Here is a 55,925-nt window from a genome sequence, read left to right on the forward strand (position 1 = left end):
CTTATCCGTATATGGACACCTCCCGTTATGCAAGCCATTCTGCATTTTGTGTGACGGGGGTAAGATGCTGTCGTATATCCGGCCTCTCTTTCGGTACCGTCGTACCCGGCCATGATGTTATCTGCACACCTGGTTCCATTCGGCCTGCCGGCTTTGCTTTCGCAGGGAGCCTTCGGATAAACCGGAGTTTTCAGGTGTCGGTCTTACCTGTTACACATCTGTGCTTAATGACTCTGCAATCTCACGACAGGATTAGACTTTTCTCTCATTCTTCCCGGGCTGTATTACAGCGCGCGATACTCTTCCTCCCGGCTCAGTATCGCCCAGGCTATACGGGCATTTTTGTTCGCCATGGCAACCGTCGCAACATTCCTGTTGCGCCTTTCTGCCACCGACTGAAGCCACTGGCTGCGACGGTCTTCCTTATGACCGCAGGTATTCAGGACCGCACGGGCTCCGTGGATCAGCAGCGTTCGCAGGTAGCTGTCACCCCGCTTACTGATGTGACCCAGCCGGTTTTTCCCGCCGCTCGAGTGCTGCCTGGGCACCAGCCCCAGCCAGGCTGCCATTTCTCGTCCGTTTTTAAACTGCCCTGCATCACCCACTGCTGCAACCAGGGCACTGGCGGTTACCGGGCCGATCCCGTTTATCTCCTGCAGTCGTCTGATACGGACATCTTCCTGCGCCAGTTGCTTAAGGCGTCGGTCGTAACGGTTCAGTCGTTCATCAAGTACCTGAAGTTCTTCTGCTAACTCACACAGCAGACGGATAAAGCGGTTATCCCATTGTTCCTGCTGAGAAAGGATTTCCGGCAGCGCTCTGCGCAGGGCAGACAGGCCGACGGGAAGTACCAGACCGAACTCGCTCAGTATCCCGCGAATTTCATTACTGAGCGCTGTTCTGTCGCGGATCAGGCGGGCACGAACCCGGTGCTCAGCCTGCATGCTCTGCTGTGCTTCAGATTTAAGGGCAACATAGCGCATCCCTGGCCGGCTGACGGCCTCGCAGATCGCTTCGGCATCATTGGCATCATTTTTATTGCCCTTCAGATAAGGTTTAACGAACTGCGGCGGAATAATCCGCACCGTGTGGCCGAGCCGGGTAAGCTCGCGGGCCCAGTAATGCGAGGAGCCGCATGCTTCGATGCCGATAAGGCAGGGTTCGAGGCGGGTGAAAAAAGTGAGCATCTGAGAGCGGCGCAGGGTTTTGCGAAGAACAACACGTTCACAGTGATCAACAGCATNTCCGCACCGTGTGGCCGAGCCGGGTAAGCTCGCGGGCCCAGTAATGCGAGGAGCCGCATGCTTCGATGCCGATAAGGCAGGGTTCGAGGCGGGTGAAAAAAGTGAGCATCTGAGAGCGGCGCAGGGTTTTGCGAAGAACAACACGTTCACAGTGATCAACAGCATGAAGCTGAAAAACCTGCTTTGCGAGATCGAGGCCAATACGTTTAATATTCATGTGGACACCTCCCCCTGGGAACTGAAGTTAACACCTCAGTCTGGCACGATGATGCCGTAAGGTGGGAGGTGTCCATCACATCGGCCTNAAGCTGAAAAACCTGCTTTGCGAGATCGAGGCCAATACGTTTAATATTCATGTGGACACCTCCCCCTGGGAACTGAAGTTAACACCTCAGTCTGGCACGATGATGCCGTAAGGTGGGAGGTGTCCATCACATCGGCCTGCGGGGTAAAAACAGCCACAGCCCTGCCAGCATAATCAGCGCATACAGGCTCTTCCAGCCAACCATTGCCAACAGCAGCAGACACAGTAGACCGCCAATGATCGCCAGCATGCGATAATGCCCTTTCAGTAATCGACATCCCGCCAGCATGCACAGCAAATAAATCATAATAAAGATGCCGTTAGCATAGACGATTAACGCATCGAGATTGATTTTCAGCATATAGATGCACAACGTACTGATCACGCAGCAGCCCAATACGGCGTTTAGCGCATTGCGCGGAAGGTGACGGGGAGACAGACGCGCCAGATGGCTCTCCGGCTTATATTGCGCTTGCGACCAGACCAGCCGGGCGAAGCTTTGAATATAAATGTTGAGACTGGCAAAACAGGCCAGATAACCAATGATGCAGGCGACCCACAGTGCCTGTACGCCAAATAACTGCACGACGATCTCTGGCAGTGAGGCCGCCGCCGCCATTTGCTCACCGTAGGCGCCAAAATGAAGCACGACGACGGTGCATGCCCAATAAACAGAGCCCGCAAGCAGCAGGCCGATCATCAGCGCGCGCGGGAAATCCCGCTCCGGGTTTTTGAATTCAGATGCCAGATGGGCAAACGCTTCAAGGCCAACAAAACACCAGAACATCACCGACAGCGCGGCGAACAGTCCGGGGAGCTCAATCTCGGTTATCGTAGGGAAAGGGATTTCGCCAGGTTTCACATCGCCTGCCCACCAGATGGCGACAATGAGGGCAACAATCAATCCGGCAATGACCGTTTGCAGATTAGCGCTAGAGCTGGCACCGTGGGAGCCGATATACCAAACCAATGCCAGCGTACCGAGCTCTGCCAACAGAAGCTGTTCGTCATGCCAGCCAAACATCGCCTGACCAAATCCGGCGGCAATATGTAATGCCGCAGGCAAGCCGACGGGAATCACCGACAAAAATAGCCATCCGGTGACGCGCTCCAGGCGTGAGCCAAAGGCCATACCAACAAAATGCGCCACGCCACCCGCGCTGGGAAAATGACGACCCAGTACGGCAAAGACAATCGCCACGGGAAAGACTAAAACAATCAGCACCGGCCAGGCCCACAGGCTGTTGTTGCCGGCCACCAGCGCGGCTAGCGCAGGGACGGCGAAAACGCCTGTACCTAGCAATGATGTCGACAACAGGCCAATGCCCTGAGCCAGTCCCAGCTCTTGTTTCAGTCCGCTCATAAGTTGTTATCCGGTTATGCCCATTGACCGGGCTACAGCGCAGATTTTTGATGGTATCACAATCGTATTTGCTTATGACGACGTGACTGAAATCGTTATAAAATGTGATGCGCGTCGGCGTTTTGACGGAATTTTCTGCTGATATAAATTTTTTTTCGCTTGCCCCCTTGAAGGTACAAAGCCCCATCCCCATTTCTCTGGTCACTAGCCGGGAAACCGTTCACGGGCCGGCGTCACCCATAACTGATAAAGACTTTCTCAAAGGAGAGCTATCAATGAGTATTCGTCCGTTACATGATCGTGTGATCGTCAAACGTAAAGAAGTTGAATCTAAATCTGCTGGCGGCATCGTACTGACCGGTTCTGCAGCAGGTAAATCAACTCGTGGCGAAATCATCGCTGTCGGTAAGGGCCGCATCCTGGACAACGGTACCGTACAGCCGCTGGACGTTAAAGTCGGCGATATCGTTATTTTCAACGATGGCTACGGTGTTAAATCTGAGAAGATCGACAATGAAGAAGTGTTGATCATGTCTGAAAGTGACATCCTGGCAATTGTTGAAGCCTAATCCGCGAACGACACTGAACATACGAATTTAAGGGAAAGAGAAAATGGCAGCTAAAGACGTAAAATTCGGTAACGACGCTCGTGTGAAAATGCTGCGCGGCGTAAACGTACTGGCAGATGCAGTGAAAGTTACCCTCGGTCCAAAAGGCCGTAACGTAGTTCTGGATAAATCTTTCGGTGCACCGACCATCACTAAAGATGGTGTTTCCGTAGCCCGTGAAATCGAACTGGAAGACAAGTTCGAAAACATGGGGGCGCAGATGGTGAAAGAAGTTGCCTCTAAAGCGAACGACGCTGCAGGCGACGGTACCACCACCGCAACCGTACTGGCGCAGTCCATCATCACTGAAGGTCTGAAAGCCGTTGCTGCGGGCATGAACCCGATGGATCTGAAACGTGGTATCGACAAAGCTGTCGCTGCTGCCGTTGAAGAACTGAAAGCACTGTCCGTACCGTGCTCTGACTCTAAAGCTATTGCTCAGGTTGGTACTATCTCCGCTAACTCCGACGAAACCGTAGGTAAACTGATCGCTGAAGCGATGGACAAAGTCGGTAAAGAAGGCGTGATCACCGTTGAAGACGGTACCGGTCTGCAGGACGAACTGGACGTGGTTGAAGGTATGCAGTTCGACCGTGGTTACCTGTCTCCTTACTTCATCAACAAGCCGGAAACTGGCGCAGTAGAACTGGAAAGCCCGTTCATCCTGCTGGCTGACAAGAAAATCTCCAACATCCGCGAAATGCTGCCGGTGCTGGAAGCAGTAGCAAAAGCCGGTAAACCACTGCTGATCATCGCTGAAGATGTTGAAGGCGAAGCGCTGGCAACTCTGGTTGTTAACACCATGCGCGGTATCGTGAAAGTCGCGGCGGTTAAAGCGCCTGGCTTCGGCGACCGTCGTAAAGCGATGCTGCAGGATATCGCTACCCTGACCGGTGGTACCGTTATCTCTGAAGAGATCGGTATGGAGCTGGAAAAAGCAACTCTGGAAGATCTGGGTCAGGCGAAACGCGTTGTTATCAACAAAGACACCACCACCATCATTGATGGCGTGGGTGACGAAGCTGCAATCCAGGGTCGCGTGACTCAGATTCGTCAGCAGATCGAAGAAGCAACTTCCGACTACGACCGTGAAAAACTGCAGGAGCGCGTAGCGAAACTGGCAGGCGGCGTTGCGGTTATCAAAGTTGGTGCTGCGACTGAAGTTGAAATGAAAGAGAAGAAAGCCCGCGTTGAAGATGCCCTGCACGCGACCCGTGCTGCGGTAGAAGAAGGCGTGGTGGCTGGTGGTGGTGTTGCGCTGATTCGTGTAGCGTCTAAGATTGCCGGTCTGAAAGGTCAGAACGAAGACCAGAACGTAGGTATCAAAGTTGCGCTGCGCGCAATGGAATCTCCGCTGCGTCAAATCGTACTGAACTGCGGCGAAGAACCGTCTGTAGTGGCTAACACCGTGAAAGCGGGTGACGGTAACTACGGTTACAACGCTGCAACTGAAGAATACGGTAACATGATCGACATGGGTATCCTGGATCCAACCAAAGTAACGCGTTCAGCTCTGCAGTACGCGGCTTCTGTTGCGGGTCTGATGATCACCACCGAGTGCATGGTTACTGACCTGCCGAAAGGCGATGCGCCTGACTTAGGTGCTGCTGGTGGTATGGGCGGCATGGGTGGAATGGGCGGCATGATGTAATTTAATCTTCATACTTCAAGCCGCAGGTTCATTGGCTGCGTTCGTTCACCCCAGTCACTTACTCATGTAAGCATCTGGGGATTCATGAACTTGCCGCCTGCCTGCAACTTGATTTATTTGATTAAATACGTATCTCGCGAAAAATGAGAAACCCTCGGGCAGAAATGTCCGGGGGTTTTTCTTTTGGTCATCTTTTTAGTATATGATTCAGCTACGGACATAACGTCCAGCTCATTGATTATGGGGAATGACATGCACGTGAAATATTTAGCAGGGATCGTTGGTGCCGCGCTACTGATGGCGGGTTGTAGCTCCAGCAACGAACTGAGTTCAGCCGGGCAAAGCGTACGCTTCGTCGAAGAGAAGCCTGGCGCAGAGTGTCAACTGATTGGCACTGCAACCGGTACGCAAAGCAACTGGCTTTCTGGCCAGCACGGCGAAGAGGGTGGCTCTATGCGTGGCGCAGCAAACGATCTGCGTAACCAGGCCGCGGCAATGGGTGGTAACGTGATTTATGGCGTCAGCAGCCCATCACAGGGAATGCTGTCCAGCTTTGTTCCTACTGCCAGTGAAATGACCGGACAGGTTTATAAGTGCCCAAATTGATAAATGCTGTTGATGCCTGATGGCGACGCTAAATGTCTTATCAGGCCTACGATACAAATTCGTCGGCCTGATAAGCGCAGAAACATCAGGCATTTTGAGCGTTATGCGCAGACTGAGCGCGTAAATGATGCAGCGCGCGCAGGCACTGATCCTGATTGAGCTTTTGCGCCTTATCACCCGTCAACGTTCTGACAAACACCTGGCACGGTACACCAGCAAGCTTTTTCAGCCGTGGGCTGAAATCGAGAAGACGGCGAGTAATGGCTTCGGCCTCTTTGCTGCCGGAAGGGGCGCGAGTTTTTACTACCGAACCACAGAACTGGGCTTTTCCTTGATCATCTGTATAGCGGTAAATAATCGCCAGATAATGATTAAACAGGCTTTGTTTCCATTCGGGGTGCGTATAAGAGTCGTATTCCAGATTGTCGTTTGCCTGGCAATCAACATCGTACAGCGGCAGGAAATCCAGCAGCGATGTAATTCGTAGCGCTAATTCCCGCATGCCAGCATTATTTATTGCATGAATAACAGCATGGACCAGCACCCGAATCTGTAGTTCATTAATCAGTAATTCACACGTTTGTCCATCATGCAGTGTCAGAGAAAATGTTAAGTTTTCGCCTTTGTCATCCACTAACATCAGCGAATTTATGCGACGATTAATGTCGGCATTTTTTAGCTCATCTTCCTGAATCAAAGGAATATTTTCGTGCATCTTTTGGCTGACTTTATCGCATTCCTTCTCATATTGCGCATGCTCTTCTTCGCTAAGCTGATGTTTAGCGGATAGCCTGCTTTCCAGGGCGATAAGCAGGTCTCTTAGCCCAAGCGGAGAAAGAAAAAATAACGACGTTTTATTCCTTGGTTCTTTTATCTTTAATGCTAAAGCAATAAATTCATTATTTTGACGAATAACACCGGTATTAATGCCCTTAATACTTATAACCATAAAAGGTTCTCCCTAACCATATATTTATTAATATTATGAATTTGGTTCTAATGATACAAATTATGAATTAATGATTTTATAGCGCTAATTAAAATAGCACAGATTAAAAGCGTGGCTCCACTTGTGAGGATTTAAATAATAAGTAATCGTGGTGAGTGTCCGGAATCGGACACTCAATAATGGTTATTGTTGGCGTAGTTGCAGATCCAATGGCGTTTTACTTGGCTCACCGCCAATTTCACGCGCCAGTTTGGGAACCATATAGCCGGAAACCAACGTCAGCAGTTCACGCATAATGTGACGTGCCTCATCGTCGCTGACCATAAAGTGGGCGGCACCTTGCACTTTGTCCAGTACGTGCAGGTAATAGGGCATCACCCCCGCATCAAACAGGGCGTTGCTCAGGTTCGCCAGCGTTTGTGCGTTATCGTTCACGCCACGCAGCAAAACGCTTTGGTTGAGTAGCGTGACGCCAGCGGTACGCAGTCGGACCATCGCCTGGTGAAACGCCTCATCGACCTCATTGGCGTGGTTAATGTGGTTGACCAGCAGAACCTGCAGGGAGGAACGCGCAAAGCGCTGGGCCAGTCCTTCAGTAATGCGCGCGGGGATCACAATCGGCAAACGGCTGTGAATGCGCAAACGCTTAATGTGCGGGATGGCTTCCAGTTGCGTGAGTAACCAGTCCAGTTCATGGTCCTTGGCCATTAGCGGATCACCACCGGAGAAGATAATTTCATCCAGCTCAGGATGCGCGCTAATGTAGTCCAGGGCGACCTGCCAGTTGCGCTTATTGCCCTGGTTTTCGGCATACGGGAAGTGTCGGCGGAAGCAATAGCGGCAATTTACCGCGCAACCGCCTTTAACCAACAACAGCGCCCGGTTGCGATATTTATGCAGCAAACCGGGGACCACGCTGTGCTGTTCTTCCAGCGGATCGGTCGAGTAGCCAGGTGCAGCAACAAACTCTTCCTGGGAAGTAAGTACCTGACGCAAAAGCGGATCGTCCGGATTGCCTTTTTCCATACGAGCAATAAAGGCGCGCGGTACGCGCAGGGCGAAAAGTCGTCTCGCGTCGCGTCCGGCCAACAGTTTTTCATCTGCGTCTATATTCAAAAGATGCAGAAGTTCATCAGGATCGGTCACAACATCGGCAAGTTGCGATAACCAATCTTCTCTGGATGGGGTATTTAGGGTTACAATATGCGCCATTTTGTGGCTTAGCTACCAGTTAACAATTTTCAGAGGGCCTTATGGCAACGTACTATAGCAACGATTTTCGTGCTGGTCTTAAAATCATGTTGGACGGCGAACCTTATGCGGTTGAAGCCAGCGAATTCGTTAAACCAGGTAAAGGCCAGGCATTTGCGCGCGTTAAGCTGCGTCGCCTGCTGACCGGTACTCGCGTAGAGAAAACCTTCAAGTCTACCGATTCCGCTGAAGGCGCAGACGTAGCCGACATGAACCTGACCTTCCTGTATAGCGACGGTGAGTTCTGGCACTTTATGAATAACACCACTTTCGAACAGCTGGCTGCAGACGAGAAAGCGGTAGGCGATAACGCTAAATGGCTGCTGGACCAGGCTGAATGCATCGTGACCCTGTGGAACGGTCAGCCGATCTCCGTGACTCCGCCAAACTTCGTTGAGCTGGAAGTCGTTGAAACTGACCCAGGTCTGAAAGGCGATACCGCTGGTACTGGCGGCAAACCGGCTACTCTGTCTACTGGCGCAGTCGTTAAAGTTCCGCTGTTCGTACAGATCGGTGAAGTGATCAAAGTGGATACTCGCTCCGGCGAATACGTTTCTCGCGTAAAATAAGATATCTATTTGATCTTATGGCGCAGGTTGCTGCGCCATACTTTTTCCAGGGCAGGAATGATGAAACGTCTTCTCAGTCTTGTAATGCTCATCCTTTTCACCAGCACTCTCCTGGCGGGGTGTAATACCGCGCGCGGCTTCGGTGAAGACATCAAACATCTTGGCAATTCAATCTCTCACGCCGCCAGCTAACACTCTCTCATAGTCTTAAAAACGGTTGTTTATCCATCACACTTGCGGATCTTGTCTATTATTAATGAGCTATACACAAACAATATTGGCTAGAAAAGGAAGACGTTATGGTTAAAAAGACAATTGCTGCGATCTTTTCTGTGTTGGTTCTTTCTTCAGTGTTGACTGCGTGCAATACCACGAAAGGTGTTGGGCAGGATATCTCTGAGGGCGGTAGCGCAATCTCTGGTGCAGCGACAAAAGCTCAACAATAATCATGAACGGTACGACGTCACGTCGTACCGTTAATTCCCCTTCCCGGGGAGTGAGAGAAACGGCGAGAAGCGGTTCCCCATGTGCAGTTTCATGCGGATATTCCGTTTATAGGTGTAGACCGTCTTGCCATGAATGCTGAGTGCGGCGGCTATCGCATTGTTACTCACACCATCCATCCACATCGACAATACTTTCTCCTCCTGCGGCGTAAGCAGCGGAGTCGCGTTTTCGGCTATTTCTAACGTGGGACGAAGCTGTAGCGCCTCCTGAATCGTGTGTGAGAGCGCGTTCAACGTGGTGTGCTTGGTTAAGACCGAATGGGCGACGGATTGAGAGGAAGCAATTGAGGCGTGCTGTCTTTCAACTGATTGCAGTAAAATCAGCGGGATGACGCCGCAGCTCATGAAAAAGGGTTTAATTGGCGGACTGGTATGCGTCTCGCTAATAAAACTGTATAAATCCGCGATCACCAGATGCGGCTTCCACTGCAAAATATGCTCTTTTGCTAACAGGAGATTATTGATCCCTGACACAAGAAATGAGGAGCTGAACCTGCCAGAATGATTAAGCAAGGCCTCAATCCCTGTGCGGGTAAAGTGGCACCGGTCAATCACTAAAATTTTAAGCATAACCTTTTCGCATTCAGAAGAGAGGCAATCGACTTTCCGGATTCAGAAAGCCCTTCATCATAGAGAACTCCGATGAGTGCCAAATGCGGGAACTACGCCGCTAATTATGCTTAATTCTTGCTTTTAGCGGGCAGCGAATAAAAAGGTTGAAATTCATTTTCTCTCGGGCAAAAATGCCATTTCACACATCAGCTTTGCAGGACGACCTGCAAACGCTTCTTTCACCGGGGACGGCCCCATTGTTCTGGAGCCTGATATGTCCTGGATCGTTTTATTAATTGCAGGTCTGCTCGAAGTTGTCTGGGCGATTGGCCTGAAATATACCCACGGTTTTACGCGTTTGACGCCAAGCATTATCACTATTGTGGCAATGATCGTCAGTATCGCCATGCTCTCCTGGGCAATGCGTACGTTGCCTGTAGGAACCGCCTATGCCGTATGGACCGGTATCGGCGCAGTCGGGGCGGCCATTACAGGGATTCTGCTGCTGGGTGAATCTGCCAGCCCGGCGCGGTTACTGAGCCTCGGGCTGATTGTGGCCGGTATTATTGGCCTCAAGCTGAGCACCCACTAAGCGCCAGGCTGTTTTACCCAAATCAGCTTATTCACCTCAAACCCTTCCCGGGTCGCGATGGCCAGCATTTGCTGTTTCATTTCATCTGAAATAGTAGGGGTCCGTGAAAGGATCCACAGGTAGTCGCGATCCGGCCCGCAAACCAGCGCGTGACGATATTCCCTGTCGAGGGCAATCACGTTATACCCGCCATAGAAGGGGCCAAAAAACGAGACCTTGAGCGCAGCGCGGTTTGGGTCGCCAGTGAAGTAGGCTTTCCCCTCCGTTTTCTGCCACATTCCTCTGTCCGGGTTATAGCCCTTGTTAATAACATTGATACCGCCGTCGTCGCGCAGGCTGTAGGTAGCAGTCACTTTTTCCAGTCCGCGCTCGAATCGATGGTCGAAACGCGCAATTTCATACCAGGTGCCCAGATAGCGTGTGGCATCAAAGTTATTTACTACGGTAACACCTTTCGGTGGTGTTGGGGTGCTGCAAGCGACAACCAGAAATGCAGCCGTAACTGCAGCAACGACGGGCAGAATGCGCATGGGATTTTCCTTGCTGGATTTTTGTTAAGTGTAGATGACAGCAGGAAAAAAAGAGAAAGAAAGGAAGCCCAATATCCAGGGCCTCCTTGTCCGTTACTGCAGTTTTTCAAGAATGCGCCAGGCGGCCTCGACGCGAACAGGGTTTGGGTAGCTCTTGTTTGCCAGCATCACGATGCCAAGGTTTTTTTCTGGAACGAAAGCAACGTAGCTGCCGAATCCGCCAGTGGAGCCCGTTTTATGCACCCATGAGGCTTTCACGGCAGGCGCGGGCGGGTTTACCTCAACGGCAGGAAGCGCTGCCAGTGCCACTTTGCTGTCGCTACCGCTAATTATCGAGTCGGCTTTCACCGGCCAGTTCAGCATCTCCCAACCCAGGCCCTGGTACATATCGCCAATACGCCAGTAACGTGACTGCGCAAGCTCGATGCCCTGCTGGAGCGTTTTCTCCTGAACCTGGCTGGCGTCCATGTTGGCCTGAACCCAACGGGTCATATCGATAACGCTCGATTTCACCCCGTATGCTTCGGCATCAAGTTGGCCAGGGGATACATGCACTGGCTTTCCTTCGCGATAACCCCAGGCATAATCTTTTTGTTCGCTCTGCGGAACCGTAATCCAGGTATGCGCCAGTTTTAAGGGGTGCAGGACGCGTTTGGTCATCGCCTCTTCGTAGCTCATGCCTGAGGGTTTCACCGCCAGGGCGCCAAACAGACCAATGCTGGAGTTAGCATAAAGACGTTTAGCGCCTGGGGCCCATTGCGGCTGCCAGTTTTGATAAAAGCGTAGTAACGCGGCTTTATCCGTAACGTCGTCCGGAACCTGAAGCGGCAGGCCGCCTGCCGTGTAGGTGGCTAAGTGCAGCAGGCTGATACCCTGCCACTGCTTACCAGTCAGTTCAGGCCAGTAATGCGTGACCGGATCGCTGAGCTTAATTTCGCCGCGGGCGATAGCATCGCCGCCCAGCACGCCGTTGAACGTTTTACTGACCGATCCGAGTTCAAACAGCGTTTGTTGAGTGACTGGACGGTTATTGGCGATATCGGCTTTACCCCAGGTAAAGTAATAAGGTTTCCCCTGATAGATAATCGCAACGGCCATACCCGGAATAGCCTGCTCCTGCATCAGCGGTGTGATGGTGCGGTTAACGATATCGGCAATTTGTTGTTCTGTTTTTGCGGCGGCAAACGTGGAGAACGAAGCTGTCAGCAGCAGCGCGCAGCATATCGATTTTTTCATCATGAAATCAGTTCCGTAATTAAAAGCGAAAGGGTGTCCGGGCCCGTCAGACGTAATCAGTGTGTTTGATTTGCACCGTGTTGACAAACGGTTAAATTTAGCAGCAGATATAAGTTTTTCTAACAGGCCAGATAATGACGCGTAGCTATATCCCCCTTAACTCGCTGCGGGCTTTTGAAGCAGCGGCCAGACATCTCAGCTTTACCCGCGCTGCGATTGAGCTCAACGTGACGCATTCTGCAATAAGCCAGCATGTGAAAGCGCTGGAGCAACAGCTGAATTGTCAGCTTTTTGTGCGTGGTTCTCGAGGGTTAATGTTGACGACTGAAGGGGAAAGTCTGTTACCTGTACTTAATGACTCTTTCGATCGTATGGCGGGGATGCTGGATCGTTTTGCCACTAAACAGACTCAGGAAAAACTAAAAATTGGCGTGGTGGGGACCTTTGCGGTCGGCTGTCTTTTCCCTCTGTTGAGCGACTTTAAGCGCCACTATCCGCATATTGATTTGCATATTTCCACCCACAATAACCGTGTAGATCCCGCCGCCGAAGGGCTGGATTATACTATTCGCTACGGAGGAGGAGCCTGGCACGATACCGATGCGCAATATTTGTGTAGCGCGCTGATGTCTCCGCTGTGTTCACCGACATTGGCCTCGCAGATTAAAGCACCTGTGGACATCCTGAAATTTCCGTTATTACGATCGTATCGGCGTGATGAATGGACGCTTTGGATGCAGGCCGCCGGAGAAGCGCCTCCGTCACCGACGCACAACGTGGTGGTGTTTGACTCGTCCGTCTCAATGCTGGAAGCCGCGCAGGCGGGGATTGGTGTGGCAATTGCACCGGTAAGAATGTTCACGCATTTGCTCAGTAGTGAACGTATCGTGCAGCCTTTTTTAACGCAGATTGATCTGGGGAGTTACTGGATAACGCGTTTACAATCTCGTCCGGAGACGTCCGCGATGCGTGAGTTTTCCCGCTGGTTGACCGGGATGCTGCACTAATAAAAAGGCCCGCCATTGGCGGGCCTGATAATTAACGCATGCGATTAGATGGTCAGGATCCCAATAGCCGTTACAACGGTCAGGATAGCTGCCAGTCCGTAGAATACCCATTTGCCCGCAGGCACGTGGATTTTCAGGTCATGCATCGCGTGGTGCATACGGTGTAAACCGCACCACAGCGGCAGAACGATCATCAGGAACAGAAACGCACGTCCGATGAAGCTCTGAGCGAATGCCAGTATGCGTTCATAGCTGAAAGCATCAGGAACAAAGCCCAGCGGCAGCATAATGCCGACCAGCAGGATCATCACCGGCGCAATGATTGCGCTCCACATACCGCCTGCACCAAACAGGCCCCAGAATACGGGTTCGTCAGAGCGTTTTGGATTTGGATTAATCATTCCGGACTCCTTACCAGAACAGGGCAACAAACAGTATTACTACTGTCGCAACCACAGTAACTGCCCAGAGACCTTTGATGATCGGCTCTGGCCCCATTTTTTCGTCTTTTACGATGATGTTGGCAGCTTTTGGCGCCAGTTCAAACCAGGTTTTGGTATGCAGCAGCGCTGCTGCCAGGGCGATAATATTCAGGATCACCACCACCGGGTTTTGCAAAAAGGCGACAAAGCCCATCCAGGACTCTGCACCATGCTTGAGTGCAAACAGGCCGATAATCAGTTCAATGCTGAACCAGACTGCCGGAACCGCCGTGCCTTCGCGCAGCATGTAAAAACGATAAAATGGCAGCTTTTTCCACCAGGTGGACGTCATTGGTCGCACATAGGGTTTGCGTTTAGTCGTCATCGTGCACTCCTTAGCGTGGTTTCAGGGTAGCGATAAGAAAGTCTTTTGAACTTTCAACTTTACCCTGCTGAATGGCCGCAGCCGGATCGACGTGTTTCGGGCAGACTTCGGAGCAGTAGCCCACAAAAGTACAGGACCAGACGCCGTTCGGGCTGTTCAACTGAGCCATACGCTCCTTCTTACCGTGGTCGCGGCTATCTTCGTTGTAACGATGCGCCAGCGTAATCGCAGCCGGTCCAATGAACTCTGGGTTCAGGCCGAACTGCGGGCACGCGGCGTAGCACAGACCACAGTTGATGCAACCGGAGAACTGATGATACTTCGCCATCTGCGCCGGAGTCTGGGTGTTTGGACCCTGATCCGGTGTACGCGGGTTACCGATGATGTACGGTTTGATCGCTTCCAGGCTTTCGATAAAGTGCGTCATGTCGACGACCAGATCGCGCTCAATCGGGAAGTTGCCCAGCGCTTCAACCTTCATGCCGCTGGTGTAATCACGCAGGAAGGTTTTGCACGCCAGTTTAGGTACATTGTTGACCATCATGCCGCAGGAGCCGCAGATCGCCATACGGCAGGACCAGCGGTAGCTCAGGTCCGGTGCCAGGTTATCCTTGATGTAGCCCAGCGCATCCAGCAGTGACGTGGTTTCATCATAAGGAACTTCGTAGAAAGCACTGTGCGGCGCGGTATCGGTTTCAGGGTTATAGCGCACCACCTCAACTTTCAAGTTTTTCATCTCAGCCATTCGCCTTCTCCTTCTTATCGGCTGCTTCCGCTTCGCCACCGTAAACACGTTTAGCCGGTGGCAGAGTGGTGATTTTCACGTCGCTGTATTCCAGGCGAGTCGTGCCGTCAGCATCGCGGAAGGCGAGGGTGTGTTTGAGGAAGTTCACATCGTCACGCTCGGTGCAGCCTTCATCCAGACGCTGGTGCGCGCCGCGGGATTCTTTACGCGCCAGAGCAGAGTGCGCCATACATTCAGCAACGTTCAGACCGTGACCCAGTTCGATGGTGTACAGCAGGTCGGTGTTGAAGACGCTGGAGGTATCAGTGATACGTACGCGCTTGAAGCGTTCCTGCAGCTCCGCCAGTTTATCAACGGTTTTCTGCATGAGTTCCGGTGTACGGTAGATACCGCAACCTTCTTCCATGGACAGGCCCATTTCGTCACGGATCTTAGACCAGTTTTCGTTACCTTCCTGGTTAACCAGATCTTTCAGACGTTTTTCAACGCCAGCAACCTGCGCATCGAGCGCGGCACTGTTTGCAGCGCCAGCCGTTGCAGCACGTTCTGCAGCCTGTTCACCGGCCATACGACCGAAGACCACGAGTTCCGCCAGGGAGTTAGAACCCAGACGGTTAGCGCCATGCAGACCAACAGAGGAACATTCGCCCACAGCGAACAGACCTTTAATGCGGGTTTCACAGTGCTGATCGGTTTCGATACCGCCCATGGTGTAGTGCGCGGTAGGACGTACCGGGATCGGCTCTTTAACCGGATCGACACCCACGTAGGCTTTCGCCAGTTCGCAGATGAACGGTAAACGTTCGAGCAGTTTTTTCTCGCCGAGGTGACGCAGGTCGAGGTGAACCACATCGCCACGCGGGGTGGAAATGGTGTTGCCTTTACGCCATTCGTGCCAGAAAGCCTGAGAAACTTTGTCGCGCGGACCGAGTTCCATGTATTTGTTTTTCGGTTCGCCCAGCGGGGTTTCCGGACCCATGCCGTAGTCTTGCAGATAACGGTAGCCGTTTTTGTTGACCAAGATACCGCCTTCACCACGGCAGCCTTCGGTCATCAGGATACCAGAGCCTGGCAGACCCGTCGGGTGATACTGAACGAATTCCATATCACGCAGCGGAACGCCATGGCTCAGCGCCATGCCCATACCGTCGCCAGTTACGATGCCGCCGTTGGTGTTGTAACGGTAAACACGACCTGCGCCGCCCGTTGCCATCACAACAGCATTAGCACGGATCTGCATCAGCGTGCCTTCCATCATGTTCATGGCAACCAGGCCGCGAGCATGGCCATCATCAACCAGGATATCCAGAACGAAGTGTTCGTCAAAGCGCTGAATCTGTGGGAACTGCAAAGATGTTTGGAACAGCGTATGCAACATGTGGAAGCCGGTTTTATCCGCGGCAAACCAGGTACGCTCGATTTTCATACCGCCGAAGCGACGTACGTTGACGCTACCGTCTTCACGGCGGCTCCATGGGCAGCCCCATTGTTCCAGTTGCGTCATTTCAGTTGGGCAGTGGTGGACAAAGTAATCCACGACATCCTGCTCACACAGCCAGTCTCCGCCTGCTACCGTATCGTGAAAATGGTAGTCAAAGCTGTCATGATCCTGCGCGACAGCAGCAGAGCCGCCTTCGGCAGCAACGGTATGGCTGCGCATTGGGTACACTTTTGAGATCAGTGCGATTTTAGCGTTGGGATTTGCTTGTGCGGCAGCAATTGCAGCACGTAATCCCGCGCCACCGGCGCCTATAATGGCAAGATCGGCTTGAAAGGTTTGCACGACATTCCTCCAGATTGTTGTTATTTCATTCCTGCCTGAAATCAGATGCTTCATCGGCTTCAAACAGGTTATGAACGCGTTTCCACTGCTCCTTTATAGGTACAATAGTATAGTCTCAGGGATGTGCGGGAAATTTGACGTGTTCGATTTTTTTAGCGTGTCAAAGGGGGGAATTATCATTGAATTTGATTAATTTAATTACTAAACCACCCCATGTCGCTTTTTTTATCCAATTGCCAGTGTGGATTATTGGCGCGCGAAATTTGTCTCGTTAACGCGATACGAGTAGACTTCGTGCCCTTGTCTTAAATCGGAGAAACAACCATGAGCGAAACGGCAACCTGGCAGCCGAGCGCGTCCATCCCCAATCTGTTAAAACGTGCAGCAATTATAGCGGAGATTCGCCGCTTTTTTGCCGATCGTGGCGTGCTTGAGGTTGAGACCCCTTGTATGAGTCAGGCAACGGTAACGGACATCCATCTGTTCCCGTTCGAAACGCGTTTCGTCGGCCCTGGACACGCCCAGGGAATGAATCTCTATTTAATGACCAGCCCGGAATACCATATGAAGCGCCTGCTGGTGGCAGGATGCGGCCCTGTGTATCAACTGTGCCGCAGCTTCCGTAATGAAGAGATGGGGCGTCATCATAACCCTGAATTCACCATGCTCGAGTGGTATCGTCCGCACTACGATATGTATCGCCTGATGAATGAAGTGGATGATTTGCTCCAGCAGGTGCTGGACTGCTCACCTGCGGAAAGTCTCTCTTACCAGCAAGCCTTCCAGCGCCATCTGGAGATAGACCCGCTGTCTGCTGATAAAACCCAACTGCGGGAAGTGGCGGCGAAATTGGATCTCAGTAATATCGCCGATACCGAAGAAGACCGGGACACCTTACTGCAGTTGCTGTTTACGATGGGCGTTGAGCCGCATATTGGCAAAGACAAACCGACGTTTGTGTATCATTTCCCGGCCAGCCAGGCATCACTGGCGCAAATCAGTACCGAAGATCACCGCGTGGCTGAACGTTTCGAGGTTTACTACAAAGGTATTGAGCTGGCGAATGGTTTCCATGAATTGACCGACGCGCGCGAACAGCAGCAGCGGTTTGAACAGGATAACCGCAAACGTGCCGCGCGTGGCTTGCCGCAGCAGCCTATCGACACCAACCTGCTTGAAGCGTTAAAAGTGGGTATGCCGGATTGCTCTGGCGTGGCGCTGGGCGTTGACCGTCTGGTGATGCTGGCGCTGGGTGCAGAGAGCCTGGCCGAGGTTATCGCATTTACCGTCGATCGCGCGTAACGCACTCTCCTTCAATACAAAGTGGCGGTGAAATAGCCACTTTGTAGCATATTTTTTCATTTACCCTCTAATAGCCACAATTTACTCCTGGATATTTGATATCGTTCAGGTATCAATTCTGTGTTGATTTTTCTATCGCTGAACTCTGAAAAGAGGGCAGTGCCAACAGGTGAGTGGCGTTTGTTAAACGCTTGCCAGAGTAAGGGATGGTTTAATGACCCAAACAATAAAAAAGATGAGCCTTATAGGTCTCATCCTCATGATATTTACGTCTGTTTTCGGTTTTGCGAATAGCCCCTCCGCATTCTATTTAATGGGGTATAGCGCGATTCCGTGGTATATATTTTCTGCATTATTATTCTTTATCCCATTTGCTTTAATGATGGCGGAAATGGGGGCTGCCTATCGGAAAGAAGAGGGCGGAATCTATTCGTGGATGAATAATAGCGTTGGGCCACGCTATGCGTTTATCGGCACGTTTATGTGGTTTTCTTCCTATGTAATATGGATGGTAAGCACCGCAGCAAAAGTCTGGGTACCTTTTTCAACCTTCTTATTTGGCGCAGACATGACGCAGCACTGGCGTTTTGCGGGGCTTGAGCCTACGCAGGTCGTCGGGGTGCTCGCCGTCGGTTGGATGATTCTGGTAACCTGCGTGGCCTCCCGGGGTATTAATAAGATTGCTCGTATTACGGCTGTAGGCGGAATTGCCGTAATGTGTCTTAATTTAGTTCTGTTGTTAGTGAGTGTCGCTATTTTGTTATTAACTGGTGGTCACTTTGCGCAAGATATTAATTTCATCTCCTCGCCTAATCCTGGATATCAGTCCGGTCTGGCCATGTTGTCATTTGTTGTGTTTGCCATTTTTGCTTACGGCGGAATAGAAGCCGTGGGTGGATTAGTTGATAAAACAGAGAAGCCAGAAAAGAACTTTGCGAAAGGCATTGTTTTTGCCGCGATTGTCATTTCTGTCGGTTATTCACTGGCCATATTTTTATGGGGCGTTAGCACCAACTGGCAGCAAGTATTAAGCAATAGCTCGGTCAACCTTGGCAATATAACGTATATCCTGATGAAAAGCCTCGGGATGACGTTAGGTAACGCGCTGCATCTTTCTCCTGAAACCGCGATGGTGACGGGGGTGTGGTTCGCGCGTATCACCGGGCTTTCTATGTTTCTCGCTTATACCGGCGCTTTTTTCACGCTCAGCTATTCGCCACTGAAAGCGATTATTCAGGGAACGCCGAAGGCGCTGTGGCCAGCGCCAATGACCAAACTAAATGCCGTGGGGATGCCGACGACGGCAATGTGGTTGCAGTGCCTGCTGGTGAGCCTGTTTATCCTGCTGGTTTCGTTTGGCGGCGATACGGCTTCAGCGTTCTATAACAAACTGACGCTGATGGCGAACGTCTCGATGACGCTGCCGTATCTGTTCCTCGCGCTGGCGTTTCCGTTCTTTAAAGCCCGTACGGGCCTGGAAAGACCGTTTGTTGTCTTTAAAACCCGAGCGGCGACGTTACTGGCCACATCGGTGGTTGTGCTGGTGGTGACGTTTGCCAATGTGTTCACCATCATCCAGCCGGTGATTGAAGCTGGGGACTGGAACAGCGCATTGTGGATGACCGGAGGCCCGATCTTCTTCTCGCTGTTGGCAATGGCGATTTATCAGAACTACAGCCGTCGCACGGCCAACGAGCCTGAGTGGGCGGTGGAGTAAACTTCCTGCTGAATCCGGCCTACAAAAATGATTCTTCGTAGGCCGGATTCGGCGAAGCTGCCATTCGGCATCATTGTTGTTTACAAACTCCCCGCCGGGCGACTGCTTCTGCCCGCAGAACTTAAGGTTCTTCCCGTTTGCTTACCGCCGAGGCTCTCCAGACGCATCTGGAACGGTGGGAACGGCATATCGATACCGTGCTCACGGAAGCCAGCCAGAATCAGCTGGTGGATTTCGTGGCGCAGCGGCATACGATGCCCCATCTCAGCGGCATAAATACGCAGTTCGAAGATTTGAATCCCTTGCTGCAGGTCAACCAGGAAGACTTCTGGCGCCGGGTTATCGATAACCAGTGAGCAGCGTTGTGCGGCAGTAAGCAGGATCTGCGTAACCTCCTCGCTGTTAGCCTCCGACGGTGCCGGGATGGTTAATACCACACGGGTGACCGAATCCGATAACGACCAGTTGATAAACTGCTCGGTGATAAAGGCTTTGTTGGGCACGATGATCTCTTTGCGGTCCCAGTCGCTGATGGTCGTGGCGCGGGTATTAATTTTCGTCACGCTACCGGTAAGATCGCGAATCGTCACTGTGTCGCCAATGCGGATTGGTTTTTCAAAGAGGATAATCAGGCCGGAAATAAAGTTGGCGAAGATCTCCTGCAAACCAAAGCCCAGACCGACACCGAGAGCCGCTACCAGCCATTGCAGTTTGGACCACTCAATACCAATCATTGAGAAGCCAACCAGACCGCCAATCAGCATCAGCAGGTACTTGGTGATGGTGGTGATGGCGTAACCGGTGCCGGGGGTTAAATCGAGATGTTGCAGCAGCGCCAGCTCCAGCAGCGCGGGCAGGTTGCGCACTAACTGGGTAGTGATGATAAACACCAGGATTGCGATAAGCACTGCACCCAGCGTTATCGGCTCTAAACTTTCCACACCCTGCACCGTGGAGGTGACATCCCACAACGAGATATTTTCCAGGAAGCCGAAAGCGGAATGAATTTCTGACCACAGCACAATGACCGAGAGCAGGGCGATAAGCATCAGGATAGAGCGCACCAGGCGCAGTGATTGCGCGCTGATAGCATCCAGATCCACTTCGCTTTCATCAACATCAATCGTGCCTTCAAGGCTGGTGGAATGCGCTGGTTCTTCTTCACCCCGTGCGCGCTGCGCCAGCATTTCGGCACGTCGATGCTTGGCGCGGTCAAACGCCAGCCGGCGGCGCTGGATCAGCATCCAGCGGCGGATAACGTGATACACCACCAGTAACAAGAACCAGATAGCTACGGACGTTTCCAGACGCGCCAATAAAGCTTGCGACGTGGCGAGATAGCCCACTGCCGCAGCGAGAATGGCAATCAGCGGTGCGCCCATCAGCATATTCCACAGCATGCTGTTGACCATGTTATCGCTGTTGCCTTCTTTATCGAGGTACAGCGGTATCCCGGCGCGTTTCAGGCTCAGGGTTACGACCGCCAGCGCACCGCAAATCAGAATAAAGCACAGACGCCCCAGTGAGGCGGAGAATTCCCGGTCATTGAGATTATCAAACATAATCACTGCCATGATCAGCGGCACAATCAGCCCGATACTCATCAGGTAATAGTGCATGGCTTTCGCGACGCGGTTACGCGGCCAGCCAAAGTGGGCAATGAACAGACCGTTGGGGCGCGCAAAGGTGGCACAAATCATTACTGCCCACAGCATGGGCACCGTGGCAGTAACGCCATCGCCGATAGCGACAGCTAATGGATAAGGCCAGGCTTCCTGCAATCCGTAACCGAGCGTTGCCCACAGCACCGGCAACGGAGAAGCGACGAGTATCGACCAGAACACCGTGCGTATCGTCAGCCAGAAGTGGTCCTGGGTGACTTTCCCGACCCGCGCAGATGAACGCTCCAGAAAACGGGTGAAGTGTTTGCGCGAAGAGAGGCTAAAGCCAACCAGCACCAATGCCGCGAAAAGCGGCAGCAGCGTTTCTTTGCTGGTCAGCATCATGATGCTGGCTTTGCCCAACTGATTAAACGTATCTAATGAGATCAGACGCCGCAGATCCTGGACGATGTCGACAGGCCAGGAGAGGGAGATGGGGCTAACGTCCGAGGTCCAGAACAGATAGCGGTGCGTTGCTTCGTTGACCTCTTTTAGCGCATCTTCCAGTTGGCTATTAGAGACTTTGAGCTTGGTCAGCTCAAGGATCAGCGTATCGCCACCCTGTAACAAAGAGTTCAGCAGCTCACGTTGGGTGCGTAACTGGGCGTTGAGAATGCTGCTCTGTTCAGCGGTCAGCGGTTGTCCATCGGCCTGATGAATCTGACGCAACTGCGGCTGTTTGTTGAGGAGATCCTCATAGCGCATACGGTGCACGCGAAGCTGCGCCATTTCGGTATCCAACTGCTGAGGCTTGGGCATTTCCGGTAAACGGGATACCTGCGCGCGCAGCGCTTCTCCCAGCATATTTGAGACCCCAAGCCACTGAGACTGCTCTCGCAGCGTATTCAATGCCTGGCGCACCTGTAGCGTTTGGCTGGCGGCTTGACGCTGTTGCGAGGCGACCAGATCCATACGTTGCGCCTGCTGGTTTAATGCCTGAGACAGTTCGCGGTTAACCTTGAACTGGTCGACAATACCTTCCGGCAGTCCCGCGCTGTTTTCCGCCAACAGTTCGGTGCTTTCCAGCGCTCGCTCTGCCTCACGCTGACGTTGACTGTTGAGCTGGTTGCGCAAAGCCTGCAGGTAAGTATCGAGCTGCTGGCTCTGTTTTTCCGCCAGCTCTGAGCGCATGCGCGCCAGCTCCTGGCGGTTATTAGCGGAAAGCTGCGCCAGCTCCAGTTCATCGACCAGGGCTTTGAGTTTGGCGGATTCAGCCTGCATCGCCTGATTCTGCGCGGGATTAGAGTTGGCGGTACCAATACGTCGCTCAAGCTCATTTAGCTGGCGGCGGGCATCGGTTTGCTGTTGAGGAAGCTGGCTTAACGAGTCGGCGATTTCCCGGGCGCGATCCTGCTCCTGCTGGGCCTGACGACTCTTTTCCAATAGTTGGCTGCTGACCTGGAGGATCTCCTGGTTTAACGCATCGGTGGTGAGTCCGGTTGGCGCATTGCGCGGTTCGTCGCGCAGGTTGCTAAGCTGCGCGCGTAATGTTGCGGACAGCTTGGGGAAGTTATCAATAACCTGCTGATATTGCTGGGCACGCTCGAGAGAACCTTTACGCTCCTCGAGGGCATTCAGCGCGGACTGGAGCGCCTCGACGGTTTCTGGCTGAGCAGGTTTCGCCGCTTTTGCCTGCTCCAGTTCCTGGGTGAGTTGTTTGGCATCGGGGGCCGTCGCAGCGTACGCCCCCAGGCTGAGGCACCAGGCCATCAGAAAAGTGATAATCAGGCGCACAGCAGCGATTCCTATGTTTAACTTTCGTCTTTTTTGTCGTCAACCAGCGGGCTGGCGTCGTGTTCTGCTTCGATCTCTTCTTTCGCAAGCGGGGCAGGTTCTGCCTCTGGCGTCACGAATGTCTCGGTCGAGATGGCCATTGGCTGGCCGATTTTGGTCACTGAAAGGTCCTGCAACTGCTCAACCAGGTTAACTTTGCCAGGCGCGAACAGGTTGATAACGGTGGAACCGAGCTTAAAGCGGCCCATTTCCTGACCTTTCAGCAGCGCCACCGACCCTTCGCTTTCGCCTTCCGGCCAGGTCCAGCGTTTGATGACGCCTTCACGCGGTGGGGTAATGGTGCCAGCCCATGCGGTTTCAATACTGCCAACGATGGTCGCGCCGACCAGAATCTGCACCATCGGGCCAAATTCGGTATCAAACAGACAGATTACGCGTTCGTTGCGTGCAAACAGGTTTGGAACGTTTTGCGCAGTCAGGATATTTACAGAGAAGAGATCGCCTGGCACGTACATCATTTCACGCAGGATACCGTTACACGGCATATGTACACGGTGGTAATCGCGTGGAGATAAGTAAGTGGTCACAAACGTACCGTTGCGGAATTTGTCCGCCATCTGGTAGTTGCCGGCCAGCAGTGCTTCAAGAGTATAGCTGTGCCCTTTGGCCTGCAGCAGTTTGTCTTCTTCGATGTTTCCTAACTGGTTAATCACGCCGTCAGCAGGCATGACCAGTACGTTTGGATCGGTGTTAATCGGGCGAACGTCGTCGCGCAGTGGGCGAACAAAGAAGTCGTTAAAGGTGCGATAGCTGGCGGTGTCCGGCTTTTGCGCCTCTTTCATATCGACCTTGTAATATTTCACGAACAGATCGATAACCAGTTTAGTCAGCCATCCTGCTCGTTTGCTCGCACCCCAACCCGCCAGGCGAGTGAGCCATAGTTTCGGCAGAATGTATTGTAGCGAAAGCTTAAATGAGTTTAACAAGGTAGCCTCCAGGCCATAATTTGTTCCCGATCCGGCATACGGGCCGGATCCTGAAAAAAGGGGGACGATTCTAGCGATGCTTAGCTTAGTTGTCAGTTGTCTGTATCAGAAAAGTTTTTACGTGTTTTTACCTGCGTCATGCTTTCCAGGATGCGGTGATAATTTTCAAACCGAGTTTCGGCTATTGCCCCTTTTTCTACGGCCTCACGGATAGCGCAGCCTGGATCGGTATCATGCTTGCAGTCGCGGTATTTGCAGTGGCCCAGGTAGTCATGGAATTCGACAAAACCATGTGTGATTTGTTCCGGCTCCAGATGCCACAACCCGAACTCACGTACGCCAGGGGAGTCGATAACGTCGCCACCGTGCGGGAAATGATACAGGCGAGAGGCAGTGGTGGTGTGCTGTCCAAGGCCAGAGTTGTCGGAGACATCGTTGGTCAGGATCTCTTCCTGCAGACCGAGAAGATTATTGAGCAGGCTAGATTTACCAACGCCCGACTGACCGGCAAAAATGCTGATGCGATCGGTTAATGCTTCTTCAAGCGGTTTCAGGCCGTCTTTAGTACGGCTTGATACCATCAACACGCGATAGCCAATGTGGCGATAAATATCCATCTGTTCGTTAACAAAGGCCATGCCTTCGTCATCCAGCAGATCGATCTTATTCAATACGATAATTGGTTCAACGTGTAGCGTTTCACAGGCTACCAGATACCGGTCGATAATATTGAGTGACAGCTCGGGTAAGATGGCTGAGACAATAACGATCTGGTTGATGTTGGCGGCAATGGGTTTCACCCCGTCGTAAAAGTCGGGACGTGTCAGTACCGAGGTACGCTCGTGTACCGCCTCAACGATGCCTTTGACATTCACGCCTTCTGCTGCTGCTTTTCCCGGGCGCCAGACAACGCGATCGCCGGTGACCAGCGAGCGAATTGTACGGCGGATGTTGCAGCGGTGAATCTCACCGTCAGCAGATTCCACGTCGGCATGCATGCCAAAACGGCTGATAACGATGCCTTCAGCGGTTTCGCCAAACAGGTTGTCGTCGTAGTCTGGCTTCTCCGTGGACGTTTTCAGACGACGCTGGTGATTGGCGTTCACACGGCGCTGTTGGCCTTTGGAGAGTTTATTCTTACTCAATCGGACTGACTCCTGGTCGCCCATAATGGGCAAAACATTTATGATACACGCAATTTTAGATGAATATAGTCACACTGAATGTGACGCTGAAGGGTGGAAAATAGCATGAGTGCCAATGAAAACAACCTGATTTGGATCGATCTGGAGATGACAGGTCTGGATCCCGAGCGCGATCGCATAATTGAGATAGCCACGCTGGTGACGGATGCCAACCTGAATATTCTGGCTGAAGGACCGACAATTGCGGTGCACCAGTCCGACGAACAGTTAGCATTAATGGATGACTGGAACGTACGTACGCATACCGGTAGTGGGCTAGTGGATCGCGTGAAGGCGAGCACCATGGGGGATCGTGAAGCTGAACTGGCTACGCTGGCTTTTTTGAAAGAGTGGGTTCCAGAAGGGAAATCACCTATCTGCGGCAACAGCATCGGTCAGGATCGTCGTTTCCTGTTTAAATACATGCCGGAGCTGGAGGCGTATTTCCATTATCGCTATCTTGACGTCAGTACGTTGAAAGAGCTGGCGCGTCGTTGGAAGCCGGAAATTCTTGCTGGCTTCACCAAGCAGGGAACGCATCAGGCGATGGACGATATTCGTGAATCTGTTGCTGAGCTTGCTTACTATCGCGAACATTTTATTAAGCTTTGATTTTGTGGATGGCCGGACGGTGCTGTGGCTTACCCGGCCTGCGAATATCGTTCCTGTGCGCTTGCACTGAGGCTGGATTGTCGCTAAATTAGACGACTTGCCGATAAATTCAGCACTTAAACAGAAAAACGAAAAAATCGCTTTTAGGGGGGTTGCAGCTAAACGGATTTCTCGTATAATGCGCCTCCCGTAACGACAGAGAATTACACGTTACGGCAGCAGCAAAAGCAGTACAAATTTGCGGGAATAGCTCAGTTGGTAGAGCACGACCTTGCCAAGGTCGGGGTCGCGAGTTCGAGTCTCGTTTCCCGCTCCAAAATTTGAAAGTGCTTGTAAAGCACAGACCACCAATCGCAGAATTTCGAATTGCGACAAGGCGAAAACTGAATGAATCCTTAGGAGCTTACTAAAGTAAGTGACTTAGGCGAATGAAGGCAGCTAACGCAGTAGCGGTTCGAAAGACGAAGATTAAGCGGGAATAGCTCAGTTGGTAGAGCACGACCTTGCCAAGGTCGGGGTCGCGAGTTCGAGTCTCGTTTCCCGCTCCAAAATTTGAAAGTGCTTATGTCTACAAAGCACAGACACACCCAAGCGGGAATAGCTCAGTTGGTAGAGCACGACCTTGCCAAGGTCGGGGTCGCGAGTTCGAGTCTCGTTTCCCGCTCCAAATTCTTACCCCAATAAAAATATCCACAGCGAATAAATACGTTGGGGACGTTTTGTTTCGTCATTGACATACTCTTGTAAACAGACTTATCCACAGGTTCGGGTATTATTCCTGGATTGCAAAAAACTTAGTCGGGTGAATAGTATCATTTTAACTCTTTGAAAATATTGAATTAATTATCATTTCAAATTGTTAATGCGATCACTTGACGATTTTTTCCCTCTTGAATATCAATGTGTTTTTATTTTTATACACAAGCTGTGGATGACTTAAGCGTCACGCGGCAGACCCTTTTCAATGACCCTGACCAAACGTTGTTTCTTCGGTAACTGCACTTCAACTACGCAGGCATTTCGCTTCTCGATTTGCTGAGCAACCGCCCATTCTATGTGTTCGTCGAGAAGTGGGTGCTCACCTCTGCGACTTTCCAGCGCGTGAATAATGGCTTCATCCCATGGGGCATTACCCAGCGCAACGGCGATATTTCGCAGCCAGCGCAGGTGACCAATACGACGAATAGCAGACCCCTCCGTGACTTTTAAAAACCACGCTTCGCTCCAGCTAAACAGCTCTATTAACTCTGGAGCATGAAGTTGTTTGCGTGGGTTGAAGTCATCCTCTGTCGTCAACTGAGAGTAACGGTTCCACGGGCAAATGAGTTGGCAATCATCGCAGCCGTAAATTCGATTCCCCAACAGGGGACGAAACTCTTCCGGGATCGCACCTTCCAGTTCGATAGTGAGATAAGAGATACAGCGGCGCGCATCTACCGTGTAGGGTTCAACGATGGCTCCGGTGGGACAGATGGTCATACAGGCGACGCATTTCCCGCATCCTTCTTCTACTGGGTTGTCGACCGGCAGGGGCAAATCGATCAGTAATTCCCCGAGAAAGAAAAATGAACCGGCTGCGCGATTGAGGATAAGTGAGTGCTTACCTGTCCAGCCAAGCCCGGCTTTTTCCGCTAATGGACGCTCAAGAATGGGCGCAGAATCGACAAAAGGTCTAAAATTCAGCGAAACGCAGTGCTGTTGAATCCTCTCTCCCAGCTTTTTTAAGCGGTTACGCAGCAGTTTATGGTAGTCGCGCCCAAGCGCGTAACGGCTGACGTAACCCAGAGTGGGGTTTTTCAACGTGCTGGCAAAGGCCGCATTGGCAGGAAGATAGTTCATACGTACGCTGATGACACGTAACGTACCGGGTAATAATTCGTGAGGTCGGGCGCGCATCATGCCGTGACGGGCCATCCAGTCCATCTCGCCGTGATAGTGTTTATCCAGCCAGGCCTGCAGTTTGGGCTCCGCTTCGCTGAGGTCGGTGTCGGCAATACCGACCTGCTGAAAGCCAAGCTCCAGCCCCCACTGCTTAATATTTTGCGCTAACTGATTGAGATCGAGGGGCTCTGACATGACGGACCATACAATGAAGAAAAACCCCGCAAGTATACCACACTCCATTTGGCACGCCGATGACATCAGGCGGATGGAGCGAGAGGCGGCAGACAGTTTAGGACTGACGTTGTACGAGCTGATGCAACGGGCGGGAGAGGCGGCGTTTCAGGTCACCCGCAAGACATATCCAAACGCTCAGCACTGGCTGGTGCTATGTGGTCATGGCAACAACGGTGGTGATGGTTACGTGGTGGCAAGGCTTGCCAAAGCTCAGGGGCTTGATATTACGTTGCTGGCGCAGGAGAGTGATAAAGCGCTCCCTGAGGAAGCACAGCAGGCGCGCGACGCCTGGCTTAACGCCGGTGGCGTCATTCATGCTGCGGATATCAATTGGCCAGATCGCGTGGACGTCATTATTGATGCGCTGTCAGGCACAGGCTTAAAACACGCGCCGCGTGAGCCTCTCTCGGCATTGATCGAACGTGCCAATCACCATCCTGCCCCTGTCGTGGCGATAGACATTCCATCCGGCCTGCTGGCGCAGACGGGCGCGGCGCCGGGCGCGGTTATCAATGCGGCGCACACCGTGACCTTTATTGCGTTGAAGCCTGGTCTGCTAACCGGTAAAGCGCGCGATGTCACCGGACGCCTGCATGTTAACGCACTCGGACTGGACGACTGGCTGGCGGGGCAGAACGCGCCGCTGCAACGGTTTGATGCTCAACAGCTTGTACACTGGTTAACGCCGCGTCGACCCACCTCGCACAAAGGCTCCCACGGTCGGCTGGTGATCATCGGTGGTGACCACGGCACGGCTGGCGCAATACGCATGGCCGGTGAAGCGGCGCTGCGTGCAGGAGCCGGGCTGGTTAAAGTGCTGACCCGTAGTGAAAATATTGCGCCTATTCTGACTGCCAGACCGGAACTGATGGTCGATGCGCTGACGCCGCAGACTCTGGAGGAGAGCCTGGCGTGGGCGGATGTTGTGGTGATAGGACCAGGGCTTGGTCAGCAGGAATGGGGTAAAAAAGCGCTGCAAAAGGTAGAGAATTTTCGCAAACCGATGCTCTGGGATGCGGATGCGCTGAACCTGCTGGCAATCAACCCCGATAAACGTCACAATCGCGTGATCACGCCGCATCCTGGCGAAGCCGCGCGACTTCTGGGCTGTTCCATTGCAGAAATTGAAGACGATCGCTTACTTTGTGCACAACGTCTGGTAAAACGGTACGGAGGCGTCGTCGTGCTGAAAGGCGCGGGTACGGTTGTTGCTGCCGAACAGGCCGAATTGGGTATTATTGATACCGGCAATGCTGGAATGGCCAGCGGCGGAATGGGTGATGTGCTTTCCGGTATTATTGGCGCATTGCTCGGACAGAAGCTTACCCCGTATGATGCGGCATGTGCGGGATGTGTCGCGCACGGTGCGGCGGCGGATGTGCTGGCGGCGCGTTATGGTACGCGCGGCATGCTGGCGACAGATCTCTTTACCACGCTACAGCGTATTGTTAACCCTGATGTGATTGACGTTTATCATGATGAATCGAGTAATTCCACTACCTGATGAGCAGGCGACTTTAGACCTGGGACTGCGGGTAGCCAAAGCCTGTGATGGCGCGACGGTAATTTATTTGTACGGCGACCTGGGGGCGGGTAAAACCACTTTCAGCCGGGGATTCCTGCAGGCGTTAGGTCACAAAGGAAATGTAAAAAGCCCCACCTATACGCTGGTTGAACCCTATTCGCTCGATAATTTGATGGTATATCACTTCGATCTGTACCGACTTGCGGACCCAGAGGAGCTGGAATTTATGGGGATCCGCGATTATTTTGCCAATGACGCCATCTGCCTGGTGGAATGGCCGCAACAAGGTAAAGGTGTACTGCCAGACCCGGACGTCGAAATACACATTGAATATCAGGCGCAAGGTCGAGAGGCGCGCATCAGCGCAGTCTCCTCATCGGGTGATTTATTGCTGGCGCGTTTAGCCGATTAACCTTAAGGGTGGCGGGATGATTTATCGCATCAGAAACTGGCTGATGGCAACACTGGTCCTGCTGTGCGCGCAGGCAGGGGCCGCCAGCCTCTCCGATCTTCAGGTGTCCAATGGCGATCAACAAGCGCGGATTACGCTGAGCTTTATTGGCGATCCTGAATACGCAGTTTCGCAGGACGGGAAACGAACCGTCGCGTTGGATATTAAACAAACCGGTGTGATTCAGGGGTTACCGCTGCTGTTTAGCGGCAATAATCTGGTGAAATCTATCCGTTCCGGCACGCCAAAAGATGCGCAGTCTCTGCGCCTGGTTGTGGATTTAACCGAGAACGGCAAAGCCGAAGCCGTAAAACGCCAGAACGGCGGCAATTATACCGTCGTGTTTACCATCAAAGCTGATGCGCCACCGCCGCCTCCACCACCTCCAGTGGTTGCGAAGCGTGTTGAAGCGCCGGTTATCGCCCCGCGCCCTGCCGAGCCTGCGCGTAATCCGTTTAAAGCGGAAAACGATCGCACCACGATGGTAACCAACAGTAATACCTCCACACGACCTGCGGCGCGCGCCAGTACCAGTAACGGCGAAAAAGTAGTTATCGCCATTGATGCCGGACACGGCGGGCAGGATCCTGGCGCTATTGGTCCCGGTGGCACACGTGAGAAAAACGTCACGATTGCCGTGGCGCGCAAACTGCGCAGTTTGCTCAATGATGACCCGATGTTTAAAGGCGTACTCACCCGTGATGGCGATTACTTTATCTCGGTGATGGGGCGTTCAGACGTTGCGCGTAAACAAAACGCCAACTTCCTGGTCTCTATACATGCAGATGCCGCACCAAACCGGGATGCCACAGGTGCTTCCGTCTGGGTACTGTCAAACCGTCGGGCAAACAGTGAAATGGCCGGCTGGCTGGAACAGCACGAAAAGCAATCGGAACTGTTGGGTGGGGCGGGCGATGTGCTGGCAAACAGCCAGTCCGATCCTTATCTCAGCCAGGCCGTGTTGGATCTGCAGTTCGGTCATTCGCAACGCGTTGGGTATGATGTAGCGACCAGCATGATCGGCCAGTTAGAACGTATTGGCTCGATGCATAAGCGTCGTCCGGAACACGCCAGCCTTGGGGTATTACGTTCGCCTGATATCCCGTCAGTGCTGGTTGAAACCGGCTTTATCAGTAACAACAGCGAAGAGCGTCTGTTGGCGAGTGATGACTACCAGCAGCAGCTGGCCGAGGCAATTTACAAAGGATTGCGTAACTATTTCCAGGCGCACCCGATGCAAACCGGGCCTCAGGGCACACAGGCGCAAACCGCCAGTGCGGTATCGCCTGGTAACACGTTAACAAATTAAGGATTAGCCATGCCGATTCAGGTTCTACCGCCACAGCTGGCGAACCAGATTGCCGCAGGCGAGGTGGTAGAACGGCCTGCGTCAGTGGTGAAGGAGCTGGTGGAAAACAGTATCGATGCCGGTGCGACGCGCATTGATATTGATATTGAGCGCGGCGGCGCGAAGCTTATCCGTATTCGTGACAACGGCTGCGGGATTAAAAAAGACGAGCTGGCGCTGGCGCTGGCGCGTCATGCCACCAGTAAAATTTCCTCGCTTGACGATCTCGAAGCCATCGTGAGCCTCGGGTTTCGCGGCGAAGCGCTGGCCAGTATCAGCTCCGTTTCTCGTTTAACCCTGACGTCGCGTACGCAAGAACAACCTGAAGCCTGGCAAGCCTATGCCGAAGGGCGCGACATGGATGTGACGGTTAAACCCGCTGCGCATCCGGTGGGAACCACGCTGGAGGTGTTAGATCTGTTCTACAACACCCCGGCGCGGCGCAAGTTTATGCGCACCGAGAAAACTGAATTTAATCATATCGACGAAATAATCCGCCGCATTGCGCTGGCACGTTTTGATGTGACGATTAATTTGTCGCACAACGGCAAAGTGGTGCGTCAGTACCGGGCAGTGGCTGCGGATGGGCAGCAAGAGCGCCGACTGGGCGCGATTTGCGGCACGCCGTTTCTGGAACATGCGCTGGCGATTGAATGGCAGCATGGCGATTTAACGCTGCGCGGCTGGGTGGCCGATCCTAACCACACAACGGCGGCGCTGGCGGAAATCCAGTACTGCTATGTGAATGGCCGGATGATGCGCGACCGGTTGATCAACCATGCTATTCGTCAGGCCTGTGAAGATAAGCTGGGAGCCGATCAGCAGCCCGCTTTTGTGTTGTATCTGGAAATCGACCCGCATCAGGTGGATGTTAACGTACATCCCGCCAAACATGAGGTCCGTTTTCATCAGTCCCGCCTGGTGCATGATTTTATTTACCAGGGCGTGTTGAGCGTCCTGCAACAGCAGCTTGAAACGCCGCTGCCGTTGGCTGATGACGACGAGCCCGCCCCAAGGCACATCCCGGAAAACCGCGTCGCGGCCGGGCGTAACCATTTTGCCGAACCGGCCCCGGCGCGTGAACCTGCGACGCCGCGTTACTCAGCATCTGCTGGCGCTGGCAGTAGTGGTGGCCGTCAGACGGGGGCCAGCTGGCCTCATGCCCAACCTGGATATCAAAAGCAGCAGGGTGAGATTTATCAGCAACTGCTACAGACGCCGGTTCCGCCGCGTAAAACGCCGGTTTCTGAAACGCCATCAGCACCTCTGACCGGCAACAGTCAGGGCTTTGGGCGGGTACTAACCATTGTCGGTACGGACTGCGCATTACTCGAATGCGATGGTCATATTCGGTTGCTGGCATTGCCGGTGGCGGAACGTTGGCTACGTCAGGCGCAGTTAACGCCGGAGCAGGGCGTTGTTTGCGCTCAGCCGTTACTGATCCCTTTACGTCTAAAAGTGACCGCTGATGAAAAAGCGGCGCTGCAAAAAGGGCAGAGCCAACTGGCTGAGTTGGGTATTGAATTTCAACTGGATGCACAGCATGTGACCATCCGGGCGGTGCCTTTACCCTTACGCCAACAAAATTTACAAATCTTGATTCCTGAACTGATAGGCTACCTGGCGCAGCAGTCCGAATTCGAACCGGGCAATATTGCACAGTGGATTGCACGTAATCTGATTAGCGAGCATCCGCAGTGGAGCATGGCTCAGGCGATTACGCTGTTAGCGGATGTTGAGCGGCTTTGCCCACAACTCGTGAAGGCGCCGCCGGGTGGTTTGTTACAACCTGTTGATTTACATTCGGTAATGAATGCCTGAAACATGAGTGATACCCGTAAGGCGAGCCTGCCAAAGGCGATTTTTTTGATGGGGCCGACGGCCTCCGGTAAAACGGCACTGGCAATTGAATTGCGTAAAGTTTTGCCTGTAGAGTTGATAAGCGTTGATTCCGCCCTTATTTACAAGGGGATGGATATCGGTACAGCCAAGCCTGATGCAGATGAATTACAGGCCGCGCCGCACCGGTTGCTGGATATCCGCGATCCGTCCCAGGCGTACTCTGCTGCGGATTTTCGCCGCGATGCGTTAGCCGAGATGGCCGATATCACCGCCGCGGGGCGTATTCCGCTGCTGGTGGGCGGCACAATGTTATATTTCAAAGCCTTGCTTGAAGGGCTGTCGCCGTTACCGTCGGCAGATCCGGAAGTCAGGGCCAGAATTGAGCAGCAGGCGGCAGAGCATGGGTGGGACGCGTTACACCGACAGCTTCAGGAAATAGATCCGGTGGCTGCGGCGCGTATTCATCCAAATGATCCGCAAAGACTTTCCCGGGCACTGGAAGTTTTTTTCATTTCGGGTAAAACTTTAACGGAGCTGACGCAAACGTCAGGAGATGCTTTGCCGTATCAGGTGCATCAGTTTGCTATCGCCCCGGCGAGCCGTGAACTGCTCCATCAGCGAATTGAGCAGCGTTTTCATCAGATGTTGGCTTCAGGTTTTGAAGCAGAAGTCCGGGCGCTATTTGCCCGTGGAGATTTGCATACGGATTTGCCTTCCATTCGTTGTGTAGGGTATCGCCAGATGTGGTCATACATTGAAGGCGAAATTTCATACGATGAAATGGTTTATAGAGGTGTTTGCGCCACGAGGCAGTTGGCGAAGCGACAGGTAACCTGGTTGCGTGGTTGGGAAGGGGTGCACTGGCTTGACAGTGAAAAGCCTGACCAGGCGCGAAACGAAGTATTACAGGTTGTTGGTGCTATCGCGAACTGAATGTGTACAATTGAAACGTATCGTGCGCAATTTTTCAGAATCGAAAGGTTCAAAGTACAAATAAGCATATAAGGAAAAGAGAGAATGGCTAAGGGGCAATCTTTACAAGATCCGTTCCTGAACGCACTGCGTCGGGAACGTGTTCCAGTTTCTATTTATTTGGTGAATGGTATTAAGCTGCAAGGTCAAATCGAGTCTTTTGATCAGTTCGTGATCCTGTTGAAAAACACGGTCAGCCAGATGGTTTATAAGCACGCGATTTCTACTGTTGTCCCGTCTCGCCCGGTTTCTCATCACAGCAATAATGCCACCGGCGGCACTGGCAGCAACTACCATCACGGTAGCAACGCGCAAGGTTCATCTGCGCAACAGGACAGCGAAGAAACCGAATAAGGTTGTTAGCTGTTTTACACACGGGGAGCCAGCGATCCTGCGTTCCCCGTTGATATATATTAAGGGGTTGACGCTTGTTTGACCGTTATGATGCCGGTGAGCAGGCGGTACTGGTACACATCTATTTTTCGCAAGACAAAGATATGGAAGACCTCCAGGAGTTTGAATCTCTGGTTTCTTCCGCCGGTGTCGAAGCAATGCAGGTGATTACCGGGAGCCGTAAAGCACCGCACCCGAAGTATTTTGTTGGTGAAGGTAAGGCAATCGAAATTGCGGAAGCCGTAAAAGCGACTGGCGCTGCGGTGGTGATTTTTGATCATGCTCTAAGCCCCGCCCAGGAACGTAACCTGGAACAGTTGTGCCAGTGTCTTGTTATAGACAGGACAGGTCTTATTTTAGATATTTTTGCCCAGCGTGCGCGCACCCATGAGGGTAAGTTGCAGGTTGAGCTGGCGCAGTTGCGCCATATGGCTACTCGTCTGGTCCGTGGCTGGACCCACCTTGAAAGGCAAAAGGGCGGGATTGGTTTGCGCGGTCCGGGTGAAACCCAGCTCGAAACCGACCGTCGTTTGCTGCGTAATCGCATTTTGCAAATACAGTCGCGCCTGGAAAAAGTTGAAAAGCAACGTGAGCAGGGGCGACAGTCGCGCAAGAAAGCGGATGTCCCAACCGTATCACTGGTGGGATATACCAACGCCGGAAAATCCACCCTGTTCAACCAGATCACCGAAGCCCGGGTTTACGCAGCGGATCAGCTGTTTGCGACCCTGGACCCAACGCTGCGCCGTATAGACGTAGCGGACGTCGGTGAAACCGTGCTGGCGGATACCGTAGGGTTTATCCGTCATTTGCCGCACGACCTGGTGGCGGCGTTTAAAGCCACCCTGCAGGAAACGCGTCAGGCAACATTGCTGCTGCATGTTATTGATGCTGCAGATTTTCGTGTGCAGGAAAACATCGAGGCCGTCGACACGGTGCTCGAAGAGATCGATGCGCATGAGATCCCGACTCTGCTGGTGATGAATAAAATCGATATGCTGGATGATTTTGAACCACGTATCGACAGAGATGAAGAGAATAAACCCATTCGCGTTTGGGTTTCAGCGCAAACGGGAATAGGTATACCACAGCTTTTTCAGGCTTTGACTGAGCGACTTTCCGGTGAGGTGGCGCAGCACACGTTGCGTTTGCCGCCGCAGGAAGGGCGTCTGAGAAGCCGGTTTTACCAACTTCAGGCAATAGAAAGAGAGTGGATGGAGGAGGACGGCAGCGTGGGTCTGCAGGTTCGTATGCCGATCGTAGACTGGCGTCGCCTCTGTAAACAAGAACCGGCACTGGAAGACTATATTGTCTGACCTGACGGATATGGCCTGAAGATTTTTTCGCCTCTATACCTTGTGGGTTTTGTGCAGCATGAAGGTGGCAAGTCCTGAAATCTTCAGGAGCATAGTCAACTATGTGACTGAGATTAAGGGGCGTAGCCAACGCATCGGCAGCGCAAAATACGCAGGTATAGCATCGCATAACAAATATGGAGCACAAAAATGGCGTGGAATCAGCCCGGTAATAACGGACAAGACCGCGACCCGTGGGGAAGCAGCAAACCTGGCGGCAACCCTGAGGGAAATGGAAACAAAGGTGGTCGCGATCAGGGACCTCCCGATCTGGATGATATCTTCCGCAAACTGAGTAAAAAGCTCGGTGGTCTGGGTGGTGGTAAAGGTGCTGGTTCTGGCGGCGGTAGCTCATCGCAAGGCCCGCGTCCGCAATTGGGTGGTCGAGTCTTTACTATCGCAGCGGCAGCTATCGTCATTATCTGGGCGGCCAGCGGTTTCTACACCATTAAAGAAGCGGAACGCGGTGTGGTGACACGCTTCGGTAAATTCAGCCATTTGGTTGAACCGGGTCTGAACTGGAAACCGACCTTTGTCGACGAAGTGACCCCGGTCAACGTGGAAGCCGTGCGTGAACTTGCCGCATCCGGCGTGATGCTGACCTCTGACGAAAACGTCGTACGCGTTGAAATGAACGTGCAGTACCGCGTGACCGATCCGCAGCGTTACCTGTTTAGCGTAACCAGCGCGGATGACAGTCTGCGTCAGGCAACCGACAGCGCCCTGCGTGGGGTTATCGGTAAATACACCATGGACCGTATCCTGACCGAAGGGCGTACCGTTATTCGTAGCGATACCCAGCGTGAACTGGAAGAAACGATCCGTCCGTACAACATGGGTATCACCCTGCTGGACGTCAACTTCCAGGCAGCACGTCCGCCGGAAGAAGTAAAAGCCGCGTTTGACGATGCCATTGCAGCACGTGAAAACGAGCAGCAGTACATCCGTGAAGCAGAAGCGTACACCAACGAAGTTCAGCCACGTGCTAACGGTCAGGCGCAGCGTATTCTGGAAGAAGCGCGTGCTTACAAAACGCGAACCATCCTGGAAGCACAGGGTGAAGTGGCTCGTTTCGCAAAAATTCTGCCGGAATATAAAGCCGCACCGCAAATTACTCGCGAGCGTCTGTATATCGAAACCATGGAAAAAGTGCTGAGTAATACCCGCAAAGTCCTGGTTAACGATAAGGGCAGCAATCTGATGGTTCTGCCGCTGGATCAAATGCTGAAAGGCGGTAGTGCGCCAGCAGCAAAGAGTGACAGCAGTTCAAACCTGCTGCGTCTGCCGCCAGCAACGACGTCCGGCACTGGAGCAAGCAATACCTCGTCCACCAGTCAGGGCGATATTATGGACCAACGCCGCGCGAACGCGCAGCGTAACGACTACCAGCGTCAGGGGGAATAACGATGCGTAAGTCAGTTATTGCGATTATCATCATCGTTCTGGTAGTTCTGTTCATGTCTGTCTTTGTGGTCAAAGAAGGCGAGCGCGGGATTACTCTGCGCTTTGGTAAAGTTCTGCGTGACGATGAAAACAAGCCGCTGGTTGTTGCACCAGGCCTGCACTTCAAGATTCCGTTTATTGAATCTGTGAAGATGCTGGATGCGCGTATTCAGACCATGGACAACCAGGCCGATCGCTTTGTTACCAAAGAGAAGAAAGACCTGATCGTTGACTCCTACATTAAGTGGCGCATCAGTGACTTTAGCCGTTACTACCTGGCAACGGGCGGTGGCGATGTTTCTCAGGCAGAAGTCCTGCTGAAACGTAAGTTCTCTGACCGTCTGCGTTCTGAAATTGGTCGTCTGGACGTGAAAGACATCGTTACCGATTCCCGCGGTCGTCTGACGCTGGAAGTTCGTGATGCGCTAAACTCCGGTTCTGCTGGCACGGAAGATGAAGTCGCGACTCCGGCGGCAGATAGCGCGATTGCCGAAGCGGCTGAGCGTGTTCAGGCTGAAACAAACGGTAAAGTACCGGTCATCAACCCGAACAGTATGGCGGCATTGGGCATCGAAGTGGTTGACGTGCGTATCAAGCAAATCAACCTGCCTGCTGAAGTGTCTGAGGCTATCTACAACCGTATGCGCGCTGAGCGTGAAGCGGTAGCGCGTCGCCATCGTTCACAAGGTCAGGAAGAAGCGGAAAAACTGCGTGCCACGGCGGATTATGAAGTGACTAAAACGCTGGCAGAATCTGAGCGTCAAGGCCGCATCATGCGCGGTGAAGGCGATGCAGAAGCCGCTAAACTGTTTGCCGATGCGTTCAGCCAGGATCCTGACTTCTACGCCTTCATCCGTAGCCTGCGTGCTTACGAGAAGAGCTTCGAAGGCAACCAGGACGTGATGGTCATGAGCCCGGACAGCGATTTCTTCCGCTACATGAAGACACCGAGCACTACGACACGCTAATAAAGTTCCAGCGGTTTTAAACCAGCAAAACCACCGGCATCCCCAGGGATGCGGTGGTTTTCTTTTTATAAAAGGACGATGGATGAATTCAACAATTTTGCTGGCGCTCGCGCTGGTTTTGGTGCTGGAAGGCCTGGGCCCTATGCTTTATCCCCGCGCGTGGAAGAAAATGATTTCCGCAATGGTGCAACTTCCCGAAAATACTTTGCGTCGTTTTGGTGGAGGTCTTGTGGTTGCGGGCGTTGTGGTCTACTACATGTTGAGGAAAACGATTGGCTGATCAATAAGTAGCCTATTTTGCGGATTTTCGCATGCAAAAAGTGCTGTATATCTGAAAAAGCGGTGGTAGAATCCATTTTTAAGCAAACGGTGATTTTGAAAAATGGGTAACAACGTCGTCGTACTGGGCACCCAATGGGGTGACGAAGGTAAAGGGAAGATCGTCGATCTTCTGACTGAACGGGCTAAATATGTTGTGCGCTACCAGGGTGGTCACAACGCAGGCCATACTCTCGTAATCAACGGTGAAAAAACCGTCCTCCATCTTATTCCATCAGGTATTCTTCGCGAGAATGTCATCAGCATCATCGGTAACGGTGTTGTACTGTCTCCGTCCGCGCTGATGAAAGAAATGAAAGGACTGGAAGATCGTGGCATCCCGGTTCGCGAGCGCCTGCTGTTGTCTGAAGCTTGTCCGCTGATCCTTGATTATCACGTTGCGTTGGATAATGCTCGTGAGAAAGCGCGTGGCGAGAAAGCGATCGGTACTACCGGTCGTGGCATCGGTCCGGCTTATGAAGACAAAGTAGCTCGTCGCGGTCTGCGCGTTGGCGATCTGTTTGATAAAGCAACCTTCGCTGAAAAACTGAAAGAAGTGATGGAATATCACAACTTCCAGCTGGTGAATTTCTATAAAGTTGAAGCAGTTGACTACCAGAAAGTGCTGGATGATGTGATGGCGATTGCCGACATCCTGACCTCTATGGTTGTTGATGTTTCCGATCTGCTGGACCAGGCGCGTAAGCGTGGCGATTTCGTCATGTTCGAAGGCGCACAGGGTACCCTGCTGGATATCGACCACGGTACCTATCCGTACGTAACGTCTTCCAACACCACCGCAGGTGGCGTGGCGACTGGCTCCGGCCTGGGTCCACGTTATGTGGATTACGTTCTGGGTATCATCAAAGCTTACTCTACACGCGTAGGCGCGGGTCCGTTCCCGACCGAGCTGTTTGATGACGTTGGCGAGTTCCTGTGCAAACAAGGTAACGAGTATGGCGCGACCACCGGTCGTCGTCGTCGCACCGGTTGGCTGGACTCCGTTGCGGTACGCCGTGCAGTACAGATTAACTCCCTGTCTGGCTTCTGCCTGACCAAACTGGACGTACTGGACGGTTTGAAAGAGGTGAAAATCTGTGTCGCTTATCGTATGCCGGATGGCCGTGAAGTAACGACTACCCCGCTGGCTGCAGACGACTGGAAAGGTATCGAGCCGATCTACGAAACCATGCCAGGCTGGTCTGAATCCACCTTCGGTGTGAAGGAACGTAGCGGTCTGCCGCAGGCAGCACTGAACTACATCAAGCGTATTGAAGAACTGACCGGTGTGCCGATTGATATTATCTCAACTGGCCCAGACCGTACTGAAACCATGATCCTGCGCGACCCGTTCGACGCATAATTCTGGTTATAGCGTGGCGTCGAATGGCGCTGCGCTTGCACTATCTTAGGCCGGATGAGGCGCTTTGCATCATAATCCGGCTTAAAATCACGTAAGTTCCTCGCTTTTTTCCTTCCTGAACTGAAATAAATTAGCGACCTGGCTGGTGGCTGGTTTATCATCAATGTAATTAATACCACCAGGTTTATCCGTTTTATCCCTTTTCCTGAGGTTGATGTGCAGTTAACAAGTTTCACCGATTACGGATTACGTGCGCTAATCTACATGGCGTCACTTCCCGAAGGACGTATGACCAGTATTTCTGAGGTGACAGAAGTCTACGGCGTGTCCCGTAATCATATGGTCAAAATAATCAATCAACTTAGCCGTGCGGGCTTCGTTACTGCTATTCGAGGAAAAAATGGCGGTATCCGCCTGGGTAAACCAGCTAAGGATATTGGTATTGGTGATGTGGTTCGCGAGCTGGAACCACTATCGTTGGTCAATTGTAGCAGCGAGTTTTGCCACATTACCCCAGCCTGTCGACTTAAACAGGCGCTTTCTAAGGCAGTGCAAAGTTTTCTCACGGAACTGGACAACTACACACTTGCTGATTTGGTTGAAGAGAATCAACCGCTTTATAAATTATTGCTGGTGGAGTGACGAAAATCTTCATCAGAGCTGACAATGGAGGAACCTCGATGTCACAAGATCCTTTCCAGGAACGCGAAGCAGAAAAATACGCGAATCCTATCCCGAGCCGGGAATTTATCCTCGAACATTTAACTAAACGTGAAAAACCGGCCAACCGCGATGAGCTGGCCGCTGAACTCAACATTGAAGGTGAAGAGCAGCAAGAAGCGCTGCGTCGCCGCCTGCGCGCCATGGAGCGTGACGGGCAACTGGTCTTCACTCGTCGTCAGTGCTATGCGCTGCCGGAGCGTCTTGACCTGCTGAAAGGTACCGTTATTGGCCACCGTGATGGCTACGGCTTTCTGCGCGTTGAAGGCCGCAAAGATGACCTGTACCTGTCCAGCGAGCAGATGAAAACCTGTATTCATGGCGATCAGGTGTTGGCACAGCCGCTGGGCGCGGACCGTAAAGGTCGTCGCGAAGCGCGTATTGTGCGCGTACTGGTACCGAAAACCAGCCAGATTGTCGGTCGCTACTTCACCGACGCTGGCGTTGGGTTTGTCGTCCCTGACGATAGCCGCCTGAGCTTTGATATCCTGATCCCGCCGGAAGAGGTGATGGGTGCTCGTATGGGCTTTGTGGTCGTGGTTGAGCTGACCCAGCGTCCGACGCGTCGCACTAAAGCGGTGGGTAAAATTGTTGAAGTCCTGGGCGACAACATGGGAACCAGCATGGCCGTTGATATGGCGCTGCGTACTCATGAAATCCCGTATATCTGGCCTCAGGCGGTCGAAAAACAGGTCGCCGGACTGAAAGAAGAAGTGCCGGAAGAAGCGAAAGCCGGACGTGTCGATCTGCGCTCCCTGCCGCTGGTCACTATCGATGGCGAAGATGCGCGTGACTTCGATGATGCGGTTTACTGCGAGAAGAAGCGCGGCGGCGGCTGGCGTTTATGGGTGGCGATTGCTGACGTAAGCTATTACGTTCGCCCGCCGACTCCGCTGGACCAGGAAGCGCGCAGCCGTGGCACATCCGTCTACTTCCCATCGCAGGTTGTTCCGATGCTACCGGAAGTGCTGTCTAACGGATTGTGTTCGCTCAACCCGCAGGTGGACAGGCTGTGTATGGTCTGTGAAATGACCATTTCGTCGAAAGGCCGCTTAACAGGCTTTAAATTCTACGAAGCGGTTATGAGCTCCCATGCGCGTCTGACCTACACCAAGGTCTGGCACATGCTGCAGGGCGATCAGGAACTGCGTGAGCAGTACGCGCCGTTGGTTAAACACATTGAAGAGCTGCATAACCTCTACAAAGTGCTGGATAAAGCGCGTGAAGAGCGTGGCGGTATCTCGTTTGAAAGTGAAGAAGCGAAGTTTATCTTCAATGCTGAACGCCGTATTGAGCGTATTGAGCAGACGCAGCGTAATGACGCGCACAAACTGATTGAAGAGTGCATGATCATGGCGAACATCTCAGCGGCGCGATTCGTTGAGAAAGCCAAAGAGCCGGCACTGTTCCGCATTCACGATAAGCCGACGACCGAAGCGATTAATTCGTTCCGTTCGGTGTTGGCGGAGCTGGGGCTGGAGCTGCCCGGCGGTAATAAACCCGAGCCGCGTGATTACGCTGAACTGCTGGAGTCGATTGCTGACCGTCCTGACGCAGAAATGCTGCAAACTATGCTGCTGCGTTCAATGAAGCAGGCGATTTACGATCCGGAAAACCGCGGTCACTTTGGTCTTGCGTTGCAATCTTATGCACACTTTACCTCGCCGATCCGTCGTTACCCGGATCTCTCCTTGCACCGGGCGATTAAGTATCTGCTGGCGCAGGAGCAGGGCCATAAAGGCAACACCACGGAAACGGGTGGCTACCATTATTCGATGGAAGAGATGCTGCAGCTGGGTCAACACTGTTCGATGGCCGAGCGCCGTGCTGACGAAGCTACGCGCGACGTCTCTGACTGGCTGAAGTGCGACTTCATGCTGGATCAGGTAGGTAATGTCTTCAAAGGCGTGATCGCCAGCGTGACCGGGTTTGGTTTCTTCGTCCGTCTTGATGAGCTGTTTATCGACGGTCTGGTGCATGTCTCCTCCCTGGATAACGACTACTATCGTTTTGACCAGGTTGGGCAGCGTCTGACGGGGGAATCCAGCGGTCAAATGTATCGCCTGGGCGATCGCGTGGAAGTTCGCGTGGAAGCGGTCAACATGGACGAGCGTAAAATCGACTTCAGTTTGATCTCCAGCGAACGTGCACCGCGCAATGAAGGTAAAACCGCGCGTGAAAAAGCGAAAAAAAGCGATGCGGGTAAAAATACCGGTAAGCGTCGTCAGATGGGCAAAAAAGTAAATTTCGAGCCGGATAGCGCTTTCCGCGGCGAGAAGAAAGGCAGAGCCAAACCTCAGGCGGATAAAAAAACGGCTGAGAAGAAAGGCGATAAAAAAGCGAAAAAGCCATCGGCAAAAACGCTTAAAATCGCTGCCGCCACCAAAGCTAAACGCGCGACGAAAAAGAAAGTCGCGCAATAACAGCCATAAACAGTAAGTCGGGCAACCTCGCGTTGCCCGCGTTACGCATAAACTATTAACGAGTACATTCATGAGTGAAATGATTTACGGCATCCATGCGGTGCAGGCTCTGCTGGAACGTGCGCCTGAGCGCTTCCAGGACGTCTTTATTCTCAAAGGTCGTGAAGATAAACGCCTGCTGCCGCTGATCCACGCACTGGAAGCACAGGGTGTTGTCATTCAGTTGGCTAACCGCCAGTTCCTGGATGAGAAAAGCGAGGGTGCGGTACATCAGGGAATTATTGCTCGCGTGAAGCCGGGTCGTCAGTATCAGGAAAACGATCTGCCGGATCTGATTGCTACGCTCGATCAGCCGTTCTTTTTGATCCTCGATGGTGTTACCGATCCGCATAACCTGGGGGCATGCCTGCGTAGCGCCGATGCTGCTGGCGTCCATGCTGTTATCGTACCGAAGGATCGTTCTGCGCAGTTGAATGCAACGGCGAAAAAAGTGGCTTGCGGCGCGGCAGAAAGCGTACCGCTGATCCGTGTGACCAACCTGGCGCGCACTATGCGTATGCTGCAGGAAGAGAATATCTGGATCGTCGGAACCGCAGGTGAAGCTGACCATACTCTCTACCAGAGCAAAATGACCGGACGTCTGGCGCTGGTGATGGGCGCAGAGGGTGAAGGTATGCGTCGTTTGACCCGCGAACACTGTGACGAACTGATCAGCATCCCGATGGCTGGGAGCGTTTCGTCGCTGAACGTTTCAGTTGCGACGGGCATCTGCCTGTTTGAGGCTGTACGCCAGCGCGGCTAAACTATCTCCCTCATTTCTCTCTTCTCTCAAGCCATCCTTCGGGATGGCTTTTTTGTGACCGTTGTCCCATGCGTGCTCCCCTCTGTCTGACCATACTTAAGGTGACGGCCATTGACGGAGGGAGACACAATGCACTGGCAAACGCATACCGTTTTTAACCAACCTGTACCGCTCAATAACAGCAACTTATATCTGTCCGATGGCGCGCTGTGTGAAGCGGTTATCCGTGAAGGCGCTGGCTGGGACAGCGATCTTCTCGCCAGTATTGGTCAGCAGCTAGGAACTGCCGAGTCGCTCGAGCTTGGCCGTCTGGCCAATGCTTTTCCACCCGAGTTGTTGCGCTACGACTCGCAGGGTCAGCGGCTGGATGATGTGCGTTTTCATCCTGCCTGGCATTTGCTGATGCAGGGATTGTGCGCCAATCGCGTACATAATCTGGCCTGGGAAGAAGACGCGAGGCAGGGAACATTTGTTGCCCGGGCGGCCTGTTTCATGCTGCATGCGCAGGTGGAAGCGGGCACGTTGTGTCCGGTTACCATGACTTTTGCCGCCACGCCGTTGTTACTTCAGATGTTACCTGCCCCCTTTCACGACTGGTTTACGCCGCTGCTAAGCGACCGTTATGACTCGCATTTACTGCCCGGAGGGCAAAAGCGTGGGTTATTGATCGGCATGGGAATGACCGAGAAGCAGGGGGGATCAGATGTGCTGAGCAATACCACTCAGGCAGAACGTCTTGCAGACGGCTCGTATCGGCTGGTGGGACATAAGTGGTTTTTCTCCGTGCCGCAAAGCGATGCCCATCTGGTGCTGGCCCAGGCAAAGGGAGGCTTATCCTGCTTTTTTGTATCGCGATTTTTACCCGACGGGCAGCGTAATGCTATCCGTCTGGAGCGGCTGAAAGATAAGTTAGGCAATCGCTCCAACGCCAGCTGCGAGGTTGAATTCCACGATGCGATTGGCTGGCTATTGGGTGAAGAAGGGGAAGGGATACGTCATATCCTGAAAATGGGTGGGATGACGCGTTTTGACTGTGCGCTCGGCAGTCATGGCATGATGCGACGTGCTTTTTCTGTCGCGATTTACCATGCGCACCAGCGACAGGTTTTTGGCAAACCATTGATCGAACAACCGATGATGCGCCAGGTATTAGGTCGGATGGCGCTCCACCTGGAAGGTCAGACGGCGTTACTGTTCCGACTGGCACGGGCCTGGGACCGTCGCGCTGATGTCAAAGAATCTCTGTGGGCCAGGTTGTTCACACCAGCAGCGAAATTCTCTGTTTGCAAGGCCGGTATGCCGTTTGTTGCAGAGGCGATGGAAGTGCTCGGCGGGATTGGCTACTGCGAGGAGAGTGAGTTGCCGCGCCTGTATCGTGAGATGCCGGTAAACAGTATCTGGGAGGGCTCTGGCAACATTATGTGCCTCGATGTATTGCGGGTGCTGACAAAACAACCCGGCATATACGATATGCTCAGCGAAGCCTTTGCTGAGGTAAAAGGGCAAGACCGACATTACGATCGAATGGTACGTCAACTACAGCAGCGTTTACGTAAACCCAGCGAGGAGTTGGGACGGGAGATTACACAGCAGCTTTTCCTGCTCGGTTGCGGGGCGCAGATGTTGCGCTATGCCTCTCCGCCAGTGGCGCAGGCCTGGTGTCAAATGATGCTCGATACGCGTGGTGGACTACGATTGTCCGAACAGGTGCTGAACGACTTGCTCCTGCGGGCAACGGGGGGATTACGGTAGTAATATGCCTGATGGCGACGCTGGCGCGCCTTATCATGCCTACATTCAATGTAGGCCGGAAAAGTTTACGCCATCCGGCAATCTGTTAAGCATAGAGTATGGCCTGTACGCGCCAGTTGTCGGGCTGCTGGTCTTCGTACATCTGAATGATCCGATACCATGAGGCACCCTGTTCATCCGCTTTTAACGCGATTACTCGTTCTACATCCTGCGGATTCCCTGCAATGTTACTGACAGATATCAGGCCAATTTCGTTCAGGCCTGTAACGCAGTCAGCACTGGCGAACTCGGCAGACTGCGCCGTAGTACCTACCAGTCCGGCAGAAAGCAGCAGTGAGGATAAGGCAAGTGATTGTTTCATCGTCAGCTCCATTATTCGTACCCCTACACACGGCAGGGCATTCCATCGCGATCATAAACCTCAAGCTTCCTGCTGTTGGTTTATTGTGCACAGGTAAACGCATAGCGGCGCAAAGCAATGTAAAGCTGACTAAATTCCTACCCAATGTTATTTACGATACAAAATAGCCTGTGAATACCATTGGCCTGTCACAATGGTTTCATCCACTAATAAAACCACGTAGTAATCAGCTTTAGCCGCGACGGCTTTGTCACGGATCTCTGCCAGCGCATCATCCGGAGAGCCTCTTACCAGCGCGCTGACCGTTCCTATTCGCTGTAACCCATTACTCTGGTCACGGCGGATCTCCTGCGGGTGGTCGGCAACGGGCGGTGCGGGTTGGGGCGTTCCCTGTAGCACGCTACAGGCGCTTAAAAGCATCACCAGCAATAAAGAGGCAAACCGACGCATAACTCTATCTCGTTTCCTGATAGCCATAGTGTAGTGCCTTATCAATTTCCCTTTAGGGGAATGTTCCCGAAGTGTTATCTCTCACGCGATTTTCGAATGAAAATGTTGCGAAAGCGTAACCCAGTTCTCAACATTATGAATCATTGCCGAACACATTCGCTTGCGTTAAGTATTGCTGCATGGCATACCAGAAAAAAAGAGGCGAAAAATGATCGAAATTGAAACACGACAGTTGGCTGGTATCCCTGTCCTGCACGCCGTTCCGGCTGGCAAACGCGAGTGTTCACTCCCTTGCATTATTTTCTATCACGGGTTTACATCTTCAAGTCTGGTCTATAGCTATTTTGCCGTTGCTCTGGCTCAGGCCGGATTCCGGGTTGTCATGCCCGATGCGCCCGACCATGGTGCCCGCTTCAACGGTGATGCTCAGGAGCGAATGTTTCGCTTCTGGCATATATTGCAGCAAAACATGCAGGAGTTTACGACGTTACGTGCGGCGCTGGTGGCGGAAAATTGGCTATCAGATGAAAGACTTGCTGTTGCGGGGGCGTCGATGGGAGGCATGACGGCGTTGGGCATTATGACCCGCCATCCCGAGGTTAAATGTGTAGCCAGCCTGATGGGTTCGGGCTATTTTACCCGTCTTGCACAGACGCTTTTTCCCCCTTTACGGGTCCAGACGCCAGAGCAGCAGGCAGAGTTCGATGCCATTATCGCACCGCTCGCCGAATGGGACGTTACGCATCAACTACAACGCCTGGCCGACAGACCGTTGCTGTTGTGGCATGGACAGGAGGACGATGTGGTGCCCGCGGTTGAAACCTTCCGCTTACAACAGGCGCTGATTCAGGCAGGGCTGGATAACAATTTAACCTGCCTGTGGGAAGCGGGCGTGCGCCACCGCATCACGCCAGAGGCGCTGGCTGCGACAGTAACGTTTTTCCGCCAGCACCTTTAAACGCGCACGATGCTTACGCCCTGAGCTTCAAGTTGTTGCAGAATCTCAGGGTTAGCGTTTTTGCCGGTAATGAGCATATCGATTTGATCGGCGCGACTGAACAGCATCCCCGCGCGTTCACCGACCTTACTGCTATCGACCAGCACCACCAGTTTACCCACTACGTTAAGCATCTTCTGCTCAGCCATCGCGGTTAGCATATCGGTTTTATACAGTCCGTCCGCGGTCAACCCTTTACCGCTGGTAAACATCCAGTGTCCGGCATACAGGCTATTTTCGCTGCCTTGCGGACTAAGCGTGATGGACTGGCTTTTGTTGTATTGCCCTCCCATGATGATCACGCTGTCATGCTCCTGGTCGATCAGATAGTTCGCCAGCGGCAGATAATTGGTGATGATCTGCACCGGCTTGCCGCACATTTCACGACCAAGCAGGAAGGCGGTTGATCCGCAGTTGATCACCACGCTTTCACCCGCATTTACAAGCTGGGATGCGGCCTTGGCAATGCGAACTTTTTCATCGTGGTTCTGCGCCTGATGCAGATTCATAGGTGTCCAGCGCGGACGTTGCTGGGTAATGGCTTCTGCGCCATTGCGGACTTTCTTGAGTTTGCCGCTTTCGTCGAGTTTATTGATGTCCCGGCGTGCTGTGGCTGGTGAAATCCCCAGACGCTCAATCACGTTCTCAACGGTAACAAAGCCCAACTGCGCCAGCATATCCAGCAATATTTGATGTCTTTGTGCTTCAGTCATGAGCTATTCCGATACAAATTGATTTGAAAAGATGATATTTGAAATAGCCTGGAAATACTAAAGTAAATGGGAAAAAATGCCGGAATGGCCCGGCATTTTGTAGGGGTCACAAGAAGGATTTAAACGGCAGATCCGGTTCAATCGTGAAGCAGTCATCAAAGCCGCGCGGATAGTGATATTCAAAGTTGTCTTTGTCCAGCGGCCAGGTGAACTTACCGCCCACCTGCCAGATAAACGGCTTAAAGCCATACTTCAGTCGATCTTTTTTCATCTCCCACAGTACGCGGATCTCCTGAGGGTCGGCCTGGAAGTTTGACCAGATGTCATGATGGAAAGGGATCACCACTTTCGTATTCAACGCTTCCGCCATGCGCAGCATGTCGGAGCTGGTCATTTTGTCCGTAATCCCGCGCGGATTCTCACCATAGGAGCCGAGCGCAACGTCGATCTGGTGCTCGTTGCCATGCTTTGCGTAGTAGTTAGAGTAGTGCGAGTCTCCGCTGTGGTACAGCGTACCGCCCGGTGTTTTGAACAGGTAGTTTACCGCACGTGCATCCATACCATCCGGCAGCACACCTGCCGCTTTTTGATCGGCAGGTAGCGTGATTAATGCCGTACGATCAAACGCGTCAAGCGCATGAATTTCAATATCTTTCACTTTCACCACATCGCCTGGTTTTACCACGATGCAGCGCTCTTTTGGCACACCCCAACCGATCCACAGATCCACACAGGTTTGCGGCCCGATAAATGGCACGTCATCGGCGCAGTTTTGCATGACGGCGGCCGCGACATTCACGTCGATGTGATCGTTATGATCGTGTGTCGCCAGCACCGCATCGATCTGTCGAATTGCAAACGGATCAAGAACAAACGGCGTGGTGCGCAGGTTTGGCTGCAGTTTCTTCACCCCAGCCATGCGTTGCATCTGGTGGCCGGTTTTCATTAGCGGGTTACCGTGACTCTGTTTACCCGTTCCGCACCAGAAATCGACGCAGATGTTCGTCCCGCCTTCCGACTTCAGCCAGATGCCGGTACAGCCAAGCCACCACATAGCGAATGTGCCCGGGGCGACCTGCTCCTGTTCGATCTCTTCATTCAGCCAACTTCCCCACTCCGGGAATGTGCTCAGGATCCATGATTCACGCGTGATGCTTTTTACTTTACTCATCGCATTTACCTTCATATTTATTCAGATTAAGTCAATTTATGATTTGTTTTGATTGATATTGACATCATTTTTTCAAGAAGGCAATGCGTTGATTTTTGGTGTTCAGCGGGGAAATGTGAGCAAATCACAGCGTGACAGGATGGTTTACTTGAATGTTGGATTTGTATTTTATTGTTTTAATGGAGTTTATTTTGGAAGTGATGAATTAGAAGTAAAGCCACTCTGCAAGTGTGTGAATTATTTGCGTACTGCATCACATTTAATCAAATTCAATCTTGTTGTGATTACTTTTGAAAACTAGAGTGAGGGCACAACATCCTGGGCATCTGTAATGAATGTTCAGCAACTTCGTCTACTGGAGATCGTTATGGAGATCCTCTACAACATCTTTACCGTCTTTTTTAATCAGGTTATGACCAACGCGCCCTTGCTGTTGGGTATTGTGACCTGTCTTGGTTACATCCTGCTGCGTAAAAGCGTCAGCGTTATTATCAAAGGCACGATCAAAACGATTATCGGTTTTATGTTGCTGCAAGCGGGATCGGGCATTCTGACCAGCACGTTTAAACCGGTGGTGGCGAAGATGTCCGAAGTTTACGGTATCAATGGTGCGATTTCCGATACCTATGCCTCCATGATGGCAACCATCGAACGTATGGGCGATGCCTATAGTTGGGTGGGTTATGCGGTGCTGTTGGCGCTGGCGCTGAATATTTGTTACGTACTGCTACGGCGTATTACCGGCATTCGCACCATCATGCTGACCGGCCACATTATGTTCCAGCAGGCGGGCCTGATTGCCGTCTCTCTCTACATCTTTGGTTACCCGATGTGGACCACCATCATCTGCACCGCGGTGCTGGTGTCGCTCTACTGGGGCATTACTTCCAATATGATGTACAAGCCGACGCAGGAAGTGACCGACGGCTGCGGTTTCTCCATCGGTCACCAGCAACAGTTCGCTTCATGGATTGCCTACAAAGTCGCGCCTTATCTGGGTAAGAAAGAGGAGAGTGTTGAAGATCTGAAGCTGCCGGGCTGGCTGAATATCTTCCATGACAACATCGTTTCTACCGCGATTGTTATGACCCTCTTCTTCGGCGCGATCCTGCTCTCTTTCGGTATTGATGTGGTTCAGGCGATGGCGGGTAAAACCCACTGGACGGTCTATATCCTGCAGACCGGTTTTTCGTTTGCCGTCGCTATTTTCATTATCACTCAGGGCGTACGTATGTTCGTTGCTGAGCTTTCAGAAGCGTTCAACGGTATCTCTCAACGTCTGATCCCGGGTGCAGTGCTGGCTATCGACTGCGCGGCGATTTATAGCTTTGCGCCCAACGCGGTGGTCTGGGGCTTTATGTGGGGCACCATCGGCCAACTGATTGCGGTGGGCATCCTGGTGGGTTGCGGCTCTTCTATTCTGATTATCCCTGGCTTTATTCCGATGTTCTTCTCGAACGCGACTATCGGCGTGTTTGCTAACCACTTTGGCGGCTGGCGCGCGGCGCTCAAGATTTGCCTGGTGATGGGGATGATCGAAATCTTCGGCTGCGTCTGGGCGGTGAAGCTCACCGGGATGAGCGCCTGGATGGGCATGGCGGACTGGTCAATTCTGGCGCCGCCGATGATGCAGGGCTTTGCCTCCATCGGCATCGTGTTTATGGCCGTCATTATTCTGATTGCACTGGCTTATATGTTTTTCGCAGGACGCACCTTGCGCGCTGAGGAAGACGCAGAAAAACAACTGGCAGAACACTCTGCTTAATAAGGAGTTCCGATTATGACCGTACGTATTTTGGCTGTATGTGGCAATGGGCAGGGGAGTTCCATGATCATGAAGATGAAGGTGGATCAGTTTTTAACCCAGTCAAATATTGACCATACGGTAAACAGTTGCGCAGTAGGCGAATACAAAAGTGAACTGAGCGGCGCGGATATCATCATCGCTTCTACCCATATCGCCGGTGAGATTACCGTATCGGGCAATAAATATGTTGTTGGCGTACGCAACATGCTGTCTCCCGCCGATTTTGGACCAAAACTGCTGGAAGTGATCAACGCGCATTTCCCTCAGGACGTGAAGTAAGGAGGCGGCCTATGAAATTACGTGATTCGCTGGCAGACAATAACGCCATCCTTTTACAGGCCGAGGCCAGCTCCTGGCAGGAAGCGGTAAAGCTGAGCGTGGATCTGCTGGTTAAGGCTGATGTGGTTGAACCACGCTACTACCAGGCCATCCTCGACGGAGTCGAACAGTTCGGCCCGTATTTCGTGATTGCGCCCGGCCTGGCAATGCCGCACGGCCGTCCGGAGGAGGGGGTCAAGAAAACCGGTTTTGCGCTGGTGACGCTGAAAACACCCCTGGTGTTTAACCACGAAGATAACGACCCGGTCGACATCCTGATCACCATGGCGGCAGTAGACGCCAACACACATCAGGAAGTCGGCATCATGCAGATCGTGAATCTCTTTGACGACGAAGCCAATTTCGACCGTTTACGTGCCTGCCGTACCGCGCAGGAAGTGCTGGATTTAATTGATAACGCCACTGCGGCGGCTGTTTAAAAGGATACCAAAATGTCATTACCTATGTTGCAGGTTGCGCTGGATAACCAATCAATGTCTTCCGCCTATGAAACGACGCGTCTGATTGCCGAAGAGGTCGATATCATTGAGGTGGGCACGATTCTTTGCGTGGCAGAGGGGGTGCGCGCCGTACGCGATCTGAAGGCGCTTTATCCGCATAAAATTGTGCTGGCGGATGCCAAAATCGCCGACGCGGGTAAAATCCTCTCGCGCATGTGTTTCGAAGCCAACGCTGACTGGGTTACCGTCATCTGCTGTGCGGATATCAACACCACCAAGGGGGCGCTGGAGGTGGCGAAAGAATTTAACGGCGACGTGCAGATTGAACTGACTGGTTACTGGACCTGGGAGCAGGCGCAGGAGTGGCGTGACGCGGGCATTGGGCAAGTGGTATATCACCGCAGCCGTGACGCGCAGGCGGCGGGTGTGGCATGGGGAGAGGCAGATATCAGCGCCATCAAACGCCTTTCTGATATGGGCTTTAAGGTCACCGTCACCGGCGGCCTGGCGCTGGAGGATCTGCCGCTGTTCCAGGGGATCCCTATCCACGTCTTTATTGCCGGACGCAGCATTCGCGATGCCGCCTCTCCGGTAGACGCTGCGCGTCAGTTCAAACGTTCCATCGCCCAACTGTGGGGATAAGGAGCGACTATGTTGTCGAAACAGGTCCCGCTCGGTATCTATGAAAAAGCGCTCCCCGGCGGGGTGTGCTGGCTGGAACGCTTGCAGCTGGCGAAGGAACTGGGCTTTGATTTTGTCGAAATATCAGTTGATGAGACCGACGATCGCCTGGCGCGTCTTGACTGGCGCCGCGAGCAGCGACTGGCGCTGGTGGCCGCTATCGCTGAGACAGGGATACGCGTACCGTCCATGTGCCTGAGCGCTCATCGTCGTTTCCCGCTTGGCAGTGAAGATGATGCGGTGCGCGAACAGGGGCTGGAGATCATGCGCAAAGCCATTCAGTTTGCGCAGGATATCGGTATTCGCGTTATTCAACTGGCGGGTTACGACGTCTATTACCAGCAGGCCAATAACGAAACGCGTCGTCGGTTTCGCGATGGGCTGAAAGAGAGCGTGGAGATGGCGAGCCGCGCGCAGGTGACGCTGGCGATGGAAATCATGGATTATCCGCTGATGAATTCGATCAGCAAGGCACTGGGTTATGCCCACTATCTCAACAATCCGTGGTTCCAGTTGTATCCCGATATTGGCAATTTGTCGGCGTGGGATAACGACGTGCAGATGGAGCTGCAGGCTGGGATGGGTCATATCGTTGCCGTACACGTGAAGGATACCAAACCTGGTGTATTCAAAAATGTGCCGTTTGGTGAAGGGGTTGTTGAGTTCGAACGTTGTTTTGCGACGCTCAAACAGAGTGGGTACTGCGGACCATACCTGATTGAGATGTGGAGTGAAACGTCGGACGACCCGGCACGTGAAGTCGCGAAGGCGCGCGACTGGGTGAAGGCGCGAATGGCCAGCGCAGGTCTGGTGGAGGCAGTGTAATGCAAAAACTTAAACAGCAGGTTTTTGAGGCCAATATGGATTTGCCGCGCTACGGGCTGGTGACGTTCACCTGGGGGAACGTCAGCGCCATTGACCGCGAGCGCGGGCTGGTGGTGATTAAGCCTAGCGGCGTCGACTACCAAACGATGCAGGTAGATGACATGGTGGTTGTGGATCTGGCCGGCAACGTAGTGGAAGGGCGCTATCGTCCTTCTTCTGATACCGTCACCCATCTGGTGCTGTATCGCCGCTATTCTTCTCTCGGCGGCGTGGTGCACACCCACTCAACGCACGCGACGGCATGGGCGCAGGCGGGTCTGGCAATTCCCTCGCTTGGCACGACGCATGCGGATTACTTCTTTGGCGATATTCTCTGCACCAGGGCGTTAACTGAAGCTGAAGTTCAGGGAGAGTATGAGCTAAATACCGGCAAGGTGATTGTCGAAACGCTGGGGGAGGTGGAACCTTTGCATACGCCTGGCGTAGTGGTGTACCAGCATGGCCCGTTTGCCTGGGGCAAGGATGCTCACGATGCGGTACATAACGCCGTGGTGATGGAGGAAGTGGCAAAAATGGCATGGATTGCGCGTGGTATTAATCCGGCTCTTAGCCCCATCGACAGTTATCTGATGAATAAGCATTTCATGCGTAAGCACGGTCCAAACGCCTATTACGGACAGAAGTAACGACAAAGTCCTGGAGCCCAATCATTCAGGGGATGTTATTGATCTGGCTGTGGGACTTTTTTGCAAAAAAAGCCCCCTGTGAAGGGGGCAAATTAAACTGCGGCAATGTTCTCGTTGGTTATTTCTGGTGCTAGCGGTAAATATCTGCACTGGCGTGCATATTTCCGTTACTACCGGGTTCCCTGGTGAGGATCACGTGGTAGTAGGTTGCGCCTTGCGCATCGGTCTCTTCATTCAGGGCCTGAGTGGCTTCACTTTCAGTGGCGAAGTTATGATTTATGTAAATGACGCCTAAGCTCTGCACATCATCCATATTCCTGGCCTGATGATTGTCAATTTTGATGGCTGCCGTTGCATTTGCACTAAGCAAAAGCATAGCCAGAAGGGTCAAAACACGGGCTCGCATATGTACCTCCTCGACTGCGGTCTCTGGTTGCCTCTCTCCTGTGAGTGATTAGCTTCTGATGTAATTTTAACCGTTACCGGCGCAGTCGATAGCGACCATTTCTGATGCAGTTGTTCAAAAAATTACCGCATAGCCATCTTTTCTTTTATTAACAGGCCGCTGGTGTGTACCGCTGCGGTGAAAAATACCTGTCTTTCGCGCATAAGCACTTACCAAATAGTCAATTTAATCGGGTGAGTACGCCGTTTATAGTGAGCCGGATAATTAATATAACTTTATGATAATAAGGCAAAAACTTATGGATACTTCATTCATGGATTTCAGCTACTTTGTGATTATGTTTATGGTCGCGCTGGTGGCAGGCTTTATTAACGTGGTGTCGGGCGGCGGTGGTTTTCTCTCGATTGGCGCACTGTTAATTTCTGGTTTACCCCCGGCGAATGCGCTGGCAACCAATAAAATTCAGGCACTGGGCAGCTCGCTGACCTCCGGGATTTATTTTTTACGCCGGGGGCATATCAACGTGCAGGAGCACAAGTATGTGTTTTTATCTGCCTTTATCGGTTCTGCGATGGGAACGACGCTTATCCAGTTCATTGAACCGGAGCTGCTGAAGAAACTGCTCCCGATCCTGATTATCGCGGTCGCTATCTACTTTATTTTGGCGCCAAATCTCAGCGAACCGAAAAGAAAGCAGCAGGTATCCCTGTTTCTCTTCTCGTTGATCGGCGGGGGATGCATTGGCTTTTATGACGGCTTTCTCGGTGCCGGGGCTGGCTCCTTTTATACCCTCAGCTATATCCTGCTGTGGGGATACAGCATCGATAAGGCGCAAATTCACTCGAATTTTATTAACCTGGCGTCCAACATCGCCTCGATATTGTTCTTCATTTTTGGCGGTAAAATGATCTGGTCACTGGGGCTGGTGATGTTTGCCGGGCAGTCCCTCGGCGCACGTCTTGGCGCGACGGTCGTACTAACGCGCGGCAAGAAAGTTATCCGACCCATGATTGTCATTGTCTCCATTTGCATCAGCGTCAAAATGCTGCTGGATATGTATTAATGGCGACATGATAAATAATCGTACAATTACCTTGAGTTTAGTGGCAGGCGCCAGTATTATGACGCGTCAATTTTTCAGCCGACCTTTAACACGTTCCTTGCCTCCCCGGGCCTCGGCTGACCCAGACAGGAGGCTGAATAATCCGTAAGGAGCAATTCGATGCGTCATTACGAAATCGTTTTTATGGTCCATCCTGACCAGAGCGAACAGGTTCCGGGTATGATCGAACGCTACACTGCTGCCATCACTGGTGCAGAAGGCACGATCCACCGTCTGGAAGACTGGGGCCGCCGTCAGCTGGCTTACCCGATCAACAAACTGCACAAAGCTCACTACGTTCTGCTGAACGTTGAAGCGCCGCAGGAAGTGATCGATGAGCTGGAAACTACCTTCCGCTTCAACGATGCCGTTATCCGCAGCATGGTTATGCGTACTAAACACGCTGTTACCGAAGCATCTCCGATGGTTAAAGCGAAAGACGAGCGTCGTGAACGTCGCGATGATTTCGCTAACGAAACCGCAGATGATGCTGAAGCTGGGGATTCTGAAGAGTAATTTCTGATGACCAACCGTCTGGCGTTGTCCGGCACCGTGTGCAGGGCTCCCCTTCGAAAGGTCAGTCCATCAGGAATTCCTCATTGCCAGTTCGTGCTTGAGCATCGTTCTGTGCAGGAGGAAGCCGGGTTTCACCGGC

56 protein-coding genes, 3 tRNA genes and 1 pseudogene (1 of these 60 running past the window's edge) are annotated in these 55,925 nt (G+C 52.6%); 39 read left to right on the forward strand and 21 right to left on the reverse strand.

All coding sequences use genetic code 11. The annotated features are described in order from the left end of the window. Positions 1–284: 284 nt before the first annotated feature. The 3 genes and pseudogenes from B9P82_RS10060 to yjeH form a co-directional block, all read right to left on the reverse strand. On the reverse strand, positions 285–1,289 hold the full coding sequence (locus B9P82_RS10060) for an IS110 family RNA-guided transposase (RefSeq protein WP_101700377.1): 1,005 nt from the start codon (positions 1,287–1,289) through the stop codon (positions 285–287). Further along, positions 1,246–1,600: pseudogene (locus B9P82_RS29390) on the reverse strand (hypothetical protein); the annotation flags it as partial. The pseudogene B9P82_RS29390 and the gene B9P82_RS10060, both read right to left, overlap by 44 nt. Positions 1,601–1,675: 75 nt before the next feature. After that, positions 1,676–2,911 carry an L-methionine/branched-chain amino acid transporter gene (gene yjeH / locus B9P82_RS10070; RefSeq protein WP_101700299.1) on the reverse strand — a complete coding sequence of 412 codons (1,236 nt, stop codon included), beginning with the start codon at positions 2,909–2,911 and terminating at the stop codon, positions 1,676–1,678. A gap of 275 nt (positions 2,912–3,186) precedes the next feature. On the opposite strand from yjeH, the gene B9P82_RS10075 reads away from it, so the two are divergent. The 3 genes from B9P82_RS10075 (at position 3,187) to B9P82_RS10090 (ending at position 5,776) form a co-directional block, all read left to right on the forward strand. Continuing rightward, positions 3,187–3,480 (forward strand): co-chaperone GroES, encoded by a 294-nt coding sequence (locus B9P82_RS10075; RefSeq protein ID WP_000027827.1) that lies wholly within the window; start codon positions 3,187–3,189, stop codon positions 3,478–3,480. A gap of 43 nt (positions 3,481–3,523) precedes the next feature. Then, on the forward strand, positions 3,524–5,170 hold the full coding sequence (groL, locus tag B9P82_RS10080) for a chaperonin GroEL (protein WP_003025464.1): 1,647 nt from the start codon (positions 3,524–3,526) through the stop codon (positions 5,168–5,170). Positions 5,171–5,422: 252 nt separating this feature from the next. After that, positions 5,423–5,776, forward strand: a complete 354-nt coding sequence (locus B9P82_RS10090; protein WP_016151391.1) for a DUF4156 domain-containing protein — start codon at positions 5,423–5,425, stop codon at positions 5,774–5,776. Positions 5,777–5,861: 85 nt separating this feature from the next. Here B9P82_RS10090 and yjeJ read toward each other — a convergent pair whose 3' ends face one another. Both yjeJ and epmB read right to left on the reverse strand, forming a co-directional pair. Beyond that, positions 5,862–6,725: a YjeJ family protein gene (yjeJ, locus tag B9P82_RS10095; protein ID WP_101700300.1), complete on the reverse strand. Its 864-nt coding sequence runs from the start codon at positions 6,723–6,725 to the stop codon at positions 5,862–5,864. Positions 6,726–6,908: 183 nt separating this feature from the next. Next, positions 6,909–7,937, reverse strand: a complete 1,029-nt coding sequence (gene epmB, locus B9P82_RS10100) for an EF-P beta-lysylation protein EpmB (RefSeq protein WP_016155496.1) — start codon at positions 7,935–7,937, stop codon at positions 6,909–6,911. A 41-nt stretch (positions 7,938–7,978) separates the two neighbouring features. Between epmB and efp the strand changes: the two genes are divergently transcribed. From efp to ecnB, 3 genes are all read left to right on the forward strand, one after another. After that, complete coding sequence (gene efp / locus B9P82_RS10105) at positions 7,979–8,545, forward strand: elongation factor P (protein ID WP_003025478.1); 567 nt, start codon at positions 7,979–7,981, stop codon at positions 8,543–8,545. Positions 8,546–8,602: 57 nt separating this feature from the next. Continuing rightward, the gene (gene ecnA, locus B9P82_RS10110; protein WP_016151394.1) at positions 8,603–8,737 is read left to right on the forward strand and encodes a lipoprotein antitoxin entericidin A; all 135 of its coding nucleotides are present in this window, start codon (positions 8,603–8,605) and stop codon (positions 8,735–8,737) included. A 107-nt stretch (positions 8,738–8,844) separates the two neighbouring features. Next, entirely contained in the window at positions 8,845–8,991 is a 147-nt protein-coding gene (ecnB, locus tag B9P82_RS10115) for a lipoprotein toxin entericidin B (protein ID WP_016151395.1), read from the forward strand. Between the two features lie 30 nt (positions 8,992–9,021). Here ecnB and B9P82_RS10120 read toward each other — a convergent pair whose 3' ends face one another. Then, the gene (locus B9P82_RS10120) at positions 9,022–9,621 is read right to left on the reverse strand and encodes a LuxR C-terminal-related transcriptional regulator (RefSeq protein ID WP_016155497.1); all 600 of its coding nucleotides are present in this window, start codon (positions 9,619–9,621) and stop codon (positions 9,022–9,024) included. A 256-nt stretch (positions 9,622–9,877) separates the two neighbouring features. Between B9P82_RS10120 and sugE the strand changes: the two genes are divergently transcribed. Beyond that, a complete protein-coding gene (gene sugE / locus B9P82_RS10125) occupies positions 9,878–10,195 on the forward strand; it encodes a quaternary ammonium compound efflux SMR transporter SugE (protein WP_016151397.1) in 318 nt (105 codons plus the stop codon). Here sugE and B9P82_RS10130 read toward each other — a convergent pair. Together B9P82_RS10130 and B9P82_RS10135 are read right to left on the reverse strand one after the other, a co-directional pair. Beyond that, complete coding sequence (locus tag B9P82_RS10130; protein ID WP_016151398.1) at positions 10,192–10,725, reverse strand: lipocalin family protein; 534 nt, start codon at positions 10,723–10,725, stop codon at positions 10,192–10,194. The two genes, sugE and B9P82_RS10130, sit on opposite strands and share 4 nt — an antisense overlap. 93 nt (positions 10,726–10,818) lie before the next feature. Beyond that, positions 10,819–11,964, reverse strand: coding sequence for a class C beta-lactamase CMY-101 (locus tag B9P82_RS10135; protein ID WP_016155498.1), 1,146 nt, complete (start codon positions 11,962–11,964; stop codon positions 10,819–10,821). Positions 11,965–12,095: 131 nt separating this feature from the next. Here B9P82_RS10135 and ampR point away from each other — a divergent pair, with 131 nt between their 5' ends. Continuing rightward, complete coding sequence (gene ampR, locus B9P82_RS10140) at positions 12,096–12,968, forward strand: LysR family transcriptional regulator AmpR (RefSeq protein WP_053390096.1); 873 nt, start codon at positions 12,096–12,098, stop codon at positions 12,966–12,968. Positions 12,969–13,012: 44 nt separating this feature from the next. Here the strand turns inward: ampR and frdD are convergent, their stop codons facing one another. From frdD to frdA, 4 genes are read right to left on the reverse strand one after another with little or no spacing between them, the layout of a single operon-like run. After that, the gene (gene frdD, locus B9P82_RS10145) at positions 13,013–13,369 is read right to left on the reverse strand and encodes a fumarate reductase subunit FrdD (RefSeq protein WP_032937775.1); all 357 of its coding nucleotides are present in this window, start codon (positions 13,367–13,369) and stop codon (positions 13,013–13,015) included. 10 nt (positions 13,370–13,379) lie between these two features. Continuing rightward, the gene (frdC, locus tag B9P82_RS10150) at positions 13,380–13,775 is read right to left on the reverse strand and encodes a fumarate reductase subunit FrdC (RefSeq protein WP_016151401.1); all 396 of its coding nucleotides are present in this window, start codon (positions 13,773–13,775) and stop codon (positions 13,380–13,382) included. 10 nt (positions 13,776–13,785) lie between these two features. Beyond that, complete coding sequence (gene frdB, locus B9P82_RS10155) at positions 13,786–14,520, reverse strand: fumarate reductase iron-sulfur protein (RefSeq protein WP_016155500.1); 735 nt, start codon at positions 14,518–14,520, stop codon at positions 13,786–13,788. After that, a complete protein-coding gene (gene frdA / locus B9P82_RS10160) occupies positions 14,513–16,303 on the reverse strand; it encodes a fumarate reductase (quinol) flavoprotein subunit (protein WP_016151402.1) in 1,791 nt (596 codons plus the stop codon). The genes frdB and frdA overlap by 8 nt, the downstream gene beginning before the upstream one ends. A 324-nt stretch (positions 16,304–16,627) precedes the next feature. On the opposite strand from frdA, the gene epmA reads away from it, so the two are divergent. Together epmA and yjeM are read left to right on the forward strand one after the other, a co-directional pair. Continuing rightward, the gene (gene epmA, locus B9P82_RS10165; RefSeq protein WP_046275845.1) at positions 16,628–17,605 is read left to right on the forward strand and encodes an elongation factor P--(R)-beta-lysine ligase; all 978 of its coding nucleotides are present in this window, start codon (positions 16,628–16,630) and stop codon (positions 17,603–17,605) included. A 214-nt stretch (positions 17,606–17,819) separates the two neighbouring features. Then, positions 17,820–19,322, forward strand: coding sequence for a glutamate/gamma-aminobutyrate family transporter YjeM (gene yjeM / locus B9P82_RS10170; protein ID WP_101700301.1), 1,503 nt, complete (start codon positions 17,820–17,822; stop codon positions 19,320–19,322). A gap of 80 nt (positions 19,323–19,402) precedes the next feature. On the opposite strand, the gene mscM is transcribed toward yjeM, so the two are convergent. From mscM to rsgA, 3 genes are all read right to left on the reverse strand, one after another. Next, positions 19,403–22,717 (reverse strand): miniconductance mechanosensitive channel MscM, encoded by a 3,315-nt coding sequence (gene mscM, locus B9P82_RS10175; RefSeq protein WP_101700302.1) that lies wholly within the window; start codon positions 22,715–22,717, stop codon positions 19,403–19,405. Between the two features lie 17 nt (positions 22,718–22,734). Beyond that, a complete protein-coding gene (gene asd, locus B9P82_RS10180; RefSeq protein ID WP_016155504.1) occupies positions 22,735–23,703 on the reverse strand; it encodes an archaetidylserine decarboxylase in 969 nt (322 codons plus the stop codon). A gap of 92 nt (positions 23,704–23,795) precedes the next feature. Beyond that, positions 23,796–24,848, reverse strand: coding sequence for a small ribosomal subunit biogenesis GTPase RsgA (rsgA, locus tag B9P82_RS10185; protein ID WP_168188438.1), 1,053 nt, complete (start codon positions 24,846–24,848; stop codon positions 23,796–23,798). Positions 24,849–24,953: 105 nt separating this feature from the next. Here rsgA and orn point away from each other — a divergent pair, with 105 nt between their 5' ends. The 4 genes from orn to B9P82_RS10205 all read left to right on the forward strand — a co-directional run bounded on the left by orn (position 24,954) and on the right by B9P82_RS10205 (position 26,166). Continuing rightward, complete coding sequence (gene orn / locus B9P82_RS10190) at positions 24,954–25,499, forward strand: oligoribonuclease (protein ID WP_016151407.1); 546 nt, start codon at positions 24,954–24,956, stop codon at positions 25,497–25,499. Between the two features lie 240 nt (positions 25,500–25,739). Beyond that, a tRNA-Gly gene (locus tag B9P82_RS10195) sits at positions 25,740–25,815 on the forward strand. 156 nt (positions 25,816–25,971) lie between these two features. Continuing rightward, positions 25,972–26,047, forward strand: a tRNA-Gly gene (locus B9P82_RS10200). A gap of 43 nt (positions 26,048–26,090) precedes the next feature. Continuing rightward, a tRNA-Gly gene (locus B9P82_RS10205) sits at positions 26,091–26,166 on the forward strand. 269 nt (positions 26,167–26,435) lie between these two features. Here the strand turns inward: B9P82_RS10205 and queG are convergent. Further along, positions 26,436–27,575: a tRNA epoxyqueuosine(34) reductase QueG gene (gene queG / locus B9P82_RS10210; protein ID WP_101700303.1), complete on the reverse strand. Its 1,140-nt coding sequence runs from the start codon at positions 27,573–27,575 to the stop codon at positions 26,436–26,438. On the opposite strand from queG, the gene nnr reads away from it, so the two are divergent. The 15 genes from nnr (at position 27,574) to B9P82_RS10290 (ending at position 45,292) form a co-directional block, all read left to right on the forward strand. Next, the gene (nnr, locus tag B9P82_RS10215; protein WP_075207179.1) at positions 27,574–29,121 is read left to right on the forward strand and encodes a bifunctional ADP-dependent NAD(P)H-hydrate dehydratase/NAD(P)H-hydrate epimerase; all 1,548 of its coding nucleotides are present in this window, start codon (positions 27,574–27,576) and stop codon (positions 29,119–29,121) included. The genes queG and nnr overlap by 2 nt on opposite strands. Next, positions 29,093–29,554, forward strand: coding sequence for a tRNA (adenosine(37)-N6)-threonylcarbamoyltransferase complex ATPase subunit type 1 TsaE (tsaE, locus tag B9P82_RS10220; protein ID WP_016151410.1), 462 nt, complete (start codon positions 29,093–29,095; stop codon positions 29,552–29,554). Before nnr ends, tsaE begins: the two co-directional genes overlap by 29 nt. A 16-nt stretch (positions 29,555–29,570) precedes the next feature. After that, positions 29,571–30,902: an N-acetylmuramoyl-L-alanine amidase AmiB gene (amiB, locus tag B9P82_RS10225; protein ID WP_065554875.1), complete on the forward strand. Its 1,332-nt coding sequence runs from the start codon at positions 29,571–29,573 to the stop codon at positions 30,900–30,902. 9 nt (positions 30,903–30,911) lie between these two features. Continuing rightward, positions 30,912–32,762: a DNA mismatch repair endonuclease MutL gene (gene mutL / locus B9P82_RS10230; RefSeq protein ID WP_101700304.1), complete on the forward strand. Its 1,851-nt coding sequence runs from the start codon at positions 30,912–30,914 to the stop codon at positions 32,760–32,762. Between the two features lie 3 nt (positions 32,763–32,765). After that, positions 32,766–33,716, forward strand: a complete 951-nt coding sequence (gene miaA, locus B9P82_RS10235; RefSeq protein ID WP_016151413.1) for a tRNA (adenosine(37)-N6)-dimethylallyltransferase MiaA — start codon at positions 32,766–32,768, stop codon at positions 33,714–33,716. An 84-nt stretch (positions 33,717–33,800) separates the two neighbouring features. Further along, positions 33,801–34,109: an RNA chaperone Hfq gene (hfq, locus tag B9P82_RS10240; RefSeq protein WP_003025584.1), complete on the forward strand. Its 309-nt coding sequence runs from the start codon at positions 33,801–33,803 to the stop codon at positions 34,107–34,109. A gap of 74 nt (positions 34,110–34,183) precedes the next feature. Next, on the forward strand, positions 34,184–35,464 hold the full coding sequence (gene hflX, locus B9P82_RS10245) for a ribosome rescue GTPase HflX (RefSeq protein ID WP_016151415.1): 1,281 nt from the start codon (positions 34,184–34,186) through the stop codon (positions 35,462–35,464). A gap of 189 nt (positions 35,465–35,653) precedes the next feature. Then, on the forward strand, positions 35,654–36,907 hold the full coding sequence (gene hflK / locus B9P82_RS10250; RefSeq protein ID WP_016151416.1) for an FtsH protease activity modulator HflK: 1,254 nt from the start codon (positions 35,654–35,656) through the stop codon (positions 36,905–36,907). A 2-nt stretch (positions 36,908–36,909) separates the two neighbouring features. Beyond that, positions 36,910–37,914 (forward strand): protease modulator HflC, encoded by a 1,005-nt coding sequence (gene hflC, locus B9P82_RS10255; protein WP_016155510.1) that lies wholly within the window; start codon positions 36,910–36,912, stop codon positions 37,912–37,914. A gap of 82 nt (positions 37,915–37,996) precedes the next feature. Next, positions 37,997–38,194, forward strand: a complete 198-nt coding sequence (locus B9P82_RS10260; RefSeq protein ID WP_047358897.1) for a DUF2065 domain-containing protein — start codon at positions 37,997–37,999, stop codon at positions 38,192–38,194. A 102-nt stretch (positions 38,195–38,296) separates the two neighbouring features. Further along, positions 38,297–39,595 carry an adenylosuccinate synthase gene (purA, locus tag B9P82_RS10265; RefSeq protein ID WP_003025606.1) on the forward strand — a complete coding sequence of 433 codons (1,299 nt, stop codon included), beginning with the start codon at positions 38,297–38,299 and terminating at the stop codon, positions 39,593–39,595. Between the two features lie 216 nt (positions 39,596–39,811). Further along, positions 39,812–40,237, forward strand: coding sequence for a nitric oxide-sensing transcriptional repressor NsrR (gene nsrR, locus B9P82_RS10275; RefSeq protein WP_003025609.1), 426 nt, complete (start codon positions 39,812–39,814; stop codon positions 40,235–40,237). A gap of 38 nt (positions 40,238–40,275) precedes the next feature. Next, entirely contained in the window at positions 40,276–42,738 is a 2,463-nt protein-coding gene (rnr, locus tag B9P82_RS10280) for a ribonuclease R (RefSeq protein WP_047500007.1), read from the forward strand. Between the two features lie 70 nt (positions 42,739–42,808). Beyond that, on the forward strand, positions 42,809–43,540 hold the full coding sequence (rlmB, locus tag B9P82_RS10285; RefSeq protein ID WP_003830482.1) for a 23S rRNA (guanosine(2251)-2'-O)-methyltransferase RlmB: 732 nt from the start codon (positions 42,809–42,811) through the stop codon (positions 43,538–43,540). A 129-nt stretch (positions 43,541–43,669) separates the two neighbouring features. After that, the gene (locus tag B9P82_RS10290) at positions 43,670–45,292 is read left to right on the forward strand and encodes an isovaleryl-CoA dehydrogenase (protein WP_101700305.1); all 1,623 of its coding nucleotides are present in this window, start codon (positions 43,670–43,672) and stop codon (positions 45,290–45,292) included. A gap of 85 nt (positions 45,293–45,377) precedes the next feature. Here the strand turns inward: B9P82_RS10290 and yjfN are convergent, their stop codons facing one another. Together yjfN and bsmA are read right to left on the reverse strand one after the other, a co-directional pair. Then, positions 45,378–45,653, reverse strand: coding sequence for a DUF1471 family protease activator YjfN (yjfN, locus tag B9P82_RS10295; RefSeq protein ID WP_016155512.1), 276 nt, complete (start codon positions 45,651–45,653; stop codon positions 45,378–45,380). 147 nt (positions 45,654–45,800) lie between these two features. Continuing rightward, the gene (gene bsmA / locus B9P82_RS10300; protein ID WP_029139740.1) at positions 45,801–46,130 is read right to left on the reverse strand and encodes a biofilm peroxide resistance protein BsmA; all 330 of its coding nucleotides are present in this window, start codon (positions 46,128–46,130) and stop codon (positions 45,801–45,803) included. A 181-nt stretch (positions 46,131–46,311) separates the two neighbouring features. On the opposite strand from bsmA, the gene yjfP reads away from it, so the two are divergent. Continuing rightward, positions 46,312–47,061, forward strand: a complete 750-nt coding sequence (gene yjfP, locus B9P82_RS10305) for an esterase (protein WP_094761023.1) — start codon at positions 46,312–46,314, stop codon at positions 47,059–47,061. Here the strand turns inward: yjfP and ulaR are convergent. Next, entirely contained in the window at positions 47,058–47,813 is a 756-nt protein-coding gene (ulaR, locus tag B9P82_RS10310) for an HTH-type transcriptional regulator UlaR (RefSeq protein ID WP_016151423.1), read from the reverse strand. The genes yjfP and ulaR overlap by 4 nt on opposite strands. Before the next feature lie 106 nt (positions 47,814–47,919). Then, positions 47,920–48,984, reverse strand: coding sequence for an L-ascorbate 6-phosphate lactonase (gene ulaG / locus B9P82_RS10315; protein ID WP_016151424.1), 1,065 nt, complete (start codon positions 48,982–48,984; stop codon positions 47,920–47,922). 367 nt (positions 48,985–49,351) lie between these two features. On the opposite strand from ulaG, the gene ulaA reads away from it, so the two are divergent. The 6 genes from ulaA to B9P82_RS10345 are packed head-to-tail and all read left to right on the forward strand — an operon-like array spanning position 49,352 to position 53,762. After that, entirely contained in the window at positions 49,352–50,749 is a 1,398-nt protein-coding gene (ulaA, locus tag B9P82_RS10320; RefSeq protein WP_016155515.1) for a PTS ascorbate transporter subunit IIC, read from the forward strand. 15 nt (positions 50,750–50,764) lie between these two features. Continuing rightward, on the forward strand, positions 50,765–51,070 hold the full coding sequence (ulaB, locus tag B9P82_RS10325; RefSeq protein ID WP_016151426.1) for a PTS ascorbate transporter subunit IIB: 306 nt from the start codon (positions 50,765–50,767) through the stop codon (positions 51,068–51,070). An 11-nt stretch (positions 51,071–51,081) separates the two neighbouring features. Beyond that, on the forward strand, positions 51,082–51,549 hold the full coding sequence (gene ulaC, locus B9P82_RS10330) for a PTS ascorbate transporter subunit IIA (protein ID WP_016151427.1): 468 nt from the start codon (positions 51,082–51,084) through the stop codon (positions 51,547–51,549). A gap of 12 nt (positions 51,550–51,561) precedes the next feature. Further along, positions 51,562–52,212 (forward strand): 3-keto-L-gulonate-6-phosphate decarboxylase UlaD, encoded by a 651-nt coding sequence (ulaD, locus tag B9P82_RS10335; RefSeq protein WP_047358893.1) that lies wholly within the window; start codon positions 51,562–51,564, stop codon positions 52,210–52,212. Between the two features lie 9 nt (positions 52,213–52,221). Next, entirely contained in the window at positions 52,222–53,076 is an 855-nt protein-coding gene (locus B9P82_RS10340; RefSeq protein WP_101700306.1) for an L-ribulose-5-phosphate 3-epimerase, read from the forward strand. Continuing rightward, entirely contained in the window at positions 53,076–53,762 is a 687-nt protein-coding gene (locus B9P82_RS10345; RefSeq protein ID WP_101700307.1) for an L-ribulose-5-phosphate 4-epimerase, read from the forward strand. Before B9P82_RS10340 ends, B9P82_RS10345 begins: the two co-directional genes overlap by 1 nt. Before the next feature lie 130 nt (positions 53,763–53,892). Here B9P82_RS10345 and yjfY read toward each other — a convergent pair whose 3' ends face one another. Next, positions 53,893–54,168 (reverse strand): DUF1471 family protein YjfY, encoded by a 276-nt coding sequence (yjfY, locus tag B9P82_RS10350; protein ID WP_016155520.1) that lies wholly within the window; start codon positions 54,166–54,168, stop codon positions 53,893–53,895. Between the two features lie 298 nt (positions 54,169–54,466). Between yjfY and B9P82_RS10355 the strand changes: the two genes are divergently transcribed. From B9P82_RS10355 to priB, 3 genes are all read left to right on the forward strand, one after another. Continuing rightward, complete coding sequence (locus B9P82_RS10355; RefSeq protein WP_101700308.1) at positions 54,467–55,231, forward strand: TSUP family transporter; 765 nt, start codon at positions 54,467–54,469, stop codon at positions 55,229–55,231. A gap of 159 nt (positions 55,232–55,390) precedes the next feature. Continuing rightward, a complete protein-coding gene (gene rpsF, locus B9P82_RS10360) occupies positions 55,391–55,786 on the forward strand; it encodes a 30S ribosomal protein S6 (RefSeq protein WP_016151433.1) in 396 nt (131 codons plus the stop codon). A gap of 6 nt (positions 55,787–55,792) precedes the next feature. Continuing rightward, positions 55,793–55,925: the beginning of a primosomal replication protein N gene (gene priB / locus B9P82_RS10365; protein ID WP_003025674.1), read on the forward strand. Its footprint extends 182 nt past the window's final position; 133 of the gene's 315 nt are visible here — the first part of the coding sequence; its start codon is at positions 55,793–55,795; the stop codon falls past the right edge of the window.

The organism is Citrobacter sp. L55, from assembly GCF_002850715.1.
In the GTDB taxonomy this organism is placed as follows: domain Bacteria; phylum Pseudomonadota; class Gammaproteobacteria; order Enterobacterales; family Enterobacteriaceae; genus Citrobacter; species Citrobacter braakii.

Bases quoted from the DNA above. Each gene is read 5' to 3' on its own strand.
- yjfP (WP_094761023.1), top strand. From the start codon at position 46,312: ATGATCGAAATTGAAACACGACAGTTGGCTGGTATCCCTGTCCTGCAC.
- efp (WP_003025478.1), top strand. From the start codon at position 7,979: ATGGCAACGTACTATAGCAACGATTTTCGTGCTGGTCTTAAAATCATG.
- purA (WP_003025606.1), top strand. From the start codon at position 38,297: ATGGGTAACAACGTCGTCGTACTGGGCACCCAATGGGGTGACGAAGGT.
- frdB (WP_016155500.1), bottom strand. From the start codon at position 14,520: ATGGCTGAGATGAAAAACTTGAAAGTTGAGGTGGTGCGCTATAACCCT.
- hflC (WP_016155510.1), top strand. From the start codon at position 36,910: ATGCGTAAGTCAGTTATTGCGATTATCATCATCGTTCTGGTAGTTCTG.
- sugE (WP_016151397.1), top strand. From the start codon at position 9,878: ATGTCCTGGATCGTTTTATTAATTGCAGGTCTGCTCGAAGTTGTCTGG.
- ulaB (WP_016151426.1), top strand. From the start codon at position 50,765: ATGACCGTACGTATTTTGGCTGTATGTGGCAATGGGCAGGGGAGTTCC.
- yjfY (WP_016155520.1), bottom strand. From the start codon at position 54,168: ATGCGAGCCCGTGTTTTGACCCTTCTGGCTATGCTTTTGCTTAGTGCA.
- rnr (WP_047500007.1), top strand. From the start codon at position 40,276: ATGTCACAAGATCCTTTCCAGGAACGCGAAGCAGAAAAATACGCGAAT.
- ulaA (WP_016155515.1), top strand. From the start codon at position 49,352: ATGGAGATCCTCTACAACATCTTTACCGTCTTTTTTAATCAGGTTATG.
- rlmB (WP_003830482.1), top strand. From the start codon at position 42,809: ATGAGTGAAATGATTTACGGCATCCATGCGGTGCAGGCTCTGCTGGAA.
- hfq (WP_003025584.1), top strand. From the start codon at position 33,801: ATGGCTAAGGGGCAATCTTTACAAGATCCGTTCCTGAACGCACTGCGT.
- nnr (WP_075207179.1), top strand. From the start codon at position 27,574: ATGACGGACCATACAATGAAGAAAAACCCCGCAAGTATACCACACTCC.
- ulaR (WP_016151423.1), bottom strand. From the start codon at position 47,813: ATGACTGAAGCACAAAGACATCAAATATTGCTGGATATGCTGGCGCAG.
- B9P82_RS10260 (WP_047358897.1), top strand. From the start codon at position 37,997: ATGAATTCAACAATTTTGCTGGCGCTCGCGCTGGTTTTGGTGCTGGAA.
- ampR (WP_053390096.1), top strand. From the start codon at position 12,096: ATGACGCGTAGCTATATCCCCCTTAACTCGCTGCGGGCTTTTGAAGCA.
- epmA (WP_046275845.1), top strand. From the start codon at position 16,628: ATGAGCGAAACGGCAACCTGGCAGCCGAGCGCGTCCATCCCCAATCTG.
- tsaE (WP_016151410.1), top strand. From the start codon at position 29,093: ATGATGAATCGAGTAATTCCACTACCTGATGAGCAGGCGACTTTAGAC.
- B9P82_RS10345 (WP_101700307.1), top strand. From the start codon at position 53,076: ATGCAAAAACTTAAACAGCAGGTTTTTGAGGCCAATATGGATTTGCCG.
- B9P82_RS10355 (WP_101700308.1), top strand. From the start codon at position 54,467: ATGGATACTTCATTCATGGATTTCAGCTACTTTGTGATTATGTTTATG.
- yjfN (WP_016155512.1), bottom strand. From the start codon at position 45,653: ATGAAACAATCACTTGCCTTATCCTCACTGCTGCTTTCTGCCGGACTG.
- B9P82_RS10340 (WP_101700306.1), top strand. From the start codon at position 52,222: ATGTTGTCGAAACAGGTCCCGCTCGGTATCTATGAAAAAGCGCTCCCC.
- ecnB (WP_016151395.1), top strand. From the start codon at position 8,845: ATGGTTAAAAAGACAATTGCTGCGATCTTTTCTGTGTTGGTTCTTTCT.
- bsmA (WP_029139740.1), bottom strand. From the start codon at position 46,130: ATGGCTATCAGGAAACGAGATAGAGTTATGCGTCGGTTTGCCTCTTTA.
- frdC (WP_016151401.1), bottom strand. From the start codon at position 13,775: ATGACGACTAAACGCAAACCCTATGTGCGACCAATGACGTCCACCTGG.
- epmB (WP_016155496.1), bottom strand. From the start codon at position 7,937: ATGGCGCATATTGTAACCCTAAATACCCCATCCAGAGAAGATTGGTTA.
- miaA (WP_016151413.1), top strand. From the start codon at position 32,766: ATGAGTGATACCCGTAAGGCGAGCCTGCCAAAGGCGATTTTTTTGATG.
- mutL (WP_101700304.1), top strand. From the start codon at position 30,912: ATGCCGATTCAGGTTCTACCGCCACAGCTGGCGAACCAGATTGCCGCA.
- frdD (WP_032937775.1), bottom strand. From the start codon at position 13,369: ATGATTAATCCAAATCCAAAACGCTCTGACGAACCCGTATTCTGGGGC.
- B9P82_RS10290 (WP_101700305.1), top strand. From the start codon at position 43,670: ATGCACTGGCAAACGCATACCGTTTTTAACCAACCTGTACCGCTCAAT.
- B9P82_RS10130 (WP_016151398.1), bottom strand. From the start codon at position 10,725: ATGCGCATTCTGCCCGTCGTTGCTGCAGTTACGGCTGCATTTCTGGTT.
- ulaC (WP_016151427.1), top strand. From the start codon at position 51,082: ATGAAATTACGTGATTCGCTGGCAGACAATAACGCCATCCTTTTACAG.
- groL (WP_003025464.1), top strand. From the start codon at position 3,524: ATGGCAGCTAAAGACGTAAAATTCGGTAACGACGCTCGTGTGAAAATG.
- yjeJ (WP_101700300.1), bottom strand. From the start codon at position 6,725: ATGGTTATAAGTATTAAGGGCATTAATACCGGTGTTATTCGTCAAAAT.
- queG (WP_101700303.1), bottom strand. From the start codon at position 27,575: ATGTCAGAGCCCCTCGATCTCAATCAGTTAGCGCAAAATATTAAGCAG.
- yjeH (WP_101700299.1), bottom strand. From the start codon at position 2,911: ATGAGCGGACTGAAACAAGAGCTGGGACTGGCTCAGGGCATTGGCCTG.
- amiB (WP_065554875.1), top strand. From the start codon at position 29,571: ATGATTTATCGCATCAGAAACTGGCTGATGGCAACACTGGTCCTGCTG.
- hflK (WP_016151416.1), top strand. From the start codon at position 35,654: ATGGCGTGGAATCAGCCCGGTAATAACGGACAAGACCGCGACCCGTGG.
- B9P82_RS10135 (WP_016155498.1), bottom strand. From the start codon at position 11,964: ATGATGAAAAAATCGATATGCTGCGCGCTGCTGCTGACAGCTTCGTTC.
- B9P82_RS10120 (WP_016155497.1), bottom strand. From the start codon at position 9,621: ATGCTTAAAATTTTAGTGATTGACCGGTGCCACTTTACCCGCACAGGG.
- ulaD (WP_047358893.1), top strand. From the start codon at position 51,562: ATGTCATTACCTATGTTGCAGGTTGCGCTGGATAACCAATCAATGTCT.
- B9P82_RS10090 (WP_016151391.1), top strand. From the start codon at position 5,423: ATGCACGTGAAATATTTAGCAGGGATCGTTGGTGCCGCGCTACTGATG.
- ulaG (WP_016151424.1), bottom strand. From the start codon at position 48,984: ATGAGTAAAGTAAAAAGCATCACGCGTGAATCATGGATCCTGAGCACA.
- B9P82_RS10075 (WP_000027827.1), top strand. From the start codon at position 3,187: ATGAGTATTCGTCCGTTACATGATCGTGTGATCGTCAAACGTAAAGAA.
- rpsF (WP_016151433.1), top strand. From the start codon at position 55,391: ATGCGTCATTACGAAATCGTTTTTATGGTCCATCCTGACCAGAGCGAA.
- ecnA (WP_016151394.1), top strand. From the start codon at position 8,603: ATGATGAAACGTCTTCTCAGTCTTGTAATGCTCATCCTTTTCACCAGC.
- orn (WP_016151407.1), top strand. From the start codon at position 24,954: ATGAGTGCCAATGAAAACAACCTGATTTGGATCGATCTGGAGATGACA.
- yjeM (WP_101700301.1), top strand. From the start codon at position 17,820: ATGACCCAAACAATAAAAAAGATGAGCCTTATAGGTCTCATCCTCATG.